57 protein-coding genes and 1 tRNA gene (1 of these 58 running past the window's edge) are annotated in these 55,917 nt (G+C 66.6%); 24 read left to right on the top strand and 34 right to left on the bottom strand.

The annotated features are described in order from the left end of the window. Positions 1–508: 508 nt before the first annotated feature. Positions 509–814, top strand: a complete 306-nt coding sequence (locus ACFWN2_RS37785; protein ID WP_382435361.1) for a hypothetical protein — start codon at positions 509–511, stop codon at positions 812–814. A gap of 87 nt (positions 815–901) precedes the next feature. On the opposite strand, the gene ACFWN2_RS37790 is transcribed toward ACFWN2_RS37785, so the two are convergent. Beyond that, entirely contained in the window at positions 902–1,105 is a 204-nt protein-coding gene (locus tag ACFWN2_RS37790; protein WP_030477903.1) for a cold-shock protein, read from the bottom strand. 323 nt (positions 1,106–1,428) lie between these two features. Between ACFWN2_RS37790 and ACFWN2_RS37795 the strand changes: the two genes are divergently transcribed. Continuing rightward, on the top strand, positions 1,429–2,574 hold the full coding sequence (locus ACFWN2_RS37795; RefSeq protein WP_382435362.1) for an Ig-like domain-containing protein: 1,146 nt from the start codon (positions 1,429–1,431) through the stop codon (positions 2,572–2,574). On the opposite strand, the gene ACFWN2_RS37800 is transcribed toward ACFWN2_RS37795, so the two are convergent. After that, entirely contained in the window at positions 2,571–3,386 is an 816-nt protein-coding gene (locus tag ACFWN2_RS37800) for a glutamate ABC transporter substrate-binding protein (RefSeq protein ID WP_382435419.1), read from the bottom strand. The genes ACFWN2_RS37795 and ACFWN2_RS37800 overlap by 4 nt on opposite strands. An 82-nt stretch (positions 3,387–3,468) precedes the next feature. Then, on the bottom strand, positions 3,469–4,317 hold the full coding sequence (locus ACFWN2_RS37805) for an oxygenase MpaB family protein (protein WP_382435363.1): 849 nt from the start codon (positions 4,315–4,317) through the stop codon (positions 3,469–3,471). Between ACFWN2_RS37805 and ACFWN2_RS37810 the strand changes: the two genes are divergently transcribed. Further along, a complete protein-coding gene (locus tag ACFWN2_RS37810; protein ID WP_382435364.1) occupies positions 4,316–4,726 on the top strand; it encodes a PPOX class F420-dependent oxidoreductase in 411 nt (136 codons plus the stop codon). The genes ACFWN2_RS37805 and ACFWN2_RS37810 overlap by 2 nt on opposite strands. Positions 4,727–4,813: 87 nt before the next feature. Then, a complete protein-coding gene (locus ACFWN2_RS37815; protein ID WP_382435365.1) occupies positions 4,814–5,302 on the top strand; it encodes a hypothetical protein in 489 nt (162 codons plus the stop codon). Here the strand turns inward: ACFWN2_RS37815 and ACFWN2_RS37820 are convergent. Genes ACFWN2_RS37820 through ACFWN2_RS37830 form a run of 3 tightly spaced genes read right to left on the bottom strand, consistent with a single transcriptional unit; the run spans position 5,292 to position 12,165 of the window. Beyond that, a complete protein-coding gene (locus ACFWN2_RS37820; protein ID WP_382435366.1) occupies positions 5,292–9,710 on the bottom strand; it encodes a DNA repair ATPase in 4,419 nt (1,472 codons plus the stop codon). The genes ACFWN2_RS37815 and ACFWN2_RS37820 overlap by 11 nt on opposite strands. Further along, on the bottom strand, positions 9,707–11,632 hold the full coding sequence (locus ACFWN2_RS37825; RefSeq protein WP_382435367.1) for a flotillin family protein: 1,926 nt from the start codon (positions 11,630–11,632) through the stop codon (positions 9,707–9,709). The genes ACFWN2_RS37820 and ACFWN2_RS37825 overlap by 4 nt, the downstream gene beginning before the upstream one ends. 2 nt (positions 11,633–11,634) lie before the next feature. Further along, entirely contained in the window at positions 11,635–12,165 is a 531-nt protein-coding gene (locus tag ACFWN2_RS37830) for a hypothetical protein (RefSeq protein ID WP_382435368.1), read from the bottom strand. A 74-nt stretch (positions 12,166–12,239) separates the two neighbouring features. Here ACFWN2_RS37830 and ACFWN2_RS37835 point away from each other — a divergent pair, with 74 nt between their 5' ends. Further along, positions 12,240–13,052 (top strand): LLM class F420-dependent oxidoreductase, encoded by an 813-nt coding sequence (locus ACFWN2_RS37835; RefSeq protein WP_382435369.1) that lies wholly within the window; start codon positions 12,240–12,242, stop codon positions 13,050–13,052. An 11-nt stretch (positions 13,053–13,063) separates the two neighbouring features. After that, complete coding sequence (locus ACFWN2_RS37840; protein WP_382435370.1) at positions 13,064–13,972, top strand: CobW family GTP-binding protein; 909 nt, start codon at positions 13,064–13,066, stop codon at positions 13,970–13,972. A gap of 6 nt (positions 13,973–13,978) precedes the next feature. On the opposite strand, the gene ACFWN2_RS37845 is transcribed toward ACFWN2_RS37840, so the two are convergent. The 3 genes from ACFWN2_RS37845 to ACFWN2_RS37855 form a co-directional block, all read right to left on the bottom strand. Then, positions 13,979–15,001: a serine hydrolase domain-containing protein gene (locus ACFWN2_RS37845; RefSeq protein WP_382435371.1), complete on the bottom strand. Its 1,023-nt coding sequence runs from the start codon at positions 14,999–15,001 to the stop codon at positions 13,979–13,981. Continuing rightward, positions 14,998–16,116 (bottom strand): serine hydrolase domain-containing protein, encoded by a 1,119-nt coding sequence (locus ACFWN2_RS37850; RefSeq protein ID WP_382435372.1) that lies wholly within the window; start codon positions 16,114–16,116, stop codon positions 14,998–15,000. Before ACFWN2_RS37850 ends, ACFWN2_RS37845 begins: the two co-directional genes overlap by 4 nt. 99 nt (positions 16,117–16,215) lie before the next feature. Beyond that, a complete protein-coding gene (locus ACFWN2_RS37855) occupies positions 16,216–17,289 on the bottom strand; it encodes an aldo/keto reductase (RefSeq protein WP_382435373.1) in 1,074 nt (357 codons plus the stop codon). 187 nt (positions 17,290–17,476) lie between these two features. On the opposite strand from ACFWN2_RS37855, the gene ACFWN2_RS37860 reads away from it, so the two are divergent. Continuing rightward, positions 17,477–17,552, top strand: a tRNA-Lys gene (locus tag ACFWN2_RS37860). Positions 17,553–17,626: 74 nt separating this feature from the next. Here the strand turns inward: ACFWN2_RS37860 and ACFWN2_RS37865 are convergent. The 9 genes from ACFWN2_RS37865 to ACFWN2_RS37905 form a co-directional block, all read right to left on the bottom strand. Then, positions 17,627–18,808 carry a tyrosine-type recombinase/integrase gene (locus tag ACFWN2_RS37865; RefSeq protein ID WP_382435374.1) on the bottom strand — a complete coding sequence of 394 codons (1,182 nt, stop codon included), beginning with the start codon at positions 18,806–18,808 and terminating at the stop codon, positions 17,627–17,629. Next, on the bottom strand, positions 18,808–19,002 hold the full coding sequence (locus tag ACFWN2_RS37870; RefSeq protein ID WP_382435375.1) for a helix-turn-helix domain-containing protein: 195 nt from the start codon (positions 19,000–19,002) through the stop codon (positions 18,808–18,810). Before ACFWN2_RS37870 ends, ACFWN2_RS37865 begins: the two co-directional genes overlap by 1 nt. A 17-nt stretch (positions 19,003–19,019) precedes the next feature. Further along, a complete protein-coding gene (locus ACFWN2_RS37875) occupies positions 19,020–20,624 on the bottom strand; it encodes a replication initiator (RefSeq protein WP_382435376.1) in 1,605 nt (534 codons plus the stop codon). Further along, positions 20,621–22,111, bottom strand: coding sequence for an FtsK/SpoIIIE domain-containing protein (locus tag ACFWN2_RS37880; RefSeq protein WP_382435377.1), 1,491 nt, complete (start codon positions 22,109–22,111; stop codon positions 20,621–20,623). The genes ACFWN2_RS37875 and ACFWN2_RS37880 overlap by 4 nt, the downstream gene beginning before the upstream one ends. Next, entirely contained in the window at positions 22,081–22,365 is a 285-nt protein-coding gene (locus ACFWN2_RS37885) for a hypothetical protein (protein ID WP_382435378.1), read from the bottom strand. Before ACFWN2_RS37885 ends, ACFWN2_RS37880 begins: the two co-directional genes overlap by 31 nt. A gap of 157 nt (positions 22,366–22,522) precedes the next feature. Further along, a complete protein-coding gene (locus ACFWN2_RS37890) occupies positions 22,523–22,774 on the bottom strand; it encodes an AMED_5909 family protein (RefSeq protein WP_382435379.1) in 252 nt (83 codons plus the stop codon). Further along, positions 22,761–23,021, bottom strand: a complete 261-nt coding sequence (locus ACFWN2_RS37895) for a hypothetical protein (protein WP_382435380.1) — start codon at positions 23,019–23,021, stop codon at positions 22,761–22,763. Before ACFWN2_RS37895 ends, ACFWN2_RS37890 begins: the two co-directional genes overlap by 14 nt. Further along, complete coding sequence (locus ACFWN2_RS37900) at positions 23,021–23,209, bottom strand: hypothetical protein (protein ID WP_382435381.1); 189 nt, start codon at positions 23,207–23,209, stop codon at positions 23,021–23,023. The genes ACFWN2_RS37895 and ACFWN2_RS37900 overlap by 1 nt, the downstream gene beginning before the upstream one ends. A 23-nt stretch (positions 23,210–23,232) precedes the next feature. Next, positions 23,233–23,685 carry a hypothetical protein gene (locus ACFWN2_RS37905; RefSeq protein ID WP_382435382.1) on the bottom strand — a complete coding sequence of 151 codons (453 nt, stop codon included), beginning with the start codon at positions 23,683–23,685 and terminating at the stop codon, positions 23,233–23,235. Between the two features lie 159 nt (positions 23,686–23,844). On the opposite strand from ACFWN2_RS37905, the gene ACFWN2_RS37910 reads away from it, so the two are divergent. Further along, entirely contained in the window at positions 23,845–24,588 is a 744-nt protein-coding gene (locus ACFWN2_RS37910; protein ID WP_382435383.1) for a DUF5919 domain-containing protein, read from the top strand. Between the two features lie 11 nt (positions 24,589–24,599). Continuing rightward, positions 24,600–25,073: an NUDIX hydrolase gene (locus tag ACFWN2_RS37915; protein WP_382435384.1), complete on the top strand. Its 474-nt coding sequence runs from the start codon at positions 24,600–24,602 to the stop codon at positions 25,071–25,073. Here ACFWN2_RS37915 and ACFWN2_RS37920 read toward each other — a convergent pair. The 6 genes from ACFWN2_RS37920 to ACFWN2_RS37945 form a co-directional block, all read right to left on the bottom strand. Continuing rightward, positions 25,058–25,651, bottom strand: a complete 594-nt coding sequence (locus tag ACFWN2_RS37920) for an HD domain-containing protein (protein WP_382435385.1) — start codon at positions 25,649–25,651, stop codon at positions 25,058–25,060. The genes ACFWN2_RS37915 and ACFWN2_RS37920 overlap by 16 nt on opposite strands. Before the next feature lie 80 nt (positions 25,652–25,731). Next, positions 25,732–26,586 (bottom strand): hypothetical protein, encoded by an 855-nt coding sequence (locus tag ACFWN2_RS37925; RefSeq protein WP_382435386.1) that lies wholly within the window; start codon positions 26,584–26,586, stop codon positions 25,732–25,734. Then, on the bottom strand, positions 26,583–28,136 hold the full coding sequence (locus ACFWN2_RS37930) for an AAA family ATPase (RefSeq protein WP_382435387.1): 1,554 nt from the start codon (positions 28,134–28,136) through the stop codon (positions 26,583–26,585). Before ACFWN2_RS37930 ends, ACFWN2_RS37925 begins: the two co-directional genes overlap by 4 nt. A 17-nt stretch (positions 28,137–28,153) precedes the next feature. Further along, positions 28,154–29,758 (bottom strand): restriction endonuclease subunit S, encoded by a 1,605-nt coding sequence (locus ACFWN2_RS37935; RefSeq protein ID WP_382435388.1) that lies wholly within the window; start codon positions 29,756–29,758, stop codon positions 28,154–28,156. Positions 29,759–29,819: 61 nt separating this feature from the next. Beyond that, on the bottom strand, positions 29,820–31,187 hold the full coding sequence (locus tag ACFWN2_RS37940) for an N-6 DNA methylase (protein ID WP_382435389.1): 1,368 nt from the start codon (positions 31,185–31,187) through the stop codon (positions 29,820–29,822). 846 nt (positions 31,188–32,033) lie between these two features. Beyond that, positions 32,034–33,479 carry an MDR family MFS transporter gene (locus ACFWN2_RS37945; protein WP_382435390.1) on the bottom strand — a complete coding sequence of 482 codons (1,446 nt, stop codon included), beginning with the start codon at positions 33,477–33,479 and terminating at the stop codon, positions 32,034–32,036. Between the two features lie 192 nt (positions 33,480–33,671). Here ACFWN2_RS37945 and ACFWN2_RS37950 point away from each other — a divergent pair, with 192 nt between their 5' ends. Then, the gene (locus tag ACFWN2_RS37950; protein ID WP_382435391.1) at positions 33,672–34,616 is read left to right on the top strand and encodes a serine hydrolase domain-containing protein; all 945 of its coding nucleotides are present in this window, start codon (positions 33,672–33,674) and stop codon (positions 34,614–34,616) included. Here the strand turns inward: ACFWN2_RS37950 and ACFWN2_RS37955 are convergent. Continuing rightward, positions 34,591–35,562, bottom strand: a complete 972-nt coding sequence (locus ACFWN2_RS37955) for an NAD(P)-dependent alcohol dehydrogenase (protein ID WP_382435392.1) — start codon at positions 35,560–35,562, stop codon at positions 34,591–34,593. The genes ACFWN2_RS37950 and ACFWN2_RS37955 overlap by 26 nt on opposite strands. A 159-nt stretch (positions 35,563–35,721) precedes the next feature. Between ACFWN2_RS37955 and ACFWN2_RS37960 the strand changes: the two genes are divergently transcribed. Beyond that, complete coding sequence (locus tag ACFWN2_RS37960) at positions 35,722–36,408, top strand: hypothetical protein (RefSeq protein ID WP_382435393.1); 687 nt, start codon at positions 35,722–35,724, stop codon at positions 36,406–36,408. Here the strand turns inward: ACFWN2_RS37960 and ACFWN2_RS37965 are convergent. Continuing rightward, a complete protein-coding gene (locus ACFWN2_RS37965; protein ID WP_382435394.1) occupies positions 36,373–36,849 on the bottom strand; it encodes a DUF6328 family protein in 477 nt (158 codons plus the stop codon). The genes ACFWN2_RS37960 and ACFWN2_RS37965 overlap by 36 nt on opposite strands. 79 nt (positions 36,850–36,928) lie before the next feature. Here ACFWN2_RS37965 and ACFWN2_RS37970 point away from each other — a divergent pair, with 79 nt between their 5' ends. After that, complete coding sequence (locus ACFWN2_RS37970; RefSeq protein WP_382435395.1) at positions 36,929–37,474, top strand: superoxide dismutase; 546 nt, start codon at positions 36,929–36,931, stop codon at positions 37,472–37,474. Positions 37,475–37,491: 17 nt separating this feature from the next. Here ACFWN2_RS37970 and ACFWN2_RS37975 read toward each other — a convergent pair whose 3' ends face one another. Then, positions 37,492–38,172, bottom strand: a complete 681-nt coding sequence (locus tag ACFWN2_RS37975; RefSeq protein WP_382435396.1) for a DUF4241 domain-containing protein — start codon at positions 38,170–38,172, stop codon at positions 37,492–37,494. 123 nt (positions 38,173–38,295) lie between these two features. Here ACFWN2_RS37975 and ACFWN2_RS37980 point away from each other — a divergent pair, with 123 nt between their 5' ends. From ACFWN2_RS37980 to phoU, 6 genes are all read left to right on the top strand, one after another. Then, complete coding sequence (locus ACFWN2_RS37980) at positions 38,296–39,060, top strand: macro domain-containing protein (protein ID WP_382435397.1); 765 nt, start codon at positions 38,296–38,298, stop codon at positions 39,058–39,060. Between the two features lie 10 nt (positions 39,061–39,070). Beyond that, the gene (dusB, locus tag ACFWN2_RS37985) at positions 39,071–40,195 is read left to right on the top strand and encodes a tRNA dihydrouridine synthase DusB (RefSeq protein WP_382435398.1); all 1,125 of its coding nucleotides are present in this window, start codon (positions 39,071–39,073) and stop codon (positions 40,193–40,195) included. Continuing rightward, positions 40,188–40,640 carry a hypothetical protein gene (locus tag ACFWN2_RS37990; protein WP_382435399.1) on the top strand — a complete coding sequence of 151 codons (453 nt, stop codon included), beginning with the start codon at positions 40,188–40,190 and terminating at the stop codon, positions 40,638–40,640. Before dusB ends, ACFWN2_RS37990 begins: the two co-directional genes overlap by 8 nt. A gap of 141 nt (positions 40,641–40,781) precedes the next feature. Then, positions 40,782–41,630: a GGDEF domain-containing protein gene (locus ACFWN2_RS37995; RefSeq protein WP_382435400.1), complete on the top strand. Its 849-nt coding sequence runs from the start codon at positions 40,782–40,784 to the stop codon at positions 41,628–41,630. 298 nt (positions 41,631–41,928) lie between these two features. Continuing rightward, positions 41,929–44,961, top strand: a complete 3,033-nt coding sequence (locus tag ACFWN2_RS38000) for an LCP family protein (protein WP_382435401.1) — start codon at positions 41,929–41,931, stop codon at positions 44,959–44,961. 71 nt (positions 44,962–45,032) lie between these two features. Beyond that, positions 45,033–45,698, top strand: coding sequence for a phosphate signaling complex protein PhoU (phoU, locus tag ACFWN2_RS38005; RefSeq protein ID WP_382435402.1), 666 nt, complete (start codon positions 45,033–45,035; stop codon positions 45,696–45,698). Positions 45,699–45,757: 59 nt separating this feature from the next. Here phoU and ACFWN2_RS38010 read toward each other — a convergent pair whose 3' ends face one another. The 7 genes from ACFWN2_RS38010 to ACFWN2_RS38040 all read right to left on the bottom strand — a co-directional run bounded on the left by ACFWN2_RS38010 (position 45,758) and on the right by ACFWN2_RS38040 (position 52,701). Beyond that, a complete protein-coding gene (locus ACFWN2_RS38010) occupies positions 45,758–46,918 on the bottom strand; it encodes a hypothetical protein (RefSeq protein WP_382435403.1) in 1,161 nt (386 codons plus the stop codon). 28 nt (positions 46,919–46,946) lie between these two features. Next, the gene (gene pstB, locus ACFWN2_RS38015; protein ID WP_382435404.1) at positions 46,947–47,723 is read right to left on the bottom strand and encodes a phosphate ABC transporter ATP-binding protein PstB; all 777 of its coding nucleotides are present in this window, start codon (positions 47,721–47,723) and stop codon (positions 46,947–46,949) included. A 10-nt stretch (positions 47,724–47,733) separates the two neighbouring features. Continuing rightward, the gene (gene pstA, locus ACFWN2_RS38020; RefSeq protein ID WP_382435405.1) at positions 47,734–48,648 is read right to left on the bottom strand and encodes a phosphate ABC transporter permease PstA; all 915 of its coding nucleotides are present in this window, start codon (positions 48,646–48,648) and stop codon (positions 47,734–47,736) included. After that, a complete protein-coding gene (gene pstC / locus ACFWN2_RS38025; protein ID WP_382435406.1) occupies positions 48,645–49,709 on the bottom strand; it encodes a phosphate ABC transporter permease subunit PstC in 1,065 nt (354 codons plus the stop codon). The genes pstA and pstC overlap by 4 nt, the downstream gene beginning before the upstream one ends. Before the next feature lie 33 nt (positions 49,710–49,742). Then, positions 49,743–50,858, bottom strand: coding sequence for a phosphate ABC transporter substrate-binding protein PstS (pstS, locus tag ACFWN2_RS38030; protein ID WP_382435407.1), 1,116 nt, complete (start codon positions 50,856–50,858; stop codon positions 49,743–49,745). A gap of 198 nt (positions 50,859–51,056) precedes the next feature. Next, a complete protein-coding gene (gene mshD / locus ACFWN2_RS38035) occupies positions 51,057–51,932 on the bottom strand; it encodes a mycothiol synthase (RefSeq protein WP_382435408.1) in 876 nt (291 codons plus the stop codon). A gap of 10 nt (positions 51,933–51,942) precedes the next feature. After that, the gene (locus ACFWN2_RS38040) at positions 51,943–52,701 is read right to left on the bottom strand and encodes a winged helix-turn-helix domain-containing protein (protein ID WP_382435409.1); all 759 of its coding nucleotides are present in this window, start codon (positions 52,699–52,701) and stop codon (positions 51,943–51,945) included. Between the two features lie 174 nt (positions 52,702–52,875). On the opposite strand from ACFWN2_RS38040, the gene ACFWN2_RS38045 reads away from it, so the two are divergent. The 6 genes from ACFWN2_RS38045 to ACFWN2_RS38070 all read left to right on the top strand — a co-directional run. After that, complete coding sequence (locus tag ACFWN2_RS38045) at positions 52,876–53,598, top strand: alpha/beta hydrolase (RefSeq protein WP_382435410.1); 723 nt, start codon at positions 52,876–52,878, stop codon at positions 53,596–53,598. Beyond that, the gene (locus ACFWN2_RS38050) at positions 53,595–54,413 is read left to right on the top strand and encodes a DUF2993 domain-containing protein (protein ID WP_382435411.1); all 819 of its coding nucleotides are present in this window, start codon (positions 53,595–53,597) and stop codon (positions 54,411–54,413) included. Before ACFWN2_RS38045 ends, ACFWN2_RS38050 begins: the two co-directional genes overlap by 4 nt. Further along, positions 54,410–54,820, top strand: a complete 411-nt coding sequence (locus ACFWN2_RS38055; protein ID WP_382435412.1) for a thioredoxin family protein — start codon at positions 54,410–54,412, stop codon at positions 54,818–54,820. Before ACFWN2_RS38050 ends, ACFWN2_RS38055 begins: the two co-directional genes overlap by 4 nt. 79 nt (positions 54,821–54,899) lie before the next feature. Beyond that, a complete protein-coding gene (locus ACFWN2_RS38060; protein ID WP_373294250.1) occupies positions 54,900–54,977 on the top strand; it encodes a putative leader peptide in 78 nt (25 codons plus the stop codon). A 72-nt stretch (positions 54,978–55,049) separates the two neighbouring features. Then, positions 55,050–55,487, top strand: coding sequence for a DUF4395 domain-containing protein (locus ACFWN2_RS38065; protein WP_382435413.1), 438 nt, complete (start codon positions 55,050–55,052; stop codon positions 55,485–55,487). 31 nt (positions 55,488–55,518) lie between these two features. Then, positions 55,519–55,917, top strand: the 5' portion of a protein-coding gene (locus tag ACFWN2_RS38070; protein WP_382435414.1) for a sulfurtransferase. The gene runs 447 nt beyond the window's last position; 399 of the gene's 846 nt are visible here — the first part of the coding sequence; the start codon lies at positions 55,519–55,521; its stop codon lies off the right edge, out of view.

Genomic DNA, 55,917 nt, shown 5'->3' on the forward strand with positions numbered 1-55,917 from the left:
GTGTTTGTCTGGGGGGCCGAGCCCCCCAGACCCCCAGCCGGGGGCAAGCCCCCGGACCCCCATCGGTGGGTTGCTTGCGGCGGCCGCTTCGGCTTCGCCTCGCGTTCCGCCTGTGGCCGGCTTCGCTTCGCTTGCCTCAACTCCACCTCGCTCCGCTTGCGGCACCCCCGCCTCGCGGCGCCCCTTCTGCGGTCCGCCCGCCTCGCGCCGCCCTTTTCTGCGGCCCGAACTCTCCTCAACCAGTTCGCAGCCCCACCTCGCCACGCCCTCCCTGCCTCGCCCCAACCACGCCCGGCCTCCTCTTTGCCCTGCCCCGGCCGCCCGCCCTTCCGCCGCCCTGCCCCTCCCTCGCCCAGCAGCCCCCTCGCCCACCTCTTCCTTGCCTCTCCCTCGCTGCCACCACCTCTGCTGTTGCGCGAGATCCACTGTGAGTAGCAGGCATTTACACCTTGGGGTGACCCGGGTCACAGGGGTTTGGGTTCTGTGACCTAGCCGTTATCGTGTTCCGGTGCCTATCGGATCCCTCGGACGCTCCAAGTCCGGCCGTCACCGTCCTGCGGACGAACCGCAGGTCGCCACGACGTCGCCCGACGAGGAGCTGACCTCATACCTGGCTGCCCTGGCCCCGGACTCGGACAACGAGACCACCGCCTCGGGTTTCGGCAGCTCGCAGGTGTACCAGCTGAGGCTGCAGCTCATGGCCAACGAGCAGCTCAAGGAGCTCGCCGCCGAGCGCCAGACCTCCCCGCAGGCCCTTGCCACGGAGTGGGTCATGCAGCGCCTGGAGTGGGAAGCGCGTCAGCGCGGCCACTAGATCCAGCGAAACGAAGAAGGACCCTCGACCGAGCCCGGTCGAGGGTCCTTCTCACGTACGGCTCAATTGCGGCGTTTCAACAGACTTTCAGACCGCGCGGACGTTCTGGGCCTGCGGACCCTTGGTGCCCTGGCCGACCTCGAACTCCACTCGCTGGTTCTCCTCCAGGGTGCGGAAGCCCTGACCCTGGATCTCCGAGTAGTGGACGAAGACGTCAGCGCCGCCGTTGTCCTGGGCGATGAAGCCGAAGCCCTTCTCGGAGTTGAACCACTTGACAGTGCCCTGTGCCATGTACCTGCCTCCATCGCAGGAAAGCTTGGGGCTGCACCGTGCAACCCCGGCCGTCCCGGGGGCGTTAGGCAAACTCGCTGAGAGCGCACCGCACGCCCGCGTGTCGTTCCGCGAGCGTGTGAAGCACGAACACAGAAACCACGGCCTGCGCGGGTCAGCCTAACGTGTGATTGGTCATAGCACTACAGGTCATTACCGGCCAGTCAGGTGCCTCAATAGGGGGAAAGCCGCTGGTCCGGGTGGGTGATCGCGAATTCCCGAGCAACGTGCTTGCAGCCCGCGCGTCTTCTTCAACATCAGACGAGGGGATCTTGGGGGAGCACGTGTTCAGGCCACTGGTTTTGGCTCTGCTGCTGGGTTTGACCGCCTGCGGCGCCGCGCCCGACGCATCGCCGTCGCCGACTGCTCCGGTCGTGGAGCAGAAGGCGAAGGCCGCACTGACGGTGTCGCCCGCGTCGGGTGAGGGGATCAGCCCGGCGGGTCCGTTCGAGGTCGGTGTGACCGGGGGGTCGCTGACGGCCGTCGCTCTGACGGGTGCGGACGGACGGGTGGTGCAGGGGGAGCTCACCGCCGGTCGTTGGGTCGCCACCGAGGATCTGGGCTACGACAAGGCCTACACGTGGTCGGGCACGGCCAAGGGGGAGGACGGCGCGGACGTCCCGGTCACGGGCTCGTTCCGCACCATCAAGCCGCAGCGGCTCACCAGCCCGAAGCTGAACGTCGGTGACCACCAGACCTACGGCATCGCGCAGCCGGTGAAGGTGACCTTCAACGCGCCGGTCGCGGACAAGGCGGCCGTGCAGAAGTCCATGACCGTCACGACTTCCGTGCCGACCGAGGGTTCGTGGGCGTGGCTGTCGGACAAGGAAGCGCATTGGCGGCCGAAGGAGTACTGGAAGCCGAACACCGAGGTCACCGTCGACGTCAACGTCTACGGCGTGCCGTTCGGGGCCGGCGCGTACGGCGCCTCCGACATGCACGTGCAGTTCAAGATCGCGGACCGGGCGCTGGTGGCGAAGGCGAACACGCAGACCAAGCGGTTCGAGATCTACCGCGACGGCGTGCTGCTGCACGACTTCCCGGCGTCGTACGGGATGGAGCACGACAAGCGGGCGGAGACCCGCGGCGGCATCCACGTGGTGCAGATGAAGGAAGCCGCGCGGACGATGAGCAACCCGACGTTCGGCTACAAGGACATCCCGGTCACGTGGGCGGTGCTGATCTCGCAGAACGGCGAGTTCGTGCACGAGAACAACGGCACGATCGCCAAGCAGGGCAAGGAGAACGTCTCCCACGGGTGCGCGAACCTGTCCGGCGCCAACGCGAAGATCTTCTACGACCTCACGATGCTCGGTGACCCGGTCGAGGTCGTCGGCTCGTCCCAGCAGCTGCAGCAGTCGGACGGCGACTACTACGACTGGGCGTTCGACTGGGCCACCTGGACGTCGAAGTCCGCTGCGACCAACTAGCTCTTCTCGGTGATCTGCGGTGGCTGCGGGATCTCGTAACCCGACGGACCGACGTTGCGTTCGAGGGCCCGCTTCCACTCACCGCTCGAAATCATCTTCTCGATGGCCTCGTTGACGGCGTCACGGGACTCGCTGTCGCCCTTCGGCACGCCGATGCCGTAGCGCTCCTTGGAGAACGTCTTGCCGACGAGCTTGAGCAGCTCGGGGTTCTCCGCGGCGAACCCGGCGAGGATGACCTCGTCGGTCGTGACGGCGTCGACGTTGCCGGCCATGAGAGCGATCACACAGTCGGAGTACTGGCCGTACTCCTCCAGCGTCACGCCCTGGGAGTAGTCCGACTTCACCTTCTGCGCGGAGGTGGAACCCTTGACCGAGCACAGCGTGCGGCCGTTCAGCGACTCCGGTCCCTGGATGGCGTTCTCGGTGAAGCGCACCAGGATGCCCTGGCCCGTCTCGAAGTACGGGCCGGCGAAGGCCACCTTCTCCTTGCGGGCGTCGGTGATCGAGTACGAGGCGATGATCAGGTCCGCCTCGCGGTTCTCCAGCATCGACTCGCGGGCGGCGCCGCGGGCCTCCTTGAAGGTGATGCCGCTTTCCTTCACGCCGAGCTCGTTCGCCACGTACTTGGCGACGTCCACGTCGAAGCCGACGTACCGGCCGTCGATGCGCCGTTCGCTCAGGCCCGGCTGGTCGTAGCGGATGCCGATGGTCAGCTTCCCGGAGTCAGCACGTCCGATGACTGTGTTGGCGTCACCGCTCCCACAGGCGGTGGCGAACAGCGCAACGGCAGCCAGGAGCGCGGCACGACGGATCACGACAGGCCTTCCGAGGTGGTTGTGGAGTCGTGCGCAATGCTACGGACCTGCGGCGATGATCAACTGTGACGTATGACAACTAGGGCAGTCTCGCTTTGTTCGGCGTCACATGCTTCCCGTGGCGTTCGATCGCTCGCTTCAGGTGGCCCGGCGGGGCCAGTCTTCTGATCTTGCCCGGCACCAAAAGCGCAGCTCGGCGCATCATTCGCAGCCAGAGATCAGCATGCGCGTAAGGCGGGCGGCCGTGCAGGTCCAGGGCCCAATCGGGCAACACGGAGTACGCCAGGTGGCCCACGAGGACGCGGTAGACCGGAAGTCCATGACGGACGAAACCTTGCACGGGAGGTCCGTGCAAGAAGGTGTAGATCACATCTGAATCGGTCGTTCGACGCAAAACAGGACGCATCCGCTCGAAGTAATCGAGCATCTCGCGCCTGGATCCCGGTACTTCATCCGGGTGCAATCCGACCAAACCGGCCGCGAACCGCTGCTCTTCGTAGTAACGGTCCTTCTGGCGGTCCGACAGCCCGTACCCCGCTCGGTCGAGAACTGTTTCGAAGCAGTAAACCTCCGAGCAATGCACCCACAACAACAGTTCGGGTTCGTCGACGCGGAACGGTCTGCCGTCGACGACGCCGCGCAGGCTCCGGTGGGTCGCGCGCACCCGTGCGGAGGCGGTGGCGATCTCCTCGTCGGTGCCGTAGACGCCGAGGCCGACGAAGTCCGCCGTGCGCTTGAGCCTGCCGAGCGGGTCGGCCTGGAAGTTGGAGTTCTGAACGACACCCGCAACGGCCTGGGGGTGCAGCGCCTGCAGGTAGAGGCTCGCGATCCCGGCGATCCACATCGTCGGGTCCGCGTGCATCTGCCAGCTGACGGAGTTGGGATCCGGCATGCGGACATCGTCCCGCGTCACCAGGATGAAGACCATGGAACTGGACCAGGCACGGGAAGTGCTCCGCAGCCAGCACCGCGCGGTGTTCTGCGCACTCAAGTCCGACGGCACGCCGTCCATGTCGCCGGTGCTCGTCGCGTTGGACGACAACGGCGACGTGCTCGTCTCCACACGGGCGACGGCGTACAAGACGAAGCAGGTCGAACGCGATCCGCACGTGTCGTTGTGCGTGCTGCCGGACAGCTTCTTCGGGCGCTGGATACAGATCAACGGGACCGCGACCGTCGTGCCGCTGCCCGACGCGATGGATCTGCTGGTCGCGTACTACCGCACGATCTCCGGCGAGCACTCCGACTGGAACGACTACAAGGCCGCTATGAAGCGGGAACAGCGCGTGATCCTGCGCATCGCGCTGACGAGCGCAGGCCCCGACAAGACCGGTTGATCCGCGACTCGGTAACGCGGTCGCGGAGCACGACGATTCCACGGGGACGGCGGCTACCGGGCAGGCGGAACCTGGGGAGCGGAAGCGATGACGGGTGTCAGACGCCGCGGCTACTTCTCAGCCGCGGCCGCGGTGATGGGCGCTGCCCTCATCGCGGCTTTGCTGGCGGCACCGCCGGACAAGCCGGTCGACATCCGCCTGGTCGCCCCACCACCTCCGCCGCCCGAGGTCATCACCGCGACCGCCACGACGACGGTCTCCGCGATCGGCGTCCAACGGCCGCCACCGCCGCCTCCACCCCCACCGCCTCCCGGTGAGCACCCGCCTCCCCGGCACCGGCCGGAACACCGGCCGCCGCCGGGGCAGCTTCCTCCTGGGCAGTCCAAGCCCGACCTGCTGGACATCCTGCGCTGCGACTCGAACCTCCTCGGTGAGGACCTCGACCGCTGTCTGCGGCTGCCGCTCGACGACGCGCTGTGCGACCTGCTGGAGGAGTACGACCTGAAGCCTGCCGACCTGCGCGGGCCGGACGGCAGGCCTCTTCAGCTGAAGTGCGACAAGGCCGCTAAGCCTTGAGCTCCCGCAGTGTCGCGAGGTTCGCCTCCGCCAGCGAGCCGAGCAGCTGGGCCTCACCGAGGTAGTGGTCGTCGATCAACGACTCGACCTCGGCGTCGTTCATCGCCGGCACGATCCGCGCCGCCATCCTGTTCATGTTGCGATAGCTGCCCTGCAGCAGGAACGGCTTCCCGGACGGGTCCGCCGCGGACGCGATGTAGGCCTGGTTGACCTTCAGCACGACCTGCTGGATCCGTTGCAGCTTGCGGACCACCGACAGCATCCGTTCCAGCTCGACGGTCTCGTGGTCGTGCCGGACGCTCTCGCCGTTCGCCAGGCGCACCAGCGGTTCCACGTCGACACCGCCCAGCGTCGGGTTCGAGCCGGACGCGTTCTCCAGGTAGCTCAACGCGAACAGCGCGTCGCGGCCGGACAGGACGTCACCGAGGTTCCACACGTCCGCGCGGTTCGCGAGCATGTCCGGCACGCGGAACGCACGGCCGGTCTCGGTGTACGGGTTGCCGGCCATCGACACCGCGAAGCGCTTGCCCCGCAGGTCGAACGTGCGCGGCTCGCCGTCCCAGACGCCGTCGATCCGGCGCTGGGCGTCGCACAGCGAGATGAACTTCTGCAGCAGCTCGGGTGACGTGTGCTGGATGTCGTCGAGGTGCAGCAGGACGTTGCTGCCCAGGGCGAACGCGAAGTTGATGCGCTCGACCTCCTGGCGTGCGGTGGCGTTCGGCGCCTCCGCCGGGTCGAGCGACGTGACGCCCGTGCCCAGCGCCGGGCCGTTGACCTTGACGAACACCATGCCCAGGCGGTTCGCGACGTACTCGATGAGCGTCGTCTTGCCGTAACCGGGCGGGGAGATCAGCATCAGCAGACCGGTGCCGTCGTTGAGCTGCTTGCTGAGGTTGTCGCCGATCAACGGCAGGTAGACCTCGTTCAGCAACCTGTTGCGCACGAACGTGTTCAGCACGGCGGGCTGGTACTCGTCGAGCCGGAGCCTGCGGCGTTCCTCTGCCAGCAGCTCGTCGCGCTGGCGTTGGTACGCGCGGAAGGCGGGCACCTGTTCGGTGTTGAACTCGCGCAACCTGGTCAGGGTCTCGTCCAGGCGCAGGTCCATCGACTGGTTGTGCACGCGGGGGTGCGTGCCGAGCAGGCCGGTGACGGTCTCGGTCAGCGACGCGCTGGAGTCGTAGCGCGGCAGGTCGGTGAGCAGGACCGCGACGACCTCGGGGAACTCCGGGCAGTCCTCGTCTTTGAGGAACGCGCTGAGCCACGCCTCGATCAGGTCGCGGTCGTGGAGCTCCTCGGTCACGACCGCGCGGAACCTGTCGATCACCGCGCGGGCGGCCTTGCTGGTGACGAACCCCCTGGGCTCGCAGGCGAGTTCCTCGAACAGGTACTCGGCCGCCAGGTCACCGATGCCGAACTGCCTCGTCAGCTCGGGGATCCCGTGCGTGCCACCGAAGATCGTGCGGGCGCGTGCCAGCGACTCGGCCTTGCGCGACCACACCGCCCGCTGGTCCTCCTGCTGGTCCGCCCAGAAGAGCTGGGCCTCCGCCCTGGCCGCGGGCGGGTACCGGAGCAGACCGGCGCCGGCGTGGAGTCGTTGCAGGACAGCGAGGATCTTCTCGGCGTCGTGGTCGTGCACGCCCTTCTCGTAACCCTCGTCGTACCGTTCCGCGGCGGCGTTCGCGACGTCGGTGCGGCCCTCCGCCAGCAGGCAGCCGGCCAGGTGCTCTGACCGGTAGACGTCCTGCGTCTCCGAGACGAGCAACTGGTCCCAGAAAGCCTTGGTACCGCTGAACTCCCGGTCGGTGACCTCGCTGCGGTAGTCGGTGCCGGTGACCGCGTAGAAGAGCTTTCCGTCGCGTGGCACGAGGGTGAGGTTCATCGGCTCGGTCGTCACCGGGAAGCGGTGACGACCGAGCACGATCGACGCGCCGTCGTACAGATCGGCCCGGTCGCGCAGTGCCCGGCCTCCCTCTTGCCGGGCGTCGCGCAGACTCGCGTCGAGCTCGTCGGCCCTGACGTCACCGAGCTCCCTGAGCTGCTCGGCGACCGTGCGCACCTTGGCGACCATCGGGTCGCCCGCGAAGTACGTGTTGATCTCGTCGTTCGACGTCAGCTTGCCGATGCGACGACGGATCGTGCCGAGCACCCGTTCCGCCGACTGCACGAGCCGGTCGGCCCTGCGCGCCCGTTCGTCGAGCAACGTCTGCTTGCGTGCGGAGAAGGCCTCGTAGACGTCGGTGCGCTTGGCGCCGACCTGCGCGAGGAAGTCGTCGAACTCGCCGAAGCGCGACTCCAGGTTCTCCAGCTGCAGCAACAACCTGCCGAGCTGGTCGTCGCAGCGCTGAGGGGTGTCCGCCACCGACAGCGCCCCGGTGATGGCCTGGCCGAGCAGCGCGAACTCCGCGGCGAACTCGGCGCGGCCCTCGGCGTTGGCGAGCTGGGCACGGCGACCGTCCACAGTGGCCCGTGCGCGGTTGACCGCGGCCAGCACCTCGCCGATGCTCGCCAGGATCTGCGTGCGGGTCGTGGTGTCGGCGGCGTCGAGGGTGCTGATGACCTCGGTCAGCACCTCCAGGCCGGTCTGCTGCTGCGCCAGTCGTTCGCGCAACGGCTTGGCCTCGGCCGCGGTCTTCAGCTCCGCGGCCGCGATCTGGCCGATCTCCTCGTGGTACTGGGAGAACGCGTTCTCACCGCTGAGGAACGCGACAGCCCTGCGCGCCGACGCGCCGAGCTCCTCGACCAGTTCGGCCTCGCGCCGGTCGATCTCGGCGAGGTCGACGTACTTGAGGTCCTTGAGGGTGATCAGCCGGCCCTGGGCGGACCGCAGATCAGCGAGCAGGCGCACCCACTCGTCGGCGCTCCTCGGTGCCGCCGACCTGGCGAGCCTGATCAACGACGCGAGCTTCTCGGCGGCGTCGCGGAGCTGCTGGGCGGCGTGCTCGGTGAGCGTGCGGACGGCCTCGAACTCGTCGAGCACCTGCTCGGCCGTCGCCCGGACGGCCTGGACGTCCTCCTTGAGCCCCAGCTCGTCGAGCCAGTGCACGCTGTCGACCACCCTGGTGCACAGGGCGATCAGACCCTCGAACACCGGCGCGCTCGGCGTCATCTCGGCGCTCATCCTGGTGATGGACAGGCAGTCCGAGATGCCGCGGACGAGCTCGGCGTTGCCGATGCGGGCGAGCGGACCGGCCTGGTCCGGCAGCACCTCGTCGGCCATGAACGGCGTGCGCCACACCTGCATCGGGTGCACGCGCACCGGGTCGGAGCTGGTCTCGCGGAAGACCACGAGCGTGCCGTCGGCGAAGAGCGAGTAGCCGTGGCAGGTGATCGGGGTCGCGACCTCCTTGCGGATCACGTTGTAGGGCAGCAGAAGGCTGCGGCCCTCGCGGCGGGCGTGGTAGACGAACAGCACGTCCTCGCCGTTCGCGGACTTGACGACGCGCTCGAACTCGAGGTCGTCGGTGTCGACGTCGAACGTCTTGTCCGCGCCCGTGACCAGGTAGTAGCCGCCGGGGAAGATGATCCCCTGGTCCTCCGGCAGGCGCTGGCAGGCCTGGCCGATGCCGTCGAGCCTGGTGACGACCTTGGTGCGGGTGTTGAACACCAGGTGCCGCCAGACCGTCTCCTTGTACGGCAGGATCTTGAGCAGGATCAGCGGGCCGACGCGGGCGTAGTGGATCTCGGCGTCGGCGAGGCTCTGCAACGGCTCGTCGACGGGCTCGGAGTAGACGCCCTCGCCGGACTCGGTGTTGTTCTCGATCTTGACGGTGAGCGTGCCGCCGACCGTCTCGACGAACACCTCGTTGTCGATCGCGATGTGCGGGTGCCGGCCGAGCACGTGCTGCTCGCGGGTCGTCTCGGTCCACGTGAAGTCGTGCGAGGGCGGGAAGACGTGGTCCCGGTCGCCCCGGTTGTCGACGTACGTGACGGTGCCGTCGACCTTGACGTCCCAGCGCAGGACGTGGAGGTCCTCGATCCGCACGCCCGTCTGGAACACCGCGAGCAGCCGCGACTCCACGATGCGCAGCTGGAGCAGCCGCGTCTCGCGGTAGTAGCGGTACAGCTCGGCGAAGTCGTTGCGGAACCGGGGATCCCGCAGGAACTCCGGCTCGACCGTGCCGAAGTCCCTGCCGTGCGCCGCGAAGACGTCGCCGACCGTGGTCTCGGGCTTGAGACCCATGAAGACGTTGTAGCCGAACAGCATCACGTCGCCGAGCGCCACGATGTCCCGTGGCACGCAGTTGTTCTCGGTGCGGATGCGTTCGGTGGCGACGAGTTCGAGGGCCGTGCTGCCGAAGGTCTCGACGCGCTGGTCGTTCAGCGCCTCGGTGCCGCGGGCGAGTTCGGCGGCCTGCTCGGCCAGCCTCGCCCGCAGCACCTCGTAAGTGCCGGCGTCGAGAGCCGTCATGCGTTCTGGCCGTTGTTCTTGGCCATTTGGGTGAGCGCGATGGCGGCGGCGATGTTCTGCGCGTCACCCGTCGTGAACGAGCTGAGGATCTTGGTCAGGTCCTCCGGGAAGTTCGACGTCCCGTCCATCCACTTGGAGCCCAGGGCCTGCACGACGTCGGAGTTGCCGACGAAGCTGTCGACCTGCTTGCCCGCGGTGATGGCGTTCGCGATCTTGTCGAAGAACATCGTGTCGCCACCGACGATGTCGATGTCGGCCTTCTCCAGACCGGCCGCGAGGACCATCGCCTGGGCCTCGGCGACCTGGCGCTGCACGTCGATGCCCTTGAGGCGGATCTCCTTCTCGGCTTCGAGACGGAGGCGGTACTCCTCGTGCTCGCGAGTCGCGGTGTCGAGCGCGGCCATGGCCTCGGCCTTGTGCGACAAGCCTTCCGCCTCGCCCTTGAGGCGTTCCTTGATGCCCTCGGCGTCGGCGAGAGCCTTCTCGCGGTCCACCACGGCCTCGGCGCGACCGAAAGCCTCGGACGCGGCGGCGTCCCGTTCCTTGACGAGCGCGTCCGCGAGACCCTTCGCCGCGGCCTCGGCCTGCGTGCCCTCGGCGAGCCGGATCTTGGAGCGGGCGTCGAGGTCGGCGGCCTTGTTGCGCGACTCGGCGAGCACGACGGCCTCGCGGGCCTTGTGCTGCGCGGCCTGTTCGGCGGCCTCGGCGGCCTTGATGTCCTTGACCAGCGACTCCTGCGCCTCGGCCTCGGCGCGGATCACGATCTGCTGGCGCTCGCGCTCGGCCTCCTCGACCGCGCGGAGCTTCTTGATGTTCTCCTCCTGCTCGGCGACCGTCTTCTCGACGGCGACGCGCTCGCGCACCAGGTCGGCGATGGCGCGGCGCTCGTGCTCGAGCTCCTTGTCCTTCTCGATCATGCGCAGCGAGGTCTCGCGTTCGCGTGCGATGACCTCCAGCAGGCGGTCCTTCTCGATGCGCTCGGTCTCGACGGCGATCACGCGCTCGCGGTTCTTCTCGGCGACGGCGATCTCGCGGGCCTTGTTCTCGGTCTGGATGCCGAGCTGCTCCTCGGTGCGGATGAAGGCGGTGTTGGCCTTGAGACGTTCCTCGGCCTGCACCTTCTGCGTCTCCGCCTCCTGCTGCGCGCGGGCGGTCTCGATCTCGCGCTTCTGCTTGATCTCCGCGTCGGCCTGACGCCGTTCGAGTTCGAGGATCGCCTCACGCGCGCTGACGTTCTGGCGCGTGATCTCCTTCTCCTCGTTGCGGGTGAACTCGTTGGTCTTGACGTGCTCGATGGCGGTCAGCTCGGTGATCTTGCGGATGCCCTGCGCGTCCAGGATGTTCGCGGGGTCGAGCTGCTTGAGCGGCGTCTGCTCCAGGTAGTCGATGGCCGCGTCCTCAAGGCTGTAGCCGTTGAGGTCGGTGCCGATGACCTGCACGATCCGGTCGCGGAACTCGTCGCGGTGGGTGTAGAGGTCCACGAAGTCGAGCTGCTTGCCGACGGTCTTGAGCGCCTCGGAGAACTTGGCGTTGAACAGCTCCTGCAGCGTGGCCTCGTGGCTCGCGCGCTCGGTGCCGATCGCCTGCGCGACCTTGATGACGTCCTCGACGGTCTTGTTGACCCGCACGAAGAACGTGATGCGGATGTCGGCGCGGATGTTGTCCTTGCAGATCAGGCCCTCGTTGCCGGCGCGGCGGATCTCGATGGTCTTGACCGAGATGTCCATCGTCTCGCAGCGGTGCAGCACCGGGAGCACGACGGTGCCCGTGAAGGTCACGTCGACCTTGCGCATCTTCGAGACGATCAGCGCCTTGCCCTGCTCGCACTTCTTGAAAAGTCTGCTCAGCGTGATCAGTGCCAAGATCAGCACAAATGCGCTCACGGCGATCAGCACGATCAGCCCTGTGGAGATCGCACCCATGTTCAGCCCCCTGTGGTGATGTCCACGACCCAGAAGAACTCACCGTCTGCGTCGTAGTCGAAGATCAACGCGGTCTGTCCCGCCCTGAGATCGGTGCTCTGCGCGGCTCGCACCTGAACGACCGCCGTACCGCCGTCGTCGGCGGTCACCTCGGCCTGCCCGTACTGCTCGGTGACCCTGGCCGTCCGCACGATCGCGGTGCGGCCCACGAAGTCGTTGCGGGACGCCGGTTTCTCCGGTTTCGTCCACCTCTTGACCGGGATGAGAAGGATCCTGGTGACGAGCGCGCCCACGAGCAGGGCACCGGCGAGGATGGCGTACCGGAGCTTGCCCTCGGGAGTGAGCACCGTGCCGACCAGTGCCGCGAACCACGTGACCACGACGAACATCGAGATCGAGATCGGCATCACCGGGGCGTCGAAGTCCAGTCCCACCAGCGCTACCGTGAGCCAGTAAGCCAGCACCAAGAGCAACGCGAAGCTGAACACCACCGTCGGAAACGCCAGCGCTGCAGCCAGGAACTCGGTCATCATCGCCCCCCTTCTCGTCATTCTGATGCGCGCGGGGGCCGTTTCGTTGCACTTTCCGGAATGATCGATGGAAATCGATGGTTGTCCCGATCATGGACATCGGGGTGCAGGGACTCAACATCGGTGACGCGGCGAGGCCGGACGAGACGCGACGGCTCGCCCAACTGGTTGAATCACTCGGTTATCGCTCTTGGTGGGCGTCCGATCACGTGGTGCTGCCGTCACCGCGCGTGGATCCTTCACCGTCCGAACCGGACACCGTGTTCGTCGACCCGTTGGCGCACCTGAGTTATGTGGCGGCTGTCACGTCCACCCTGGAGCTGGCGACCGGGATCGTGATCCTGCCGCAGCGCAACCCTCTGGTGCTCGCGAAGCAGGTGGCCTCGCTCGACCTGCTCAGCGGAGGCCGGTTCACGCTCGGCGTCGGCGCGGGCTACCTCGAACCGGAGATGACCGCGGTCGGGGCGTCGTTCGCCGATCGGGGCGCCCTGACCGACGAGTACCTGGACGCGATGGACCAGCTCTGGCACGCGGACGCGCCGTCGTTCGCGGGCGAGTTCGTGTCGTTCTCGGGGATCGACGCCCATCCCCGGCCGTCCAACGTCCGGGTGGTCGTGGGCGGGCACAGCCCCGCGGCGTTCCGGCGGGCCGTGACCCGTGCGCAGGGCTGGTTCGGCATCGGCACGCCGGCCGAGATCCGCGGCCACCTCGCGCGGTTCCCCGAGCGCCCGTCCGGCTTCCGGATCAGCGTGTCCGCGCAGGTCCCGCTGTCGGCGTCGGTCGTGCGGGAGTACGAGGACCTCGGCGTCGACGAGCTGGTGATCTACCCGTCGCTGTTCGACGGCACGGTGGACGAGGTGTTGCACAGGTACGCGGAGTTCACCGGCTAGCCTCGGACGTCGTGATCCCCGTTGTCGTGCTCGCCGGCTTCCTCGGTTCCGGCAAGACCACCCTGCTCAACCACCTGCTGCGCACGTCCGGCGGCACGCGGATCGGCGTCGTGGTGAACGACTTCGGGCGGATCAACATCGACGCGTTCGCCGTGTCCGCGCAGGTCGACTCGATGGTGTCGCTGTCGAACGGCTGCCTGTGCTGCGCGGTCGACGACTCCGAGCTCGACGAGATGCTCACCAAGCTCGCCTCGGCCGACCTGGACGTCATCGTGATCGAGGCGTCCGGTCTTGCCGAGCCGGCGGCGATGGTGCGGATGGTGGCGCAGGCGCCGGGCGTGTCGTACGGCGGGCTGATCTACGTGGCCGACGCGGTGGAGCTCGACGCCGTACCTCACCTGGAACGCGATCTCGCACTCGCCGATCTGGTGGTGCTGAACAAGGTCGACCGGGTTCCCGCCTTGCCGTCGTTGCCCTGCTCGGCGCCGGTCGTTCCCGTGACGTACGGGCAGATCGACCCGGCGTTGCTGTTCGAGGTGCGGCCGCCGGACCTGGGACCGCGGCAGCTGTCGTTCGACGACCTGGAGGACCACTCGACGCACGCGCACGCCCGGTACGACAGCGTGTCGTTCGAGTCTTCCGATCCCCTGCATCCCAAGCTGTTCATGGACTTCCTCGCGGCTCGGCCCGAGGGGTTGTTCCGCGCCAAGGGTTTCGTGCGGTTCCCGCTCGGCACGTTCATGCTGCACACCGTCGGCGCCTACGTTTCCTTCACGCCGGTCGACGACGCCCCGACGCAGCTGGTGCTGATCGGGGCGGGCATCGATCCGGAGGCGCTGACGGACTGGCTGATGGCGTGCGCAGCGGACGGACCGGTCACCGAGCAGGACATGCTCTGGGTGCTCCGGTACGCCCGCTGACGTTCGCTACTTCTTGCAGAGCGCGGTGTCCATCACGTCGAACATGCGCTGGAACTTCTGCATCGGGTCGTCGCCGAACGTCCCGGGCAACGCGGTGAGCGTGATCGCCGCGCTCTTGCCGCCGTCGGTCGCACCACCGAGCGACCCCCAGCCGTGGATCGACCCGCCGTGGCCCCACCAGACCCCGCCGCAGCTGAGCTTGGTGCTCTCCAGACCGAGCCCGTAGGCGCTCTTCTCGTCGACCTGGACGGCCTTGCGCATCTCGTCGAGCTGCGCCTTCTTGAGCAGGCCGCCGTTGAGGAGCGTCCTGAAGAACTTGGCGACGTCACTCGGCGTGGAGACCATCGCGCCGGACGCCCACGCCGCCGACGTCTCGATGTCCGTCGCGTCGACCACCTTCGACTTCGGGTCGAGCAGGTCGCTCAACGCGTAGGCCTGGGCGTGGCGGCCGCGGATGCGCTGCTCGCCCTGGTTCGGCCAGTAGGTGTCCTTGAGGCCGGCCTGCTTGATGACCTCGTCGATCGCCTCGCCGACCGGGCGTCCGGACGCCTTCTGGATCAGCAGGCCGGCGACGACGTAGTTCGTGTTGCTGTACTCGTACTTCTCGCCGGGCTGGAAGTTCACCGGCTTGGCCAGCGCGACGTCCAGCAGGTCGTGCGGCGCGAAGTACCTGTCCCTGATGTCGGCGATCTTCGGGACGCCGACGTCGATCACGTAGTCCGGCAACCCGCTGGTGTGCTGCAACACCTGGCGCACGGTGATGCGTCCGTCCTTGATGTGCGGCACGTACTTGTTCACGGGCCCGTCGAGCTCGACCTTGTTCTCCGCCACCAGCTTGAGCGTCGCGACGGCCACGAACGACTTGGTGATGCTGCCGATCCGCACCTGCCCGTTGACCGGAGCGTTGCCCCGCGCGAGGTTCTGGCCGTTGACGTGGGCCTCGACCCCGGGCGTCTTGTCCTGCACGATCTGGTCGAGCTGCTGGGGCACGAGCAGAGTGAGCGCGGTCAGCGCCGCCACGGCGATCACTTGGCACCGCACAGAGCAGCGTCCACAGTGGCCAGAACAGCGTTGTGCGCGTTGTTCGCTTCCTCGGGCGTGTCCTGGAAGGTACCGGGCAGCGCCGTGACCGCGACCGTGAAGGCCCGGCCGGAATCCGTTACACCGCCACGAGTCTCGTAGCCGTGGACGTCACCGCCGTGACCCCACGAAACGCCACCGCAGGACAGCGGCGAGCTGGCGATGCCGAGCCCGTACTGGACGCCAGGCCACATCTCGCCGGCGGTGTCGACGGTCTTCTTCATCTCGTCCAGCTGGGCCTTCTTCAGCAGATCGCCCTTCAGCAGGCCGCGGTAGAAGGCGTTGAGGTCCTTGGTGGTGGAGATGAGCTGCCCCGCGGCCCAGCCCCAGCTCGGGTCGAGCTCGGTCACGTCCTCGATGCCGTTGCCGGTCCTCGCGTACCCGTGTGCGTGCTTGCCCTTGATGGTCTCTTCACCAACGCCGGGCCAGTAGGTGTCCTGCAGGCCGAGCTTGCGCACGATGCGCTGGTCGACGTTCTCCGCGACCGGTCGTCCGGTGACCTTCTGGATCAGCAGGCCGAGCAGAACGTAGTTCGTGTTGCTGTACTTGAACTTCTCGCCCGGCTCGTTCGTGACGGGATGCGCGTTGCCGACGTCGAGCAGCTCGCGCGGCTCGTAGTAGCGGTGCCGCACCTCCTCGAACTTCTCCAACCCCAGGTACTGCGTGTAGTTCGCGAGACCGCTGGTGTGGTTGAGCAGCTGGCGGACGGTGATCCGATCGTCCTTCACGGCCTTGGGCAGGTAGTGGTTGATCGGCTTGTCGAGCTCGACCTTCCCCTCACCCACCAACTGCATGACCACAGTCGCCACGAACGCCTTCGTGTTGGACGCAGCGCGCACCTGCCCGTTCTTGGGCACCGGCACCCGCTTGTTCAACTCGGCCGTCCCCGACACCTGGTGCGTGGTCCTGCCGTTGGCCTCGGTCGTGGTCGAGAGCGCCGCCGGGAACTCGTGCTCCTTGGTGAGCCCGTCGAGCTGCTTCTGGACGTTCCCCGTCGGCGCGGCCATGGCCGTTCCGCTGAACAACATGGCCGCTGCCAGCACGCCTACCAGCGTCTTCTTCATCCTGTGCCTCCCCTTGCCGTGGTGAGGACAGCTTTTCGCCTCGGGGCGTTTGCGCGCAGTCGCGCACACTTCCGTTCTCGGGGTGGAGCAGGCTCTACCTCAGTACCGGACGCTGCTCTGCAACAGCGGCGGGTAGACGCCGCTCGGTTCGCCGTCGACCGTCGTGCCGGCGAACTGCAACATGGCCCGCAGCTCCCCGTGGAGGTTCGCGGGATAGTTCAGCTCCGGCTTCGACACCGCGTCGAGTTCTGCGCTCTGCTGGGGCGTCAGCGTCACCTCGTCGAGATTGCTCTCAAGGTGCTCCAGCTTCCGCGCCCCGATGATCGGCACCACGGTCCCAGGCCGCTGCCGCAGCCAAGCCAACGACACCGCCGCCGCACTCGCGTCCAGTTGCGCGGCGATCTTCTGAACGACGTCGATGACCTCGAACTCGGCCTCGCTGGGCGGGTTGACGAACGCGGCCCGAGCAGAGTCGCTGACCTGCACGTTCCGCCGGTACTTGCCACTGAGGAACCCGTTCTTGAGCGGACTCCAAGGCACCAGCGCCATCCCGGCGTCCCGAGCCAGCGGCGCGACCTCCCCCTCGACCGTCCGCGCCAGCAACGAGTACTCCACCTGCAACGCGACCAACGGCGTCCAGTTGTTCAGCAACGCCATCGTCTGCGCCTGCGCAGTAACCCAGGCAGGCACGTTGGAGAACCCGATGTACCCGACCTTGCCCGATCCCACCAGATCGTCGAGGACTCGCATGGTCTCCTCGACGGGGGTGTTCCGATCCCAGTTGTGCATCCAGTAGAGGTCGAGGTAGTCGGTGCCGAGCCTGCGCAACGTCTGCTCGAGCTGCCTGCGGACGGACCCGCGCCCGGCCCCACCACCGTTCGGGTCGCCAGGGTGCATGTTGAAGAAGAACTTGGACGCCAGCACCACCCTGTCCCGGCCACCGTTGCTCCGGAAGAAGTCACCGAGGATCTTCTCCGAGTGCCCGTTGGTGTAGAAGTTGGCGGTGTCGACGAAGTTCCCGCCGCGGTCGAGGTAGGTCTTGAGGATCCTCTCGGACTCCTCGACGCTGCACCCGGCGGCCCCGGGATCCTCGCCGAAGGTCATCGCGCCGAGGGCGAACGGGCTGACACGGAGGCCGGAGCGGCCCAGGGTGACGTAGTGGTCGAGCGGCATGTTCTTGGCTCCTCGTGGTCGTCGTTCCTTCTGGCTCCAATTCCAGCGTTCTGGGGGTTGGGGCGGTACGACGATCCGGCTGCCTTCTTGCCTGATCCTCTCTCCGTGGTGGTGGCGGGGGCTTTGGCCGTGAGGTTGGCAACCCGGAGGACATGTGCGGGTGGAGATCGGTAGGCTGTCCCGGCGAGGGCTGCTAGCTCAATTGGCAGAGCAGGAGACTTTTAATCTTCGGGTTCAGGGTTCGAGTCCCTGGCGGCCCACCAAACCCCCAGGTCACAGGCCTGGGGGTTTCGCTTTGTCCGGGTGGCCCCACACTTAACCCACACAAAACCGCTGGTCATTCAACTTCGCCCTCGTCCGCTTGATCGTCTTTAGGCCCTCCGAGCGCCCCTTCCAGGGCGTCCGCAGCCCGCCGGTCGATGGTCTTCCGACCCATGTAGGTGTCCTGCGTCATCGACGGCCGAGCGTGGCCGAGCTGGTCGGCGACCTGACGCGCAGAGAGCCCCGACTCATCGAGGATGGTCGCCGCCGTCTTCCGGAAGACGTGCGAGGTCACCCACGCGAACTCGTCCCCGCCCCTCGCTTTCCGGAGGTCCTTCCGGGTGTTGGACGGATCACGGAGCCCGCCGAGGGCATCCGGGAAGATCGGCCCGTTCGGGAAGCTGGTGGCCTTGTGCCTCCGTCGCAGCATGTCGAGCGCCCACTGAGGCAGCAGGAGCGTGCGCTCACCGGCCTCCGTCTTGGTCGACTTCCGAATCAGTCCGATGCCCTTGACCCGGATGACTGTGTAGTTCACAGCGACCGTGCCAGCCTCGAAGTCAACGTCCTCCCAATAGACCGCCAGCGCCTCACCGATACGAACGCCCGTGGCCATCATGAAGCGCGACAGGTCAGGCAGGTCCCGCTTCACGGCCTTTGGATCGGACTCCAGCATCTCCAGCCAGAGAATCCGCTCTTCCAGCGTGAGTGCCCGCGGACTCTTCTTGCGGCCGGCCTCCAGCGGCTCCACCTCCCTGACCGGGTTCGTGTCCAGCGCCTTGTCCCTCACGGCGATCCGCAGAGCACCCGAGATCACCGAGCGCGCAGTCTTGGCCGTGTCCACACTGATCGACCGCCACAACGCGCTCAGGAAGGCGTCGATCCGCGCCACTGACATCTCATGAATCCGCAGCTCACCGAGGCCAGGCAGGACGTGCCGATCCATGATGCTTCGGTACGTGTCGACACTGCTCGGTGACCGCTTCCCAGCGTCGGCAAGCGCCTGGAACTTCGTGAACCACTGGGCCAAGGCTTCCTTGAACCGGCTGTCTCGGGTCAACGAGTTGCCGGACGGCCCCTTGCGTTCGGCGAGGGCTTTCTTGAGGCTCCGTTCTGCCGCAGTCTTGGTCTTGGCCCACCGCTCTACCGGCCGCGTCTTGCCGTCGTAGTCGCGATACTTCGTGGTCGCACGCCAGCCTGAATCCGTTTGATAGCAACGAATCGCGCCGTACGTGCCAATGTCGAGCGGAGGACGTGCCATCAGGCCGCCTCCTCAAGCAGGTGCTCGAACCAGCCCCGCACCTCGGACGGCAAGTACCTCAAGTGCTTGCCGACACGCCGAGCAGGCGGGCCGTAGTTCTTCGTTCGCCAGCCGTAGAGCGTGTGGACCGGGACGTTCAAGAAGAGTGCGACGTCGCCGATTGTCCACAGTGGCTCGAACTGTTGTGCGTCCATGATGTTCTCCCCCTAGCTCAAGCAGCTTGCGGTGTTGCCGAACTCCCCGGAGGTCCGGCGGATGCGAGCAGCGCGGCCGTGTATTCGGCCTTCCACCTGCGGCGCTCTGCGACGGCGCTCAACAGCAGGTGAGCCCGTGGCGGCACGTTCGGATCACCAGGCTGGACGTTGTTCCAGACGAGGCGTTGTGGCTGGTCATCGGGCTTGATCCCGACATCGGCCAGCAGTTGCCGAACGAACGCCTTCCGGTCGTGCTTGTGGTCAGCGAGCGACTTCCCCGACCACTTCCGCGACACCAGTACCCGCCGCCCAGCGACACCGAGCGTGGTCCGCTTGTGCGCCTTCCCCTTGCACTTGCCCGGCACCGTCGACAGCCGAGCCCCACGAGGCTGGACGCCGTAGAGCAACCACAGCCCGCATTGCGGCGAGCAGGGCGTGACCGCGAGCTCAGCGCACAGCCGTTCGGCGTGGTCTTCCTGCCGCGCGGTCTGCGCCTCAAAGCACTCGTTGATGCTCTTGGTCAGGTACTTCGTCAGGTAGCCGATGTGACGGCCGGCTTCCTCAGTGCCGCCAAGGATGCCCTTGGAGTGCACCTGCACCCCGAACCGCGCGACGTGCGCCGGTCGCTCGACCTCATCAAGGGCTTCTTCCCAGGTAGGCAGGGCCCTTCGGCTCTGCGGATCGACGAAGCCCTTGGCCCGGACGTCCCACGCCGGCAGGTCGTCGCCGCTGTACTTGATCTCGTCATACGCAGGCCACCAGACCTGGTGGTACGTGGCCTCAGCGACCGCCCGCAGCTCTGCACGGGAGACGCTGCCTCGAACCGCCGCGTGCCAGTGCGGAGCGAGCCGCCGCTGTGGTTCGACGGCAGAGAAGTACTGGACCTCCCAGCCGACGCAACGTCGAAGGTTCTGCACGAACCGGTCCAGCAGCGCCGCGAAGTGCACAGCGTCCCGCGCAGCACGGCGGTAGTCGTACCGCGAGGGATCGACAGGCGTGCCGTCGCTACGCACCTTGCCGTAGCTGTCGAGCGTCAGTGTGAGGAACGTCGACGGCTGGTACTTGCCTCCGAAGACCTTGCCAACGGTGCGCTTGCTGACCGGCCGGCGAGGCAGGTTCGGAGCGTCCTGACGCCGCTTGGTCGACCGCTTCCGCGCACCCTTGAGCGGGACTTCCAGAGAGGGAAGTGAGCCGCGGACTCCGAGTTGCCGAAGTTCTTCGTCGACCTCCGTGACCTCCTCCCGCACCTCCTCCGCGCCAACCTCGTCACCCTCATCGAGGGCCAGGCGGAAGGCCTTGACCAGGTCAGCCCGATACTCAGTCAGCTCCCGCTGATCGTTGCTCGGGGCATTCGGCGTGAAGTCCGGTTCGTCGGTCAGATGCCATCCCTCACGACACTGCGCCATCCGCAGACGGCGGTTCTTCTCCGCACAGGTAGGGCAGACACTCGCGACCGTCGAGCCACACGGCACGGGCACGATGTCCACGCGCCCGGTATCGAGGTCGATCCGTTCCTTGGCCAGCGGCCGGACGCACACGCCGTGTTCTTCTGCGACGGCGCGAGCAACGTCAAGCGCGGCTGGCTGCTTCATCCGCTCCGAGCGGTTCAGGTATTCGGTCATGCCGCCGCACTCCCCTCAGACCGGTCGGGGAACTCGTGCACCGTGGCCGGAGCGAGGAAGACAGCCAGCTCGACCAGGTCCGCGTCCGTGACGTGGAAGGCCCTGGCACGCTCCGGTTCGCGCTGCCCGTCCTCCTTGAGCCAGGCGACACCAGGCGTGTTCTCACTGATCTCGTGAGCCGCCGCTCCGCGTTGCCGAACGCCATCACCCAGGACCATGTCCACCTGCACCGGTTCGTCCAGGCGCAGCGCCACACGTGTCGTGAACAGGTGCCGGAAGGCGACCACTTCCTTGCGCGGGTCCTGGACCAGGCCGACAACGGCGTAGCCAGGCGCACGCCCTTGCGAGGTGATCGTCTGAACAGCGCGCGTGGCGCGTTCGCGAAGGTTCCTGTCTGGCTGGTAGGCGATCAGGTCCGCCAGCTCATCCACGATCAGGACCGTGAACGGCTCACCGGTGTTGCGAGCCCAGAGCCGCCGAATGCCCCGGTATCGAGAGGCACGCTCCTTGACCTCTGCGGCGATTTCTTCAAGCAGGGCAACAGCTTCCGGCCCATTGTCGTAGATGACCTTCTCGAACGCGTCCGGACACTGACCCAGCTCCATCCCGCCCTTGGGATCGATGCCGACGAGTCGGACCATGCCGGCCTTGATAGCCGGGGCGAGCTGCCAGACGATCGACCACAGCACCGAGCCCTTACCGGCACCGGGCACGCCGACCACGAGCACCTGCGACCCGAGCAGCTTCAACCGCCAAGGCTTCCCGGTCTCGGTACGGCCGACGACCACACGCTTGAGGTCGACCTCACCAGCGTTGGCGAGTTGCGGCACGACCACGGGACGCGACAGCGGGTCAGCGTGGATGAAGTCGAGCTCAAGCACGCGCGGCTTGAGAACCCTCACCCGGCAAGACCGGGCATTGAATGAGTGCGCGAGGTTGTCCCGACGTGCTTCCCACTGCTCTGGCGACTGGGCCGGGATCATTCGCACGCGGACCTTGTCCCGCCACCCCTCGGACCGGACGCGGCGCAGCTTCGGGAGGTACTCCTTCCCGCGGACTTCCTTCGCAAGCTCGGCGAGTCGCATCACGGTGCGCCATTGCGGCACGTAGACCGTGAGCCGCCGCCATTCGGTCAGCAGCCGGTACCAGCCGTGCCGCAGGAACGACGCCCGATCGAGGCCATACCAAACGGTCAGGGCGCACACGAGCGACAACAGAGCCAAGACCAGCGGGGACAGTCCGAACTGCCGATAGGCGACGTAGCCGCCTAGGCCAAGCGTCACCACAACCGGATAGTGGATGGCCAGCATGGTGAGCTTCACGGCCAGACGGACCGTCAGCCACACCAGTGCGACCGGCGCGAGTACGAGCTTGACCCAACCGGGAAGCCATACCCACCAAGGAACCTGTGGACGAGCACCCTCGAACGGTGCGGGATCGACCCAACGGTTGCCCTTCATCGCGCACCAACCGAGCACGCGACGCACTGAAAGACGCTGCCAACGCTCGGGATGCGCCCAACAGGCTGGAACGCTCCCGCATCGGCGGTGTGCTGCGCCTTGCAGGTCAAACACTCGAAGCCCTCAGCCTGTGCGGCCGTGAGTTCCATCGTCTCCAACGAGCCGCCGTCGAGCATGACGACGTAGCTGGAAACGGTCTGCTTGCTGGCGATCATCCGATCCCACAGCAGTTGCTTTGTGTCCCCGTCTAGCGCACGAATGCGCTCAGGCTCTACGCTCATCGTTGTTCACTCCTGAGTTGGGTGGACAACGCAGGAGCGGCGAGGTTGGTAGCCGGGTTCCGCTCCTGCGTCTCACGATCTCTTTGCGCCGCAACAAGACGTGCGGCATCGCCACATGACCCAGCAGGATCATGCGCTCTGTCTAAACAGGACTTACCTAGCTCTTGCGGAGCTTGATCGCCTCGCCCTTCTCACGCTCACGAGTCGCCCAGTACATAGCCTCGTGGTGGTGACTCCGGTCGATCTCCGCGACCCGCGCATAGATGGCAGCCGAGCGCAGGTAGTAGTCCTTCAGCACGTCGGGCTTGGACTTCGGGTGGGGAAGCAGCTTGCTCAACACGTCATGCGCTTCGCTCAGCGTCCTGACCTGCTCCGCCAGGCCCCAATGCATCGCCTCAACCGCGGACATCAGGATCTCCCTCCGCCAGGGCGTGACGCCCCTCCTGACTGCCGAGGTGATCCGCCAGCTTGGACGCCTCACGCGACAGCTCCCGACAGAACCGCATCAGCACGTCCGACCCGCCAGGGAACGGCGGAAGCTGGATCGCGATGTTGACCGGGTCCAGGTAGATCACCAGCGCCGGAACCTGCGGCGTCACGCGAACCATCGCCGCAGCAGCGTCACGCCCAGGCGTACAGGTGGCGTTGAAGCCCATCACTGCCCACCTTCCTGCCGGGCAGCCGACGCCTGAAGCGCCTTCCACCCCTCGTCCAGGACCGCCCGCAGCCGAGGCACCGCATCGCGGTCGACCACGAGCACCACGGGGAACGCCTTGCCGAACCGCAGCTCGACCCGGTCAGCGAACGGCATAGCGAGGGGACGCATCGGGAGATCGGCGGTCACGTGGACCCGCACCATGTCCGGCATTACGCGGCCTTCGCGGCAGGCTTGCTGACAGCCGGCTTCATGCCGGAGGCCCGCAAGCTGTAGCCCAACTTCGCGCGGCACCGGTGACGCTCACCAGCGTGCGTAGCGCGGCAGCCCTTGTCATCGATCCAAGGCGTGACTGTCAGCCCCTCGAAGACCACCGGCCGCACGTCCGTACCGGGGATCGCCTCTGGCGGCACCGGCTGGTGAGGCGCGGAGATCTTCACCGTGACCACCGCGTCCGTCTTGCGCTCGGCCGCCTGGTCGATCACCAGAACCGACCACACAAGGAGACCGGTCTCCTTGTCCTTTTCCTGTTCCAGCGGCAGGCCCTTAGCCCGCTCATCAGCGGACTGGAACTTCAGCACCGGTTCCACGCCCATCACGAGCGCGCCCCTCGGGAACACGAAGTCATGACCCGCCGGGAGCCTGCTCCCACCTGTGATCGCCATCGTCTTGCTCCTGTCGTCTGTGCCGTCTGACCTGCTGTCAGCCGTTCTCGACACCTACGACTTTCGGCGAAACACGAGGACGCAAGCACCGCACAGCGGGATTTCTGAGGACGTCTCTGTTAGGTTGAAGTCGTCCCTAGTCATCCCTCGGGAGGGCAGATGGCCAACGACCGCCTACGCGAAGCGTTACTACGCAACGGCTTGAGCCTCGACCACGTGGCCCGCGCGACCGGCGTCGACCCGAAGACCGTCGAGCGCTGGATCACCAGGGGACGCATCCCGTACCCGCGCCACCGCAACGCCATCGCGTCGATGGTCCGCGAGACAGAGCACTACCTCTGGCCCGACGCGGTGGCCGCGGACCGCAAGGCCGAGATCGCCGAGTCCGAGGTCGTGAAGGTCTACCCGCACCGCAACAACATCCCTGCGGACTTGTGGGACCGGCTGCTTAGCGACGCCACCGAGCACATCGAAGTGCTGTCACTCGCCGCACTGTTCCTCGTGGAGCGGCCGATGTTCGCGAAGGAACTACGCGCGAAGGCCGAGAACGGCGCGAAGGTCCGGCTTCTGTTCGGTGATCCAGGCGGCCGCGAGGCGTCCCGGCGATCCGAGGAAGAACAGCTGGGCAAGGGCACTGTTGCCGCGCGCATCCGCAACGCCCTGGCGTTCATCCGGCCACTGGTCGACGCGCCTAATGTCGAGATCCGGCTACACAAGACCACGCTCTACAACTCAGTCTTCCGCTTCGATGACGAGATGATCGTCAACACTCACGTCTACGGGTTCCCCGGTGCTCACGCGCCCGCGCTACACCTGCGTCGATTGTCGGCCGGGGACCTGTTCGAGACCTACTCCGAGAGCCTGGAGACCGTCTGGGCCGCAGCCAAGCGCACCACGTTCTGAGGAGCCGCATCGTGGCCCGCACTGACCACTACCACGACCCTCACGCCCCCGAGGCGACCAACATCGTCGTGGCAGTGACCGCGTTCGTACAGGACGAGCACGGCCGGCTGTTGATGATCCGCCGCACTGACAACGACCTCTACTCCATCCCGGGCGGAGCTCAGGACGTCGGGGAGACGATCGGCCAGGCGGTCATCCGCGAAGTCAGGGAAGAGACCGGGATCGACGTCGAGCCCACCGACATCATCGGCGTCTACTCCGACCCCAAGCACGTCATCGCCTACACGGACGGCGAGGTACGACAGCAGTTCTCGATCTGCTTCCGGGCGCGGTTGATCGGCGGAGACCTGCGGACGAGCACCGAGTCGAGCGAAGTGCACTGGGTCGGCCGCAGAGACCTGGGCGCCCTGAATATCCACCCATCGATCCGACTCCGCATCGAGCATGGATTCGAGGAACGATCGGCGCCCTACTTCGCGGTGTAATCGATCCCCGCCGTCCGTAGCCGCTCCTCCGTGCGTTCAACCGCAGCAAGGAGCTCTGGCTTCGCTTGGCGGATGAAGAGCGTCACGAGATCTTCGGGACCGTAGCGCTTCTGGATCTCTTCGATCCGATCACAGACGTTGGTGACCTGGCCATCGGGGGTAGTCGACATGTCTGCCCACCAAAGCGCGTCACGCAGAGGGGTTACTTCGTCTGTCCAAGTTGTCAACCCAGCAGTGAGCCCGCGTAGTTCCGCTTCTCGATATGCGCAGGAGTGGTGAGCAACCAGACCGCAGAGTCGAGCTGAAGCGCCCACGCTGGCCAAGAACCGCGCACCGTCTAAGGGATGGAACCCTGTAGTCGCGAGATCAGGCGCGTAGCCCACATCGTGCAGCACTGCGGCGGCCGATAGGATCTCTCGCTCTTCGCCGCTGAAGAGCGCCCACGCCTGCTGCGCCCTCCTACCTACACCCTGGACGTGAGCCCAGCGCCTGGGCAACGAGCCCGACAAGTGCTCTTCGGAGGTCCTTTGTGCCCACTCTAGGAGTTCCACACGAACAGCGTATGAGGCGACGACCATCGTGGTGGCGGTGACCGGGTTCGCACTGGTCGAGCACAAGATCTGCCGACACCGTGACACAGAGACCGCCCAACACGATCTTACATCGCATGTAGCGCATTCTCGGCACTAACACTAGTCGTGCGCAGACCAAGCAGAGCACACTTCGCCGCTGCTGAATGTTCCGTTCGACGGGACAACATAGTTCCAATCTCTTGCACCATATCCACCCATCCATCCAGCTCCGAGTCATCCCCAGATGATCGATATTTCTCCCAAACAGCATCTGCAGCGGCACATTTCCTCTCGACCTCTTTAAACATCAATCTACGCTGAGTCACCAAGGCGGTCTGACGCCAATGATAAAGTCGAGCCGACTGCGCCACCCGATCGACCAGGCCTGAACTCTTCTCCGCCATCGGACTCGGAGACGGAATACCAGATTCATCGAATACAACTAAATTGGGGTCACCTGAACGACAGGGATCCAGAAGAACGTGCTTTTCCGCATCCAAGGAGTCCTGAGGACCATGCGCCCTAACTCCAGACAGCATCAGAGGGAAGTGATCCTGCTTTCCACCTGACTCATCCGACGCAACATCGATACGATGACTGTTGCAGAAGGTGCATGAATACCTGAAGTTTGTATAATCAAACGCAAGCCACCAGTATCCCGGATGGCCCTTCTCTTCAAAAATCTTCCCTTTTGGCCGGAAATGATCTACTGCATCGTCAGATCGGTCCTGCCGCGTTTCGCAGTACCAGCACTTTCCCGTCATCACGCTTGCAAGGTTCTTCTTCAGCTCTCGCCACAGCGACGAGTTGGCAGAGATTATCTCCTTGACCTTATCCCTATCCGGCCAGGCTTCCTCAACCTGCTTACGTACGCCCTTCGCTTTCTCCAACCAGTCGGCGGTAATGACAGCTTCGACCCACCGGAAGTCAATGTATCTCACCCGAGATCGTCCTCGCCGTTCTCCGCCTCTACCTGCCCTCGCTTCGCGACCACCTCCGAAAAAATTCGCTCCGCTAGCGCCCGCTCTGCCTGAATATCAGCTTGAGTTCTCGGCTCTGCCTTTGGAGCCTGAACCTCACGTTCGGCGTATTTAACCTTCAGATACTCTTGGAAGTCGGGATCCCGATCTTCGGTGAGCAGACCCAGATGCCGCAACTCTTCTGCCAGCCCGGCCAGTTTACTCTCCTCATCAGCCGATAGATCGTTCCTCGCCGCCAACGACCTCTTAAGCTGAATCTTCTCCAACGTCTCTATGTCAACCTGAGCCTTCAAGCCATAGACATCGCTAGTGAGGAGATTGCCCACGCCCATCCCCTGGGGATCTTCCAACGGCTCAATAGGATGAATTAGCCCGTCAGTGCCGCGCTCCAAAATCCTTACTTCTTCCCTCTTCAGAGCACTCACCACTAGCGGATCGTGGGTCGCCATCAAAACATGCGAGGTCGGACCAAGTCCGCCGAAACGCTCCAGAAATCTACGATACTGTGCACTCCAAGCAGGATTCAGGTGAGTGTCAGGCTCATCCAGAAGGAACAGCGACTCGTCCTCGCGTGTGAATCTCATCAATCCCAAAACAAGGAGAAGCTGCTGCTCCCCTTCGCTTAGTTCACGAAAAGTTAGCGGAGCGCCAACTTTCTTGAGTGACACTCTAATCCTGACATCGTAGATCAACTCAGAAATATAGGTGCTCTCAAGCGCCTTAAAGAACTCCTGATTACTTCTATAAGCAGAGCGGAGCTGCTGTACCTCCGACAGGCCCGGCAAGAACAGGTACAGATGCTCGTTCTTTGTCGGCCTTCTTGTCCCCACCTTAATTCGGCTATCCATGCGCATAGGGGCCAGCGCAAGACGATAAAGCCCGTCAAGGAATGTCCGAACGGTGCCTTGAGCATTCCAGAAGCGCGGGTCGCCGTTTGAACTCTTCCATGTCGGCTTCTGCATCTCAAACAGAACCGAATCGAGAGATTCGATACCCAAATGATCGCGCAGTAGGTTACGAACCTCCGAATCGTTCTCAAGGAAGAACGCAAGGAGGACGAAGTTTGAATGCACCGCTCTCGCATAGAACAGGGGGCGCAGCGGGTTTTCAATTCCGCTCACCAAGTCGCGATAGAATCGCTCTTGATGCTGAGTGAAGTGCTGCTCAAAACGATTAGAAGGACCCGAGTAGTAGCCAAACACAAAATCAGGACGGAGATCCCTTCCTGACTCTCCTAGCAATCGGCTAGCTGAGACAGCGGCGCCGTCTACGGTGACCGCGTAGGTGCGCTCGCCACTAGTTCCGACAACCACTACCTCGTGCCCGCGGCACTGATACCGAATCTTAAAGCTGAGAGAAGCTACCTGACCAAGGTCCAGATCACGGAAAATCAGCGTGAGTGCTTCTAGAATGTTTGACTTTCCAGCGCCATTCCTGCCTACCAGCACAGAAACAGAGGAATCTGCATCAAAGCTGATGGAGAAGTCTCGCAAGTTCTTAAACTCACTCAAGTGAAGTTCTAGAACTCTCATGATTGGACCAATTCCACTACAACGTTTACGTCGTCCGGCCTGACAACACGAATCGCTCCAGAACGATCGAGCTCCCGCAACGCAACGTAGAACGAGTCCACTCCATCTTGCGCTAGTCCCATCTGTGCGAATAGATCCGCTGGTTTAGCGCTCCCGTCGAGGCTCTGAAGTGCTTCCCGGATAGCGTCCGGCGATGTCTCAATAGCGCCTCTGAGCTTCCCCACGGCTACCCCGGCTTTCATCGATAGCACTTTCTCGTGGCCCGTCACGCGAAGACGGTCGAATTGGACCTGGCTGACCGGGTCGGCATCGGCATCTACTTGCTGAGCCAACCGCGGTTCAATCCCAAGGCTGAGCGCAAGTTCGCGAGACGACTTCTCCACTCCGGTCCCTAGCAGGCGTGATGAAATTCCGCTAGCAGCTCTCCCGTAGGAAAAGCTAGCCAGGCCAGAGGCTTCAAGCTGCGTGACCAACGATTCCACTCGATCAGCCGAGCTGAGTATGGCAGCCGCGTTCGCCTGCAACACGTCGAGCTTATCTGCAATCTCTCGTTGAACGTCAAGAGGCGGAACTGGTACCGGAAGTCGACGAACATCTTTCAAGTTGAGCCCAGGCATATCGATTCCGCGCATTCGGGACCTCAACCAAGATTGAGCCGCTCTACTTGACACCCAGTGAGCCAAATAGCTGCTGTCGACTGTTCGTCCTGGACGCAGCCGCGCAGTTCCTTGGGTGATCTGCGCACCATCAAGTTCTTCAGGAACGATGGCAACGCGAGTATGCCGAATGATCCCCAGGAGTACATCTCCCGCAGCCAAAGTAGATTTCGAGTTCTTTGCCGCAACACTCGGTGACGTGCGCCCCAATTGATCAACAAGGATATATCCTTGCTGTAGATCTCGGCCGCGAATGTACGGAACACCTGAATTGTCTTCAGGCCCCGGCTGCAAGATGCCGTACACGATCGGTGAACCAACACCAACGAGCTCAGCTGCTTCACGCACAGGCCACGGTGCTCGACCTGCGGTCCCATCTGTCCATTCGACAGCGTGATCCCCAAGAATATAAGAGTCAGCAGCGCGCGGTAGAACATCTGCTATAGATGGTCGCGATTGCGAGATCGAGTTTCGGATAACGTCCACAAAGTCCTGAAACGCGCGAGCAGACGAAGCAATCTCGCGCTGAACCGGCGTCGGAGGCAGCGGGAATGGCAATTCTCGGAACCGACTCAGGCCAAGATGCGCTATGCCCGTTGTTGCCTTCGATACAGCCGCGAATACTCCTGTCTTCTGGTATGCACGGAAGACATGGAGGGCGTACTCCGGATCGACTCCAGGGTAGGCGCGAAACCTGATTATCGAGTTCTGGAAGTAAAGGTCGCCAGCATCAGATCGATACATCGCGGCACGTCCGACCAACTCTCGGCTCTGCCCTTCACAAAGAAGGATGTCACCCATTTCCAAGCGGTACTTCTCCGCTCTTGAGAACGGCATCTCAAGAACGTCAGACATGTCGATCAGGTCATCCTGGACGTTCGCAACACGGAGGTAAGGGTACAAATAGTCATCAGCGCCCGGCCGGCGACGCTGCTGTCCAACCATCACCTCGCCGGCATCCGATACGCGACATTGGGTCCAACTAGCTGGAAAGTTAGGCCGGGAGCTAGCCATTTGCTACTTCCTCAGACTCGCGAAGAAGTCGAGCCAGATCTTGTGCGGAAGCGAGCGCTTGTTGCAGCTCCTGCACGATCATTTCAGACATCTCCGTCGGCGTGCCGGTCGGAGACGTGCTGCGTTGCAGCATTGCATCGAAATCGAGGCGGTCTCCAGAGTCGCGCAAGTCAGCACGACTGAGCATCCGAAATCTGTCGTTTTCATTTCTGCTGGCGCGCCCCAAAGGATCGGCGCCGTAGGCATCAGTAAAGTCGACAAGATCACTATGGTTAAGCTGACGTCGCTTGGTAAAGCCTGCCACTCCGTTGCGTAGATCGTAAACCCACGTCGACTGCGACGGGCCTGTCCTCGCAAAGAACAGAACAGATGTGCGCACACCTGTCGCGTAGAAGATTCCAGCCGGAAGCCTGAGAATCGTATGCAGGTCAAAGTTGTCGAGGAGGTGAGTTCTTAGAGCAGCCGCAACGCCGCTTTCGAACAACACGTTGTCGGGCACCACTACTACGGCTCGACCATTTGGAATCAGTGACTTGTAGACGTGCTGAATGAATGCGAGCTGTTTGTTGGATGTCGGAAAATCGAGCAGATCCATTTGCTGTGACGTGAGGCCGCCCTTAACTCCAAACGGCGGGTTCGTGATGCAGAGCGAGGCTCCAACGTCGGCAGGATTTGCAGACAGGGTATCCCCTACTCGAATATCCCCTTCGAGGCCATGGAGCTGCAGGTTCATTAGGGCCATTCGCTGCACGTCTCGGACTAGCTCCTGGCCGACCAACTTCGGCTCATGACGGCTACGCCCTGCACTTTGAAGGCCGGCAGCGACCAAAAATCCAGCTGTTCCTACCGCCGGATCGTAAATGACATCGGAACCTTGCGGCCGCGAAACCGAGACTAGCGCTTCCACAAGAGCACGGGGGGTAAAGTACTGCCCTGCACCATAGCGCGACTCAGTCGCGTTCTTTTCGATCAAACCTTCGTAAATATCGCCAATGCCATTCTGTCCACCACGATACCAGTCGATCGAAGCGATTCCCTCGATCAATCGACGCAGTGAGTGACCTGACCTAATAGCCGTACGGCTGTCTTCGAAGATTCTGGCAAGCTTTGGGTTCGAAGAAACACCAAGCGCCCGGAGTGCATCTTGGTAGCGCTCAAGGATTACCGATTCAGGCTGAGAGCGGAGCGCATCCCACCTGAACTGGCTGGGCACATCACGCTCAATGTCAAGCTCGTTGGCCAGTTTGAGGAACAGCAGGTACGTCAGCTCACCAAGATACTCGTGGTACGTAATGCCGTCATCCCTCAGGACGTTACAGAGAGCCCACAGCCTTCGTACAGCGTCCGTCGTAGTCTCCACAGACGTCCCTCACCTCCGCAGTCGTTCACCCTATCTGTCAACCGGTTGACCAGCTGCGGGTGTCGTAGAGCTAGGAACCACCATGACATGGAGGTCTGACAGTGGCGGAGACCTAGCACGCGCGGCATGCTACTGGGGAGAGGTGATGTTGGTCTTGCCGAATCCAGCTTTACAGGATCAAGGCGCCGCCGCTGGCGGCGCGTGCGGTCTGGCGCTGCACCAGCATCCATCCCGGCACTCCCGGCATCCGCTTCGCTGCGCCGGTCGGCCGGGCGGCGCTGCGCACCGGACATCAGGCGCCAGCTGACGGCCCACCCGATCCGAGCTTGATTCGTCTCCAGCTTCCTACGAGCGCCAGCGCAGTCACCCAGGCCGGCTGTGCACGGCGCTCGACTGCCGCGACGGCTGCGCCGCCTTGCCACCGATCAATCCTCGGACGAAGCCGCGGGAACACTCGATGAGCACCAGGCCGAGCCACCCCCGACGCCGCGAGCATGACACCGGCCGGCGACGCCGCGTCAAGGCTGGAATGAGTACCTTGACCCGACGCCACCGGCCGCGTTCGAGTCTCAGTGTCGGGATGACGACAGGGATCTGGGCGGGTCCAGGAGACCAAGATCAACCCACACTTAACTCTCACAAAACGACGACAGACGTCGAGAAGTGACTGTCCACAGTGCTCAGATCAGGAGTGCATCCGCGCAGGTAGTGAGCGCTGTCGAGGAAGATCGGCGAACAACGCCAAACGAAGGCCCTTACTCTTCGGGTTCAGGGTTCGAGTCCCTGGCGGCCCACCAAACGCCAAACGCCCAGGTCACAGACCTGGGCGTTTCGCGTTTCCGGGATTCAGTGCGCCATGACCTCACCGGACGTGTTGGTCCGGTTCGGCAGCAGGGCGGCCACCACGATCGTGGCAGCGGCCAGCGCGGTAGCGATCACGAACGCGAGCTTCATGCCGCTCAACTGTGCCGCCGCCTCCGCAGCGCCCTCGGCCACCAGGGAGGTGGTGCGGGCGGACATCACGGTGACGACCAGGGCGGTGCCGACGGCTGCCGCCACCTGCTGGAGGGTGCCGAGGATCGAGCTGCCGTGCGGGTACATGTTCGGCGGGAGGGCGCCCATGCCCAGGGTGAAGATCGGGGTGAAGGTGGCTGCCAGGCCGACCATGAGGAGTGCGTGCAGTGCCAGGACCTGCCAGTACGGCATGGTCATCGAGATCTGGGTGAAGCCTGCCAGGGAGAGCACGATGCCGATGGAGCCCGGGAGGACGAGCGGGCGGCTGCCCAGGCGGTCGTAGATCCTGCCTACCGTGGGGCCGAGTACGCCCATGGCGAGGCCGCCCGGCATGAGGAGCAGGCCCGTCTGCAACGGGGTCAGGCCTCGGAGGTTCTGCAGATAGAGGGGCAGCAGGATCATCGAGCCCATCATCGCGAGGAACGCGATGCACATGAGGGCCAGTGACAGGGCGAACGTGCGGTGCGTGAGGGTGCGCAGGTCCATCAGCGGGGCGCCGGTTCGCTGCAGTTTGAGTTGGCGGATCACGAAGAACGCGATGGTGGCCGCGCCCGCGATGACGATGCCGATGCTCGGGCCGAGGTTGGACTCGCCCTCGCCGAAGAGGCTCAGGCCGTAGACGAGGCCGCCGAAGCCGAGGGTGGCCATGGCCGCTGAAGCCCAGTCGAGGGTGCTGACCTCGGGCTCGCCGATGTTGTCCAGGTGGCGGAGGCCGAAGTACGTCACGGCGCCAGCTACCGGGAGGACGGCTACGAACAGCAGGCGCCACGAGCCGAGTTGCAGGATCAGGCCCGAGATGGCCGGGCCGAGGGCCGGGGCGACCGAGATCGCGAGGGTCACGTTGCCCATCACCCGGCCGCGGTCCCGTTCCGGGACGACGGTCATGAGGGTGGTCATGAGCAACGGCATCATCACCGCGGTGCCTGCTGCCTGCACGATGCGGCCGAGGAGGAGGACGGTGAACGTCGGCGCTGCCGCGGAGAGGGCGGTGCCGGCCAGGAAGACGCCCATCGCGATCGCGTAGCCCTGGCGGGTGGTGACTCGCTGCAGGAACCAACCGGTGACCGGGATCACCGCGGCCATGGTGAGCATGAACGCGGTCGACACCCATTGGGCGGCCTGTTCGGTGACGTGCATCGACTCCATGAGGCGCGGGATCGCGTTGATCATCAGCGTCTCGTTGAGGATCACGACGAACGTGGCCAGCACCAGGAGGCGCACCACCAGCGGTGTCTTACCGGCCTGTGTTGTCGGCCGGTCTTGGATCGCAGCAGGCATGTCTGGCCCTCACTCGGTTGCTGGCATCAGGTTCTTCGCGACACCCGAGAAGACCCGCAGCGCTGAAGGAACTCATCGGTACGTCCGAGTCTTCCTCATCGCCGCCCCGGTCTCATCCGGGTTTTCGCCCTACACCTGTTCGTCGAACCGCCAGACCGGGAATCGACACGGCGGTCCGTAATTTCTCCGAAGATGGGGTCGAGACTGGAAGAGTTGATCACTGAGCACGGTGTTCCCGGTGCTCAGGTGGCTGTTTTGGCGAACGGGGAGGTGCGGGACGAGGTTGCTGGTGTGCTGAGCGCGCACACTCGGGTCGAGGTCACTCACGACTCGGTGTTCAAGGTCGGGTCGATCACCAAGATCTGGACGGCCACGCTCGTGCAGCAGCTCGTGGACGAGGGTCTGCTGGACCTCGACCGCCCGGTCTGCCACCACCTACCCGGGTTCACGGCCTCGATCGCCTCCCGGCATCTCCTCACGCACACGAGCGGGATCGACGCCAACCACTTCTTCGAAACCGGACGCAACGGCGACGCGATCGAGAGGTTCGTCGTCGCACTTCAAGCGCAGGAGCACGGCAACCCGCCCGGCGTCGCGTTCTCGTACTCGAACAGCGGGTTCGTGGTGCTGGGCAGGCTGGTGGAGGTGCTGCGCGGCAAGCCGTTCCACGACGTGGTGCGCGACCACCTCGTCACGCCGCTGGGGTTGCGGACCGTCGCCACCGACGCGGACGAGGCGATCCTGCACCGGGTCGCGGTCGGGCACGACGAGAGCGGCCTGCCGGTCAGGAGGTGGGCTGTCGCCTACGGCACTGCGCCCAGCGGGTCGCACTTCGCCATGAGCGCCCGTGAGCTGCTGGCGTTCGCGCGGCTGCACCTCGACGACCCGAAGCTCGCCGGGTTGCGGACGCTCCAGGTCGAGGACGTGCCGGACCTGGGGATCGGGGTCGTCGGATGGGGGCTCGGGTGGATGCTCCACCGCAACGGCGTGGTCGGGCACACCGGGGTTTCGAAGGGGCAGAAGGCGTTTCTCAGAATCGCACCGGCCGAAGGGCTCGCGGTCGCTGTGCTGACCAACAGCGTGCACGGCGAAGCGGTGGCGCAGAAGATCTTCACCGAGGCCGGTCTGACACCGTGATCACGACGTTGCCGCGCTTGTGACCTGCGTCGACGTACCGATGCGCCTCGGCGATGTCGGCCAGCGGATACGTCCGGTCCACGACCACGCGCAGCTTTCCGGCGTCCAGCAGGGAGCTGATCACGGGCAGGGTCGCGCGTTTGTTCACGGACATCCCGACCATGACGCGCTTGGCGCGTGGCAAGGTCCACAAAGCCCAGAGGTTGTTCAGGAGGCCCGTGGTTGGCAGATACCGGCCGCCGGAGCGCAGAGAACGCCGGGAAGCGCGGAACGACGACTTGGTGACGGTGTCGAAGACGACGTCGTAGGCGTCGGCGTCCGCGGTGAAGTCGCGGCGGGTGTGGTCGATCACCTCGTCTGCGCCCAGGGACTTCACCAGGTCCGCGTTCGAGGGGCCGCAGACCCCGGTGACGGTGGCGCCCAGGTGTTTGGCCAGCTGGACGGCGTAGGTGCCGATGCTGCCGGACGCCCCGTTCACCAGGACTCGATCGCCAGGGCGGACCTTCGCCTTGTCCCGCAAGAAGAACAACGCCGTGGTGGCGCCGTCGACCGCGGCAGCCGCCTCCTCGAACGTCACGGTGGCCGGCTTCGGGGCCAGGGAGCCGTCGGCCGGGAGGCGGACGTACTCGGCGTGGCCGCCCACCGCGAAACCCGTGAAGCCGAAGACCTCGTCTCCCGGACGGAAACGCGTGACCGCGGAGCCGACCGAGTCCACCACGCCCGCCACCTCCAGGCCCAGCGTGCGCAGTGACGGACGCGGGCGGCGCAGGCCGAGGATCACGCGGCCCCACAACGGTTCGCCGCGGCGCATCGCGCATTCGGCCGACGTCACCGTGGTGGCGTGGACCTTGATCAGGACGTCTCCCTGGCCGGTGGTGGGCAGCGGTCTGTCCACCACCTGGACCACCTCGGGCGGGCCGAAGACCGTGTGCACGGCTGCTCTCATGCGGCGACGGTAGAGAACGCCGGAGTCGTTGCAGGGGAACGGATCCGGGAATCAGGGAGAAAGCAGGGTGCCACCTAGGGGCCTAGGACCGCGGGCCGATGCCGAAGTCGGACCCCGGGCCGATCACAAGTCCTCTGAAGGCTGACAGCGTTCAGAACCATGAGGTTTCCGAACGGGTGGGTTGGTGGCGCGGCGCTCGTCGCCGGGCCGGTTCTGCTGCTGGCGGGCACGCTGTTGCGGTCGCCGTTCCACTACTTCTTCCCCGACCAGCTCAGGGCCGTGGCCGAGCATCCGACGCTGGTGCGGGCGGCCTACACCGCGTTCCTGGCGGGCAACGTCGTGATGTGGGCGGCGGTCGCGCATCTGGTGCAGCGGACGGGCACCAGGTGGGCGGCCTGGGGCGGGGTGTTGGTGACGGTCGGGCTGTTCGCGCGGACGTTCCACGCCGGCGTCGACCAGGCCGCGTTCAACGCCGCGAAGCAGCTGGGCGTTCAAGGGGCGACGGACTTGGTGGCGCGGGGCTACGGCGAGCTGCACCTGTTCAGCTTCCTGTCGTTCACGATCATGTTCGGCTGGTTCGTGCTGGCGATCGCGGCGTACCGCGCGAAGGCGCTCGGCATCGCCAGGTCGGTGGCGCTGGCGAGCATGGGGTTGTTGCCGCTCGGGGTGTTGAAGGGCACCGAGCTGTTGTCGGTCGTCGGCACGGCCGGGTTGTGCTTCGCGTTGGTGCCGTTGGGGGTTCAGGTGTTGCGGGAGCAGGCGCGGCCGACGCGGAAGGACGTGCTGATGGCGGTGCCGGTGGCGCTCGGGCTAGGGGCGCTGGCGGTCCTCAGCACGCTCGGATGAGGCGAACGGCAGCGCGAACCAGAGGCCGGTGAAGACGACGAACGCCAGCGCGCCGACCACGATGGCCGGCCAGCCGCCGAGCACCACCTCGGCCAGCAGCAGGACGGTGCCGGTCATCGCGAGGGCCAGGAAGGCCAGGCCGATCAGGGCGAACGTGTTGCCGTGGCGGACCACGTCCTCGCGGCGGCCCTGCCGGAACAGGACGCGGTGCCACGCCGCGGGGGCGGTGAGGAAGGCGACGGCGATGGCCGCGCACAGGACCGTGACCAGGTGCGTCCAGCGGATGTAGCCGCTGACGGAGGAGTACTTGTCGGTGAACGCGATGGAGAGCAGGAAACCGAACAGGATCTGCACGCCGGCCTGGGCCACGCGCAGCTCCTGGAGCAGCTCGTTGATGTTGCGCGCGAGTCTGCGCTGGTCGGACTCCTCCGCTTCGCTCACCAACGCCGCTTACCCGCCGTCTGCCCTTTGAAACACCAAAAGATGCAGAGCTCGGCCATTGGCACTAAGCAGGTGATCCATGAAGACGCTTGCAGTCGCGGTCGCCGCCGCCCTCCTGTTCACCGGAACCGCGCACGCCGATCCCGCGACCGTGGCCCACACGTCCGCCACCTTCGAGAGCTACAGCGCCAAGGCGAACGCCATCACCTACGACGCCAAGGTGCCGGCCGGTGCGCGGGTCACCGTGCTCGGGGTGCCGTCGGTCGGCGGACGGACGACGGTGTTGCTGGTGCTCAAGGGTTTGCTGCCGAACCGGGCCTACGGCGCGCACGTCCACGTGAAGAAGTGCGGCGCGAATCCCGCCGACTCGGGGCCGCACTTCCAGAACGTCGACGACCCGATGCAGCCGTCCGTCGACCCCGCCTACGCCAACGCGCGCAACGAGATCTGGCTCGACGTGCACACCGACGCCGGCGGATTCGCGTACGCCGAATCCACTGTGGACTGGCAGTTCACCGAACGGCACGCGCAGTCCGTTGTGGTGCACAACGAACACACGCACACCAAGCCCGGCGAGGCAGGCACCGCCGGGCCACGACTGGCGTGCGTGAACGTCGCCTTCTAGACGCGGTCGATCACGAACTAGCCTCTTTTGATCACAAAAAAGTCAGTCACGAACGCGACCGGGTCGCCCGCGGTGTTGCGGCCGACCCACGTCGGGTAGACGCCGTCGCCCCAGCCGGTCGAGAACGCCACCACGTTCAGGCCGGACCGGGCGTCGGTCACGTTGGCTGGGCCGCGGCCGCCGCCCACCTCGCCGAGCGCGTCGATCAGGTGGCAGTTGCCCAGCTCGTCGTCGCTCACCAGGCGGTCCAGCACGGAGGCCGTGGCCAGGTCGAAGAACGCGCCGGTGCTCGACTTCACGTCGTACCCGAACTCCGGCATCACCGGCAGCATCGGGACCGTCTCGCCCGGGATCACCGCGGGCCGCCACGAGTACGCGGGCTCGTCGCTGATCATCACCCTGGCGGCCGCGACGCGATAGCCCTGCCGCTCGTCAGGGACACCGTCGCCGTCGATGTAGGAGACCAGCGAGACCGACACCGGGTACTTGCCCGGCTCCACCGCGTCCGTGAACGCCTCCGCGTCCTCCGGCCACACGACGAACGGGTCCGCCGCCACGAGCCTGCCGGTCGGCAGGGACAGCTCGCCGACCTGTTCCACCTTGATGACCTGCTGTTCACCGCCGCCTGTCGACGTGGCGACCGGCCCGTCGACGAAGAACCGCTCGAACCCGGACCTGATCAGTGCAACCGCCCCCATGAGCTAGGCCACCTCCGACTGCATGTTGGCAGAAGCCCCTGACACCCGATCGGGGCACCGGGGGTGTTCGCCGTGAGTGAAGACCCCAGTTGCCGCAAGGAATCCGCTGCCACGCTGGTCAGCATGGGGACGATCGAAGTGGTGCTCGGTGACATAACTCGACAGGAAGTCGACATCATCGTCACGGCGGCGAACGAGTCGTTGCTCGGTGGCGGCGGGGTCGACGGCGCGATCCACCGCGCGGCCGGGCCGCGGCTCGCGGAGGCGGGGTCGAAGCTCGCGCCGCTGGAGCCCGGCAAGGCCGTGGCCACGCCCGCGTTCGACCTCGCGCCGGTCAAGCACGTGATCCACACGGTCGGGCCGGTCTGGGAGGACGGTGGGCACGGCGAGGACGAGGTGCTGCTGAGCTGCTACGTCCAGTCCGTCCTCCTGGCAGAGGAGCTGGCCGCGGACAGCATCGCGTTCCCCGCCATCTCGACGGGGATCTACGGCTTCCCCGCCGAACGGGCCGCGGGGATCGCCGCGCTGGCGGTCCGCTCGATGCGGATCCTCGACGAGGTCCTGCTGGTGGCGTTCGACCAGGAGACCTGCGACGCGCTGACCAGGAGCCTGGCCGAGCCGATCGAGGAGTGGTGCCCGACCTGCGGGGAGAAGGGGATCCCGCTCGTGTTCGGCCGGCCCGTCGGGGAGGTGTCCGCGGCGGCGGCCGCGGGTCTGGTCGCGCTCGGTGGCTGCCTGGTCTCCGGCGAGGGCGACGATCCGGTTTGGCAATGCCCGCAGGTCCACCGGTGGGGCGGCGGCACGCGTGACGAACATCGCAGCCAGGCGGTGTGCTTCGAGGCCGTCGCGGTCACTCTCGGTGAAGATCACGGCAGGTCAGTGCCGTAACCTGAAGGGCGTGTCCGTTCCCTCCGTGCTGAAGATCGGCCCGTTCGCCGTCGACCCGCCCGTGGTGCTGGCCCCCATGGCGGGCATCACCAACGTGGCGTTCCGGCAGCTGTGCCGTCAGTACGGGGCCGGGCTCTACGTCTGCGAGATGATCACCGCGCGTGCCCTGGTCGAGCGCGACCCGATGACCATGCACATGATCACGTTCGACGAGGGCGAGAGCCCCCGGTCGATGCAGCTCTACGGTGTCGACCCGAAGAACGTCGGCGAGGCCACGAAGATGATCGTGGACGAGAACCTCGCGGACCACATGGACATGAACTTCGGCTGCCCCGTGCCCAAGGTGACGCGCAAGGGCGGCGGCGCGGCGCTGCCGTACAAGCGCGAGCTGTTCCGGCAGATCGTGCGGGCCGCGGTCCGCAACGCCGGGGACATGCCGGTCACCGTCAAGTTCCGCATCGGCATCGACGACGACCACCTGACGTACCTCGACGCCGGCCGCATCGCGGCGGACGAGGGCGCACAGGCCGTGGCGCTGCACGCGCGCACGGCGTCGCAGCGGTACTCCGGCAAGGCGGACTGGACGGCCATCGCGCGGCTCAAGGAGGCCGTGACGAGCATTCCGGTGCTCGGCAACGGCGACATCTTCAGCGCCCAGGACGCGCTCGACATGGTCGCGGAGACCGGGTGCGACGGCGTGGTCGTCGGGCGCGGCTGTCTCGGCAGGCCGTGGTTGTTCCGCGACCTGCAGGCGGCGTTCCGCGGCGAGCCGGTCCCCGAGGGCCCGAGCCTCGGTGAGGTCGCCGAGGTCCTGCGCACGCACGCCCGGCTGCTCGCGGCCCACGACGGCGAGAACAAGGGCCTGCGCGACCTGCGCAAGCACATGGCCTGGTACTGGCACGGCTTCCCGGTCGGCGGCGACACGCGGCGGGCGTTCGCGATGGTGTCGAGCCTGCAGGAGCTGGACGACCTCATCGGCACGCTCGACGGGAGCGTGCCGTTCCCCGCGAACGCCGAGGGGCCGCGCGGCAGGCAGGGCTCGTCGGCGAAGGTCGTGCTGCCCGAGGGCTGGCTGGACGACCCGGAGGACGCCACGGTGCCGTCCGGCGCGGACGTGATGCACTCCGGTGGCTGAACGGATCGTGGTCCTCTTAGCCGCGCTCGCGCTGGTCGCGGGCTGCGGCGGACCGGTCGCGGGCACGGCACGCCCCGTCCAGTTGGGCGACGGCGAGCGCGCGAAGTTCAAGGAGTACTACGAGCGCGTCAACAAGGCCGGTGACGAGGGCGCGTCCCAGCAGGCCAAGCTGCTGAAGGACACGCAGCACCCCGACTTCCGGCAGAAGACGTGCGACCTGCGCGGCGCGACGATCAAGGTCGAGCCGACGTGGACGACGCTGCGCGCGGACGCCGACTGGACCCCCGCCGGCGAGAAGTCCCACCCCAGCGGTGCGGTGTACGTCGTCGCCGTGACGATCACGATCCGCCAGAAGGACCAGATCATCGGCAGCCAGATCGGGTCGATGCACGTGGTGCTCCTGGACGACGAGGTGTACGGGTTCGCGCCCTGCCTCGGTGGCTGAGCGGATTGTTGATCTTCCAAGCTCACTGGATCGGAGCAGTTGACGGTCAACCGGACGGGGGAAATCCCGTCCACAGGTGTCCTCCTAGCTCAAGCGGTGCCTCTCAGGGGACGACACCTGGCAGGTAAGGAGGTGACCGCGATGACCGCACTGCGACCCGAGACCGCAGAGATCCAGCAGGCCGACGCCAGCGTCGACAAGCAGGGTCCCGGCCTGGTGGGGCTGCACGAGTCCATCGCGACGTTGCTCGCCTCCCGCGGTCAGTGGCGCCAGGCGTACCAGCACCTGCGTTCCGCGCTCGACCTCGTCCACGCGGACCAGGGCGAGGAGCCGCACGTTCCGGAACAGCTGCGCCGCGAGGTCGAACTGCTGCGCCGGGAGCACGCCGAGGCACGCGAGCAGAGCCTGCGCGACAGCCTCACCGACTCCTACAACCGCCGTTACCTCGACCAACGGCTGATGGACCTGCTGACCGAGCACGGGCAGTGCCGGCACGGGCTCGCCATCGCTCTGATCGACCTCGACTGGTTCAAGCAGGTCAACGACACCTTCGGCCACCTCCTGGGCGACCGGGTGCTGCAGCGCGTGGTCGAACTGCTGCAGCAGGGCCTGCCGGAGGGCGCCTTCTGCGCCCGCTACGGCGGCGAGGAGTTCGTGCTCGTGCTGCCCCGTGTGGACGCCACGAGCGCCGTGGAGATCGCCGAGGCGGCCAGGGAACGTGTCGAGCGTCACCCGTGGCAGGAGATCGCGCCGGGGTTGCGCGTGACCGTCAGCGCGGGCCTCGCGTACGAGCCGCCGGCGGACGAGGCGCCGGAGCGTCCGGCGGTCGGGGCCGAGCAGCAGCTGCTGCGCGCCGACAGCCTCCTGTACACGGCCAAGCAGTCGGGACGCAACGCGGTGGCGTACCGTGCCGACGGACGGGTTCGCCTCGCAGGAGCTGCCGCGGGCAGGCGTGCGATCGCTGAATCACGTGTTCTCGGTTACTACTGAGTGAGCTGGCTCACCCGTTCAGGGCAAGCGGACTGCGCGTAATCGCGTACGGATCGCAGCCGTATCACCCGGAGTGGTCGTCAGAAGTCGGCTACATCCGTAGTATCGCGGGCGCAACTGACACGCCGGTGATGCAACCCTTGTGTCCCGGTCGTCGTCACTTCGTAATGACGAACCGCTTTTGCTTCTGACCCAGAAGGGAGATTGGGTGCCCGACGACCCCCGACGTGGCGGCCCCTCTTCCCGCGGTGATCAGGATCCCCAGCACGACCAGCCGACCGGCCGTAGACGTCGCTCGATGGAAGGCTCTGGGGGCCTGAGCGTCTCGGACCTCATCGAGCAGCACAGCAGGACGAACATCCCCCGACCCGTCCCGCCAGGCGCGCCCGACGCATCCACGACAGGCAGGCGTGCCCTGCCGGATCCTCCCGCGGCAACGGGCAGGCGCGCTCTGCCTGACCCGCCGGCCCACCAGCAGCAGCCTCCGCAGGCACCGCGGCAGCAGCCACCCGCGGCTCACCGGCCAGGTGAGCAGACGGGTACGCGCCCGCGGCCCGAGCAGGCAGCCCCGCAGAACTTCACCGGCGACCAGACCGGCAGGCGGCGCAGGACCGACGGCCCCGAGCCGGCCGGTCCCCAGCAGACCGGCCCCCGGCCCAGGCCTGCCCAGAACCCGGAGCAGAGCGGTTCCTACCGCGTTCCCGGTGAGCAGACCGGCCAGCGGCCGAGGCCAGAGCCGACGAGCAGGCAACCCCGTCCGGCCCCCGGTGAGCGGCCGGGACAGCCGAACGGCACGGCACGCCGGCCCGCACCGAACGCTGCTCCGCCGGCACCCGGCGGGGCACCGCCGCGCAGGCTCCCGCCGGGCGACGCTCCGTCGTCCAACGGCATCCCGCGCCCACCCGCACCCGACGGCAGGCAGCCGGCTCCCGGCGACCCGCGGCGGATGCCTCCCGGTGACGTGCCCTCCGCGAACGGCATCCGGCGCCCCGCCCCTGGTGGAGCGCCTGAGGCAGGTCTGCCGAACGGCACGGTCCGCAGGCCGGACGCCGGTGGCGCACCTCCGCGCAGGCTCATGCCGGGCGACGCCCCGTCGTCCAACGGCATCCCGCGCCCACCCTCTCCCGGCGACCCCAACGCGCCGAAGCGTCCGGGTGAGGCGCCGCAGGCAGGCGGCCCGAAGCGGCCCGCTCCCGGCGGAACGCCGGAAGGTCCCGCCGCCGGTGCGCCGCGCCGCCTCCTGGCGGGCGAGCCGCCGTCGTCGAACAGCATTCCGCGTCCTCCCGCCCCCGGCGAGGGGCCGGAAGCCACCGGCCGCCGCCCCATGCCCCCGAACGGGGACGTGACGGGCAGGCAGCCGATGCCGTCGCGCGCGGAGTCGAGCGGTCCCCGGCCGATGCCCCCGAGGGCGGAGTCGAGCGGTCCTCGTCCGGTCCCCGGTGGTCTCGCGAACCGGCTCGGCACTCCCGAGCCCGCGGACGAGCCGAAGGCCGACGCTCCCGGTCCCGAAGCCACCCAGATCGCCTCGGCGGCGGGTGTGGCCAAGGTCGAGAAGCGCGAGGACATGGACCCGACGTGCCTCACCACCGAGATGGAGGCCATCGGCGACGACGTGAAGAAGCGCCGCGAGGTGGACCACACCCTCGCGCGGTTCTCCGCGGTGCACGACGAGCTTCTTGAGCAGGAGCGCCAGCGCAAGGAACGGCGCGCCAAGCTCATGCCGTGGGTCAAGGAGGGTGACGACGGCGAACTGGTCGACGAAGCAACCCAGTACGCCGAACCCGTCGCCCTGGACGAGGAAACCGGCGAGCAGCGCCCCACCGGCCGCACGCCCCAGCAGCGCAAGCTGATGCGCACCGCCAGGATCGGGGCGATCGCCGCCGCGGCAGTGATCTTCGCGTCGACCGGCATCGGCTGGGGTGCGATGAAGTGGGCCGACTCCAAGATCCAGAAGATCGACGCCCTCGGCGGCAACTCGCAGGCGGTCCTGCAGGCGGACAAGCAGCTCGGTGACGAGAACTTCCTGCTGGTCGGCTCGGACACCAGGGCGGGCGCGAAGGCCGGTGACAACGTCGGCACCCAGGACCAGGAGGGTGGCGCGCGGTCGGACGTGATCATGCTCGCGCACATCCCCAAGGACCGGAAGCGCATGGTCATCGTGTCGCTGCCGCGCGACGTGCGCGTCGATCGTCCCGAATGCCGCACCTACAACCCGGACAACGGGCAGTACGCGGGCCCGCTGGCGCCGGAGAAGGCGGTCATGGCGAACTCCGTCTACAACGACGGAGGGCCCGAGTGCGTGGCCAACCTCATGACCCAGCTGACCGGTCTCAAGATCAACCACTTCGTCAGCATCGACTTCGTCGGCTTCCGCGAGATGTCGACGGCGATCGGCGGCGTGGAGATCTGCACGCCCACCAAGATCGTGGACGACGAGCTCGGCGTCGTGATCGACAAGCCGGGCAAGCACGTCCTCAAGGGCGACCAGGCGCTGTCTTACGTGCGTGCCCGCAAGGTGCAGGCGCAGGGTGACGGCGGCACGGACTTCGACCGGATCAAGCGGCAGCAGGGTTTCCTGTCCGCGATGCTGCGCCAGGCGCTGTCGAACGAGGTCCTGCTGAGCCCGACCAAGCTCAACAACTTCATCAACGCGCTCACGAAGTCCACGGTCGGCGACAACATCGACGTCGCCTCGCTGCTGGAGCTCGCGAACTCGTTGCAGAGCCTCGACGCCGGCCGCGTCTCGTTCGTGACGATGCCGCACTGGACCGACGAGGGCCCGACGCTGTCGAACGACGACAACATCGAGCGCCTCAAGGACGACGACATCAAGGCGTTGTTCCAGACGATCATCGACGGAACCCCGCTGCCGCAGGAGAAGGCGGCCGAGCCGAAGCCCGGTGACGCCACCCCTCCCGCTCAGCAGCCCGGCACCGTGATCGACCCCAAGCAGGTCACCATCCAGGTGCTCAACGGGGACCCGTCGAACGGCGGCGCGGCGGACCGTACGGCGAACGCGTTGGCGCAGAAGGGCTTCCAGATCGCCACCCGCGGCAACGCGCCCAACGCCGACAAGACGATCATCAAGTTCGCGAAGGGCAACGAGAACAAGGCGGCCACGCTCAAGGCCGCGGTGCCCAGTGCGGAACTGGTCGAGTCGCCCGAGATGGGCGGCGCGGTCGAGCTGGTGATCGGTGCGAACTTCGACGAGAAGATCCAGGCACCGGGTAACGGCGGCCAGCAGGGCACTCCGCAGGGACAACCCCAAGGTCAGCCGGGCGACGGTCTGTCCATTGTGAACGCGGCACAGGACCCCTGCGCGGCGAAGTGATTCGCCTGGGGTTCACCTCCGGTTCATCCTGGCATGTCGCTGCCGCGATGGTCGGGACGTAGGCTGAGCGCATGCGCGAGGCCTACCACGACCAGCTAGAACAGCTCGCCGACCAACTGGCCGACATGACCGGCCTGGTCGCCGAGGCGATGCAGAACGCGACCGCGGCACTGCTGGGGGCAGACCTCGGTCTGGCCGAGCAGGTCATCAGCGGCGACCAGAAGGTCGACGACGTCCGCTCCAGCATCGAGGAGCAGTCGTACGCACTGCTCGCCCTGCAGGCACCGGTCGCGACCGACCTGCGCACCGTGCTCGCGGTGATCCACGCCGCCGAGAGCGTCGAGCGCATGGGCGACCTCGCCCTGCACGTGGCGAAGGCCGCACGCCGCCGCCACCCGGCGTCGGCGCTGCCGGACGACGTCAAGCCGTACTTCGAGGAGATGGGCCGCATCGCGGTCAAGCTCGCGAACGAGGCCGCGGAGATCATCCGCGCGAAGGACGTCGACCGCGCGCGCAACCTCGAGGACGAGGACGACGCGATGGACGACATCCACCGCCACCTGTTCTCCGTGATCATGGACAAGGAGTGGCAGCACGGCGTTCCCGCCGCGGTCGACGTGACGCTGCTCGGCCGCTTCTACGAGCGCTACGGCGACCACGCCGTGTCGGTCGCCAAGCGCACGGTCTTCGTCGTCACCGGCCGGATGCCCGGCTACGGCGGCGACGACAACCTCTAGGGCACTCACACGACACCGGCCCCGCATCCTCGGAGGATGCGGGGCCGGTGTCGTTTCGCTCAGCGGAACCGCGCGACGCGTTCGGCGACCAGTTCCGGGTCCGCGTAGGCCTCGGAGAACTCGGCGAGCACGGTGGGCAGTTCCTCGTCCCACACGGCGCGTGCCTCGTCACGCGGCAGGTCCCGCGCGTCGACGGTGAAGTACGCCCACGCCCGCACGATCTCGGGCAGCAGAGCCAGATCCTCGTCGGACACGTGCAGCTTCGCGGCCACGTCCAGGATCAGCACGGCGGTCAGCGACGCCGGTCCGTAGACGACAGGATCGCGGTTCTGCTCCACCGCGGAGGAAGCGACGATCCGCGCGAACGCCCGCGCGGCCTCGACGTCCGCGATCCCGTGCTCCGAAGCCAGGAACGCGCCGACCACCTCGTCCGTCCTTTCCGGACTGATGGCGGTGATCTCGTACTCGGACGGCACCAACGCGCTCACGCGGGCGTCGGCGAGTGCGATCAGCTGCACGGGGTGCCGCACGTCCTCCTCGCCCAGGAGACCTTCCTCGATCTCCTCGTCAGGGCCGTCCTCCCAGAACTGCTCGACGTCCGGCCACACGCGGTCGTAGACGTCGCTGGCGCTCAGAGCGGTGATCTCGTCGCGGAACGCCTCGGGCGTGGAGGCGATCATGTCCTCCAGCAACGCGACGGTGCCCTCGTCCGGCGTCGAGAACAGCTCGATCGCGGTGGCGCCGAGCACCGGCTGGCGCATGAACAGCACGGTCTCGCCGACACCCGCGCGTTCCTGCGTGATCGCGATGACCTCCACGTCCCCCAGCAGGTTCGTGACGAGGAAGGCGTCGCGGAAGTCCGGCACGGTGCCGGCGACGTACCACGAGGGCTCGGCGACACCGCGCGCCGCAACGACTTCGGCGGCCGCGAACGAGGCTGCCCGGTTCTCCTCGGAGCCCACGCCGGCCAGCGCGCGCAACGCGGTGAGCGCCGCGGGATCGTCCATGTCCTCCAGCGCCTCGATCAACGGCGCGGTGCCGGATCCGGCGAGCCAGAGGGTGGCGTAGAGCTCGCTGGCCCAGGCGTCCGCGAGCAGCCACGACTCCGAACGCACCGCGGCCGCCGACTCGAGCAACGCCCCGTACGGGGACTGCTGCTCGGGCCTGCGGCCGGGTGCCTTGCCTTGCTTCTTCTTGCGGCTCTTGCTTTGCGGGCTCACCCGCAGAAACTTAGTGCAAGCCGGGTCTTTAGCCGAACCGGCCGGAGATGTAGTCCTCGGTGGCCTTCTGGCCGGGGTTGGAGAAGATCTTCTCCGTGTCGTCCACCTCGATCAGCTGTCCCGGCTGACCGACACCCAGCAGGTTGAAGAACGCGGTCTGGTCGGACACGCGCGCCGCCTGCTGCATGTTGTGAGTCACGATGACGATCGTGTACTCCTTCTTCAGCTCGGTGATCAGGTCCTCGATCGCCAGCGTGGAGATCGGGTCCAGGGCCGAGCAGGGCTCGTCCATGAGCAGCACGTCGGGCTGCACCGCGATGGCACGCGCGATGCACAGACGCTGCTGCTGACCACCGGAGAGGCCGCCGCCCGGCTTGTCGAGCCGGTCCTTGACCTCGTTCCAGAGGTTGGCGCCGCGCAGCGAGCGCTCCGCCACCTCGTCGAGCTTCTTCTTGTCCTTCGTGCCCGCGAGGCGCAGGCCCGCCACCACGTTGTCGCGAATGGACATCGTGGGGAACGGGTTGGGGCGCTGGAACACCATGCCGATGGTGCGGCGCACCTCGACCGGGTCCACAGTGGACGTGTAGATGTCCTCGCCGTCGAGCAGCACCTTGCCCTCGACGCGGGCGCCGGGAGCCACCTCGTGCATGCGGTTCAGCGAACGCAGCACGGTCGACTTGCCGCAGCCGGAGGGGCCGATGAACGCGGTGACGTTCTTCGGCGGCACCGCGAGCGAGACGTTCTCCACGGCGTGGAACTTGCCGTAGTAGAGGTTCAGGTCCTTGATGTCGAGTCGCTTGGCCATGTCCGCCCGCTCACTTCGTCTTCGGCGCCAGCGCCCGCGAGATCACGGTCGCCAGGAGGTTGAACAGGGTGATGAGGACGACGAGGGTGATCGCCGCGCCCCAGATGCGCTCGAAACCGGCCTGCGTCGGGTTGTTGCGCTCGTTCACCATCATCAACGGCAGCGAGGCCATCGGGCCGTCGAACAGGTTGTAGTTGATGAACGGCGCGTAGGCCGCGAGCACCAGCACCGGTGCGGTCTCGCCCATGACGCGGGCGAGGGCCAGCATGATGCCGGTCAGGATGCCGGAGAGCGCCGTCGGGATGACGATCTTGACGATCGTCTTCCACTTCGGGATGCCGAGCGCGTAGGACGCCTCGCGCAGCTCGTCCGGGACGATCTTGAGCATCTCCTCGGTCGTGCGCACGATGACCGGCACCATCAGCAGCACCAGTGCGATCGACACCGCGAGCGCGCTGCGGCCGAGGCCGAACGTCGTGATCCACACCGTGTAGACGAACAGCGCGGCGACGATCGACGGGACACCGGTGAGGATGTCGACCATGAACGTCGTCGACTTCGCCAGGCGCGAACGGCCGCCGTACTCGACGAGGTAGATGGCGACCATGATGCCGATCGGCACCGAGATCACGGCGCAGACCAGGCCCTGGACCAGGGTGCCGTAGATCGCGTGGTACGCGCCGCCGCCCTGCTGGCGGGCCAGCAGGCCCGACATGGACTTCTGCCACCAGTCACCGTCGAGGATGACCGGGAAGCCGCGCTGGATGACGGTGTAGAGCACCCACACCAGCGGGATGATCGCGATCAGGAACGCGCCCCAGACGAGTCCGGTGGCGAGGCCGTTCTTGATCCGGCGCGAGACGCTGACCGACTGGAACGTCGGCGGCGTCGCGAGGCGCGTGGGGTCGGCGAGGTTGGTGCTCACTCGTACTCCTTGTGGCCGGCGACGATCGAGCGCGCGATGGCGTTCACGACGAAGGTCAGCACGAACAGCACCAGACCGGCGGCGATGTAGGCACCCGCCGAGCGCGGGTCGTTGAACTCCGGTGCGGCGAGCGCGATCTTCGAGGCGAACGTCGAACCACCGTCGAACAGCGACCAGCCGAACGAGCTGGTGGCGGTGCTCAGGATGATGGCGACGGCGATGGTCTCACCCAGCGCGCGGCCGAGGCCGAGCATCGAGGCGCTGACGTAACCGGCCTTGCCGAACGGCAGGACGGTCGTGCGGACGACCTCCCACTTGGTCGCGCCGAGCGCGATGGCGCCCTCGACGTGCATCGTGGGCGTGCGCTCGAAGACCTCTCGGCTGACGGCCGTGATGATCGGCAGGATCATCACCGCGACGACGATGCCCGCGGTGAAGATGGTGCCGCCGAGCTGCACGTTCACGTTGCCCTTGGCGAGCAGCGGGATCCAGCCGAGGTTCTCGATCAGCCACTCCGAGAACGGGAAGAGCACGGGACCGAGCACGAACAGGCCCCACAGACCGAAGACGATCGAGGGGACCGCGGCCAGCAGGTCCACGACGTACGCGAACGGCCGGGCGAGGTTGCGCGGCGCGTACTGCGTGAGGAACAACGCGATGCCCAGTGCGATCGGCATGGCGATCAGCAGCGCGAGGAGGGCCACGACGACCGTGACGAGCGTCAGGTCGAGGATGCCGAACCGCAGGTTGGACGGGTCGGTGGTGTTCCACTCGCGGCTGGTCAGGAAGTTGACGTTGTCCAGCCCGAGCGACGGGATGGCCTGCAGGATCAGGAACAGGCCGATCGCGCCGATGAGGACGACGATGAAGACACCGGACCCCGTCGCCAGGCCGCGGAAGATGCGGTCGCCAGGCCGGACGTGAGGTGCCTTGGTCGTTTCTGGAGCTTCCGGTGTCGGGGGAATCGGAGCCTCCGAGGCGTGGGGAGCAGCCGCGACGCCCCGCTCCGCTCCGGTCTCACCGGAGCGGGCGGGGCGCTTGGCCACGACGGGATCTTTCATCGCGTCTGCGTCAGCCGAAGTTTCGCATCAACCTCAGGCGATCGCCTTCACAGCGGTCAGGATCTTGTCCTGGAACGCCTTGGGCAGCGGCACGTAGCCGGCGTCGGCGAGCTGCGCCTGGCCGGTGGTCGCGGCGACCGTGAGGAACGCCTTGACGGCCTTCGCGGTGTCGGCGTCGTAGCCCTTGGAGCACACGATCTCGTAGGTCGCGAGCAGCAGCGGGTACGCACCGGCGGCCTTGGTGCCGTAGATCGAGTCGAGGTCGAGGACGAGGTCGTTGCCCTGGCCCTTGATCTTGGCCTCGTCGATGGCCTTGCCGGCCGACTCGGCGGTCAGCTCGACGGCGCCGGCACCGGCGTCGATCTTGGCGACCGAGAGCTTGTTGTCCTGCGCGAAGGACCACTCGACGTAGGTGATCGCACCGTCGATGGAGCCGACGGCCTGCGCGACACCGGCGGACTTCTCCTTGCCCTCGCCGACACCGCCCTTGAACTGCTTGCCGTCACCCTTGGTCCAGCCACCGGCGACCTTGAGGTACTTCTGGAAGTTGTCGGTGGTGCCCGACTCGTCCGAGCGGTAGATGACCGCGATGTCCTTGTCCGGCAGGGTCGCGGAGCCGTTCAGCGCCTTGATGGCCGGGTCGTTCCACTTCTTGACCGTGCCGGAGAAGATCGCGGCGGTGGTCTTGGCGTCCAGCACGAGGCTGTCCACACCGGAGACCTTGTAGCCGACGGCGACGGGGCCGAAGACCAGCGGCAGGTTCCAGGCCGGGTTCGTCTGGCAGCGCTTGGCGGCGGCCTCGGTCTCGGCGCCTTCCTTGAGCGCGGAGTCGGAGCCGCCGAAGTCGACCTGACCGGCGTTGAAGTTCTTCACGCCGGCACCGGAGCCGGACGGGTTGTACGCGAGGTCCACACCGGGGCAGGCGGCCTGGTAGGCCTGCACGAACGCGTCGACCGCGTTCTTCTGCGCGGAGGAGCCCTCAGCGTTGAGCTTGGTCTTGCCACCGCACTCGACAGGCACAGAGGCAGCGTTCGACGAGGTGTTGTTCGTGCCACCCGCCGGCGCGTTGTTGTCGCTGCCACATGCACTGAGCAGCAGCGCGCTGGCCGCGACGAGGCCGAGCACGGCACCGTGCCGCTGGATCTTCACCTTGGTCCTCCACCTTGCGGAAGCATTTAGCGGTTCGCGACGGACGCCGCCGCTCGCTACGGAAGGTAGGTAGCCAGGGTGGACAACCCACCTAGACAAGATGAACGGGAGGTGAACACAGGACGGGAAGTGACGGGTCACACGGCCGAACGAGTGATCGCGTGACCAGCGCGTATGCGTTTTGTGACGGTACGTTGACTACCGGGCGTACTGGACGTCTGCATCCCAAAGGGTGAAGCCGAGTTTCGTGTAGACGCTCACCGCCGCCGTGTTGTCGGACTCGACGTAGAGCATCACTTCCTTGACGCCCTGTTCGCGCAGGTGACGCAGGCCGGCGAGGGTGAGCGCACGGCCGAGGCCACCGCCCTGGCGGTCCGGGTCGACGCCCACGACGTAGACCTCACCGAGCTCGGGCGTGTGCACCTTCGTCCAGTGGAAGCCCGCGAGCCTGTCGTCGGCGTCGAACGCGAGGAGGAACCCCTCGGCGTCGAACCAGTCCTCTTCTTCCTTGGCGCGCACGTCCTCGATCGACATCGCGCCCTGCTCCGGGTGCCAGTCGAACGCGCGGTGGTTCACGTAGACGACCGCGGCCTCGTCCTTGCCCGGCACGAACGGCCGGATCGTGACGCCCTCGGGCAGCTTGGGCTCCGGGAGGTCGTTCTCGACGCGCAGCTTCATGCGCAGCAGCTCGCGCACCTTGCGGAAGCCGAGCTTGTCCGCGAGCCGTTCGGCGTCCGGGTGGCCGCCGTGCGCCCAGACGCGCAGCGAGTCCTGCGGAAGCGCCTTCGCCAGTGCCTCGCCCACGCCCTGATGGCGGTACTTCGGGTGCACGGCGAACTCGGCGACCTTGTTGCCGCCGGAGTCCCCGATCAGGTCGACGTGCGCGTACCCGGCGAGCTCGCCGTCCAGGTGCGCGAGGAGGTGCCGGCTGCCCGTCGCGCCGGGGCGCAGGCGCAGCCGGACGGCCTCACCGACCGGCGCCACGCCGTCGCTGCTCTGGGCGGCCTGCAAAAGCCGCGTCACCTCGGCGGCCTGGTCGGCCGTCAGCTCCTCGAACCAGCTCAGTTGCGCCACACAGGCGAACCTACCGCGCGATCAAACGATCATCCAGAACGCGGACGGAGTCGTCGATCTCCACCTCGGCGACGTCGGGGCGGCGGTTCGAGCCGGGACGCGGCGGGCGGACGAACTTGTAGCCCACGTTGCGGACCGTGCCGATGAGCGCCTCGTGCTCGGGGCCGAGCTTGGCGCGCAGCCGTCGCACGTGGACGTCGACCGTGCGGGTGCCGCCGAAGAAGTCGTAGCCCCAGACCTCCTGCAGCAGCTGGGCGCGGGTGAAGACCCGGCCCGCGTGCTGCGCGAGGTACTTGAGCAGCTCGAACTCCTTGTAGGTGAGGTCGAGCGGGCGGCCCTTGAGGCGCGCGGTGTAGGTGGCCTCGTCGATCACGAGGTCGCCGAGCTGCAGCGCGCCGTCGCCACCGGGCGCGGTCGTGCCGCGGCGGGAGCGGACGAGGCGCAGGCGTGCGTCGACCTCGGCGGGGCCGGAGTTCGGCAGCAGGATCTCGTCGACCGACCAGTCGGAGTTGACCGCGACCAGACCGCCCTCGGTGACGACCGCCACCACGGGCACGTCCACGCCGGACGAGTCGAGCAGGCGGCACAGCGAGCGGGCGCCGACCAGGTCGGTGCGCGCGTCGACCAGCACGATGTCGTGGGGTCCGGCTTCGAGGAGCGCGGAGACCTCGGGACGCAGCGGGCGAACCGCGTGCGGCAGGAGCGCCAGTGCGGGGAGCACGGCCTCCGGGTCCGGGTCTGTCGTCAGCAGAAGCACGTCGATGCTCATCGCGGCGCCCTCCAAATCGGCCGTGGTCGGTCACCTCGACCAGACCAGCGGCGTACGGTGACCGGGCCCCGTTGCCTGCGGATGACGGAGACAATACCGGTGCACCCCCAGAAAGTCCCAGGTCAAGAAGCCGTGCTCACACTTGTTTCCACAGACGTCATGCCTGTTACATCCATGTCACACGACGGGGTGCGCCTGCACGGCGTCCACCACAAGTGTGAAAGCGACGTCGCTTTCGTTGTGGGACATGGGTTCACGAACCACGTGCGACGTCCGTACGTGGCCCGCGTGCTCGCCCGTCTGGCCAGGAAGGCCGGTGTCGTCGCGTTCGACTTCCGCGGCCACGGACGGTCCGAGGGACGCTCCACGGTCGGAGCCGACGAGGTCCACGACATCGAGGCGGCCGTGCGGACGGCCCGTTCGCTGGGCTACTCGAAGATCGCCACGATCGGGTTCTCGATGGGCGCGTCGATCGTGCTGCGGCACGCCGCGCTGGGCGAGACCAAGCCGGACGCCGTCGTCTCCGTGAGCGGGCCCGCCAGGTGGTGGTCGCGTGAAACCGCTCCCATGCGGCGGGTGCACTGGTTGCTGGAGCAGCCCCACGGGAAGCTCGCTGCACGGGCGCTCGGGGTTCGGCTCGGCGGCAGCTGGGTACAAGCGCCGGAGAGTCCGCTGGAGGTGGTCGGGCGCATCACGCCGACCCCACTGCTGATCGTGCACGGTGACCTGGACCACTATTTCTCGGTGGAGCACGCCAGGTCGCTGCACCGCGCGTCCTCCGGACATGCCGAGTTGTGGATCGAACCCGGCATGCGGCACGCGGAATCGGCCGCGACTCCAGACCTGGTAGACCGGATGGCGGCATGGATCGCCGTTAACGTCGAGGACGAGGGATGACTGCGCAGACGCCCGCACGGCCGCGGAAGAAGAAGTCACGCCGTGGGAAGTTCCTCATCATCACAGTGATCGTGCTGGGCGTGCTGCTCGTGGCGGCCGACTTCGCGCTCGCGGCGGCCGGCGAGTACCAGATCGCCCAGCGGATGCGCGAGAAGCTGCAGCTCAGCGAGGACCCGGCGGTGCGCATCAACGGGTTCCCGTTCACGCTGCAGGCGCTGCGCGGCGACTACCAGCACGTGGAGATCCGCGCGTACGGCGTGCCGATCAAGGACGAGCAGCAGGGCGTCGACCTGCGCGACCTCGACGTCGAGGCGGACCTGCTGCACACCCGCGTCGAGCTCTCGGACCTGCTGGCGGGCAACGTCTCCAAGGCGACCATCGACACCGTCAAGGGCAGCGTCCGGATCAAGGCGATGGACCTGAACCGGCTCGCGAACCAGGTGACGCCGTTCGACAAGCTCTCGATCGAGCCGGACAACCGCGTCGACGCGCCCGCCCCCGCCGACCCGGCGGCGCCCAAGACGACCGCCGCGATCAAGCTCTCCGGCGAGACCAACGTCGCCGGCAAGGTCGTCACGCTCACCGCGTACGGGCAGATCGCGCTGGTCAGCGGTGCCATCCAGATCAACATCGACGACATCGAGCTCAACGACGCGTCGTTGAAGCAGATCATCCCGCAGCTGCGCCAGGCGCTCGCGATCAAGATCGACCCCGGCACGCTGCCGTTCGGGGCGACCCCTACGGCCGTCGAGGTGGAGAGCGGCTCGTTCAAGCTGTCCGGCCAGATCACGGATGTACCGTTGGCCCAACGATGACTGGTGTGTGGGCGCTGCTGGGCGCGCTGGCCGTGGCCGGTGCGCTCGGTGTGCTGCTCAAGGTCCGCGAGGGCCGCATCTCCTCTCGTTCGGCTCCTTCGGCCGACCTGCCCGCTCCCGTGCGCGACCTGCTCGCGCCGGGGGTGACGCTGGTGCAGCTCTCCACGACGTTCTGCGCGCCGTGCCGGCACGCGAAGGTGGTCCTGCGCGACCTGGCCGACCGCACGGAGGGCCTCACGCACGCCGAGCTCGACGTCACGAACCTCCCGGACGTCACCACGTCGCTGGGCGTCATGCGCACCCCCACGACGTTGGCTCTGACCGCCGACGGCACCGAGGTGTTGCGAGTCGGCGGCGTGCCGAAACGCGACTCGTTGCTGGCCGCGCTGCGCCCGCATTTGCCCTAATCCGGTCGGGTGAACCTGCGCTGTTCCATCAAGTGGACATACCTCCCGCACCGAGGGATTGAGGGCTACCCTCGCTGCCATGACCTTGCTGCTCACGAAGCGACGCGCGGTTGACCTGTGCCGCGTGCGCAGCAGCCTGTGTCGCACGACGAGCTGAACTGGGCTGCTTGACGCCCATCAGCTACCTCTGCCGGACTGAATCCCCTCGTCCGTTTGCCCGGAGGTCGTCGTGCCCAAAGACTCCCCTGTAGACCCGCGCGGACCGCGCTTCTCCGCCTGGATGACGACCGTCATCCTCGCGATCGTGTTGCTCACCGGCTGGTGGCGTCTCCTCGCCGCGCAGACGGTGCTCTTCGCGATGTGCGCGTTCATCTCGCTGAAGTTGAACCCGTGGGGTCACGTCTACCGCTACGCGATCCAGCCACGCCTGACCCCGACGACCGAACGCGAAGAGGCGGCCCCGCTGCGGTTCGCGCAGGGCGTCGGCTTCGTCTTCGCACTGATCGGCACCCTCGGCTACGCCACCGGCCTGACCACGCTCGGCATGGTCGCCACCGGCTTCGCCCTGGTGGCAGCGCTTCTCAACGCGGCGCTCGGCCTGTGCCTCGGGTGCGAGATGTACCTCGTGCTGCGCAGGTACGTGCCTGCACTCGCTCGACCGCAATAACGACACCGCACTACTACAGGAGCAACTTCCCATGAGCCGTGAGAACGTGCTGGTCTCGGCCGCCTGGTCCGAGGAAAACCTCCAGGCGCCGGGCGTCGTGTTCGCGGAGGTCGACGAGGACACCACCGCGTACGACGGCGGCCACATCCCCGGTGCCGTGAAGATCGACTGGAAGAACGACCTCCAGGACCCGGTCCGCCGCGACTTCGTCGACCGCGAGGGCTTCGAGAAGCTGCTCTCGGCCAAGGGCATCTCCAACGACGACACCGTCGTCCTCTACGGCGGCAACAACAACTGGTTCGCGGCCTACGCGTACTGGTACTTCAAGCTCTACGGCCACACCAATGTCAAGCTGCTCGACGGTGGCCGCAAGAAGTGGGAGCTCGACGGCCGCCCGCTGGACAAGGAAGAGGTCACGCGTTCCGCGACC

It is taken from the genome of Lentzea sp. NPDC058436, assembly GCF_042721515.1.
Taxonomy (GTDB): domain Bacteria; phylum Actinomycetota; class Actinomycetes; order Mycobacteriales; family Pseudonocardiaceae; genus Lentzea.

Bases quoted from the DNA above. Each gene is read 5' to 3' on its own strand.
- ACFWN2_RS37790 (WP_030477903.1), bottom strand. From the start codon at position 1,105: ATGGCACAGGGCACTGTCAAGTGGTTCAACTCCGAGAAGGGCTTCGGC.
- ACFWN2_RS37810 (WP_382435364.1), top strand. From the start codon at position 4,316: ATGGAACTGGACCAGGCACGGGAAGTGCTCCGCAGCCAGCACCGCGCG.
- ACFWN2_RS37805 (WP_382435363.1), bottom strand. From the start codon at position 4,317: ATGGTCTTCATCCTGGTGACGCGGGACGATGTCCGCATGCCGGATCCC.
- ACFWN2_RS37815 (WP_382435365.1), top strand. From the start codon at position 4,814: ATGACGGGTGTCAGACGCCGCGGCTACTTCTCAGCCGCGGCCGCGGTG.
- ACFWN2_RS37820 (WP_382435366.1), bottom strand. From the start codon at position 9,710: ATGACGGCTCTCGACGCCGGCACTTACGAGGTGCTGCGGGCGAGGCTG.
- ACFWN2_RS37825 (WP_382435367.1), bottom strand. From the start codon at position 11,632: ATGGGTGCGATCTCCACAGGGCTGATCGTGCTGATCGCCGTGAGCGCA.
- ACFWN2_RS37830 (WP_382435368.1), bottom strand. From the start codon at position 12,165: ATGATGACCGAGTTCCTGGCTGCAGCGCTGGCGTTTCCGACGGTGGTG.
- ACFWN2_RS37835 (WP_382435369.1), top strand. From the start codon at position 12,240: ATGGTTGTCCCGATCATGGACATCGGGGTGCAGGGACTCAACATCGGT.
- ACFWN2_RS37850 (WP_382435372.1), bottom strand. From the start codon at position 16,116: ATGAAGAAGACGCTGGTAGGCGTGCTGGCAGCGGCCATGTTGTTCAGC.
- ACFWN2_RS37855 (WP_382435373.1), bottom strand. From the start codon at position 17,289: ATGCCGCTCGACCACTACGTCACCCTGGGCCGCTCCGGCCTCCGTGTC.
- ACFWN2_RS37865 (WP_382435374.1), bottom strand. From the start codon at position 18,808: ATGGCACGTCCTCCGCTCGACATTGGCACGTACGGCGCGATTCGTTGC.
- ACFWN2_RS37870 (WP_382435375.1), bottom strand. From the start codon at position 19,002: ATGGACGCACAACAGTTCGAGCCACTGTGGACAATCGGCGACGTCGCA.
- ACFWN2_RS37875 (WP_382435376.1), bottom strand. From the start codon at position 20,624: ATGACCGAATACCTGAACCGCTCGGAGCGGATGAAGCAGCCAGCCGCG.
- ACFWN2_RS37885 (WP_382435378.1), bottom strand. From the start codon at position 22,365: ATGAGCGTAGAGCCTGAGCGCATTCGTGCGCTAGACGGGGACACAAAG.
- ACFWN2_RS37890 (WP_382435379.1), bottom strand. From the start codon at position 22,774: ATGTCCGCGGTTGAGGCGATGCATTGGGGCCTGGCGGAGCAGGTCAGG.
- ACFWN2_RS37895 (WP_382435380.1), bottom strand. From the start codon at position 23,021: ATGGGCTTCAACGCCACCTGTACGCCTGGGCGTGACGCTGCTGCGGCG.
- ACFWN2_RS37905 (WP_382435382.1), bottom strand. From the start codon at position 23,685: ATGGCGATCACAGGTGGGAGCAGGCTCCCGGCGGGTCATGACTTCGTG.
- ACFWN2_RS37910 (WP_382435383.1), top strand. From the start codon at position 23,845: ATGGCCAACGACCGCCTACGCGAAGCGTTACTACGCAACGGCTTGAGC.
- ACFWN2_RS37920 (WP_382435385.1), bottom strand. From the start codon at position 25,651: ATGGTCGTCGCCTCATACGCTGTTCGTGTGGAACTCCTAGAGTGGGCA.
- ACFWN2_RS37935 (WP_382435388.1), bottom strand. From the start codon at position 29,758: ATGGTTGGACAGCAGCGTCGCCGGCCGGGCGCTGATGACTATTTGTAC.
- ACFWN2_RS37945 (WP_382435390.1), bottom strand. From the start codon at position 33,479: ATGCCTGCTGCGATCCAAGACCGGCCGACAACACAGGCCGGTAAGACA.
- ACFWN2_RS37950 (WP_382435391.1), top strand. From the start codon at position 33,672: ATGGGGTCGAGACTGGAAGAGTTGATCACTGAGCACGGTGTTCCCGGT.
- ACFWN2_RS37955 (WP_382435392.1), bottom strand. From the start codon at position 35,562: ATGAGAGCAGCCGTGCACACGGTCTTCGGCCCGCCCGAGGTGGTCCAG.
- ACFWN2_RS37960 (WP_382435393.1), top strand. From the start codon at position 35,722: ATGAGGTTTCCGAACGGGTGGGTTGGTGGCGCGGCGCTCGTCGCCGGG.
- ACFWN2_RS37970 (WP_382435395.1), top strand. From the start codon at position 36,929: ATGAAGACGCTTGCAGTCGCGGTCGCCGCCGCCCTCCTGTTCACCGGA.
- ACFWN2_RS37975 (WP_382435396.1), bottom strand. From the start codon at position 38,172: ATGGGGGCGGTTGCACTGATCAGGTCCGGGTTCGAGCGGTTCTTCGTC.
- ACFWN2_RS37980 (WP_382435397.1), top strand. From the start codon at position 38,296: ATGGGGACGATCGAAGTGGTGCTCGGTGACATAACTCGACAGGAAGTC.
- ACFWN2_RS37995 (WP_382435400.1), top strand. From the start codon at position 40,782: ATGACCGCACTGCGACCCGAGACCGCAGAGATCCAGCAGGCCGACGCC.
- ACFWN2_RS38000 (WP_382435401.1), top strand. From the start codon at position 41,929: ATGGAAGGCTCTGGGGGCCTGAGCGTCTCGGACCTCATCGAGCAGCAC.
- phoU (WP_382435402.1), top strand. From the start codon at position 45,033: ATGCGCGAGGCCTACCACGACCAGCTAGAACAGCTCGCCGACCAACTG.
- pstB (WP_382435404.1), bottom strand. From the start codon at position 47,723: ATGGCCAAGCGACTCGACATCAAGGACCTGAACCTCTACTACGGCAAG.
- pstC (WP_382435406.1), bottom strand. From the start codon at position 49,709: ATGAAAGATCCCGTCGTGGCCAAGCGCCCCGCCCGCTCCGGTGAGACC.
- ACFWN2_RS38040 (WP_382435409.1), bottom strand. From the start codon at position 52,701: ATGAGCATCGACGTGCTTCTGCTGACGACAGACCCGGACCCGGAGGCC.
- ACFWN2_RS38045 (WP_382435410.1), top strand. From the start codon at position 52,876: ATGTCACACGACGGGGTGCGCCTGCACGGCGTCCACCACAAGTGTGAA.
- ACFWN2_RS38050 (WP_382435411.1), top strand. From the start codon at position 53,595: ATGACTGCGCAGACGCCCGCACGGCCGCGGAAGAAGAAGTCACGCCGT.
- ACFWN2_RS38055 (WP_382435412.1), top strand. From the start codon at position 54,410: ATGACTGGTGTGTGGGCGCTGCTGGGCGCGCTGGCCGTGGCCGGTGCG.
- ACFWN2_RS38060 (WP_373294250.1), top strand. From the start codon at position 54,900: ATGACCTTGCTGCTCACGAAGCGACGCGCGGTTGACCTGTGCCGCGTG.